Source organism: Salinimonas profundi, from assembly GCF_014750655.1.
Classification (GTDB): Bacteria; Pseudomonadota; Gammaproteobacteria; order Enterobacterales; family Alteromonadaceae; genus Alteromonas; species Alteromonas profundi_A.
Window position 1 is genome coordinate 55,981 of sequence record NZ_JABBXD010000008.1, and the last position, 57,671, is coordinate 113,651.

At 49.0% G+C, this 57,671-nt stretch carries 57 protein-coding genes, 3 tRNA genes and 1 pseudogene (1 of these 61 running past the window's edge); 22 read left to right on the top strand and 39 right to left on the bottom strand.

Annotated features, from left to right (window positions below; all coding sequences use genetic code 11):
- Positions 1–16: 16 nt before the first annotated feature.
- The 6 genes from HHX48_RS13530 to purE form a co-directional block, all read right to left on the bottom strand.
- Entirely contained in the window at positions 17–1,132 is a 1,116-nt protein-coding gene (locus HHX48_RS13530) for a PQQ-dependent sugar dehydrogenase (RefSeq protein WP_191025967.1), read from the bottom strand.
- Positions 1,133–1,145: 13 nt separating this feature from the next.
- Positions 1,146–1,619, bottom strand: a complete 474-nt coding sequence (locus HHX48_RS13535; RefSeq protein ID WP_191026078.1) for a Dps family protein — start codon at positions 1,617–1,619, stop codon at positions 1,146–1,148.
- Positions 1,620–1,723: 104 nt separating this feature from the next.
- Positions 1,724–2,227: a copper chaperone PCu(A)C gene (locus HHX48_RS13540; RefSeq protein WP_191025968.1), complete on the bottom strand. Its 504-nt coding sequence runs from the start codon at positions 2,225–2,227 to the stop codon at positions 1,724–1,726.
- 37 nt (positions 2,228–2,264) lie between these two features.
- Positions 2,265–2,340 (bottom strand) — tRNA-Thr (locus HHX48_RS13545).
- Between the two features lie 101 nt (positions 2,341–2,441).
- The gene (locus HHX48_RS13550; protein WP_191025969.1) at positions 2,442–3,584 is read right to left on the bottom strand and encodes a 5-(carboxyamino)imidazole ribonucleotide synthase; all 1,143 of its coding nucleotides are present in this window, start codon (positions 3,582–3,584) and stop codon (positions 2,442–2,444) included.
- The gene (gene purE, locus HHX48_RS13555; RefSeq protein WP_191025970.1) at positions 3,581–4,072 is read right to left on the bottom strand and encodes a 5-(carboxyamino)imidazole ribonucleotide mutase; all 492 of its coding nucleotides are present in this window, start codon (positions 4,070–4,072) and stop codon (positions 3,581–3,583) included. Before purE ends, HHX48_RS13550 begins: the two co-directional genes overlap by 4 nt.
- A 406-nt stretch (positions 4,073–4,478) precedes the next feature.
- On the opposite strand from purE, the gene nhaA reads away from it, so the two are divergent.
- Positions 4,479–5,759, top strand: a complete 1,281-nt coding sequence (gene nhaA / locus HHX48_RS13560; protein WP_191025971.1) for a Na+/H+ antiporter NhaA — start codon at positions 4,479–4,481, stop codon at positions 5,757–5,759.
- Here the strand turns inward: nhaA and HHX48_RS19095 are convergent.
- The 5 genes and pseudogenes from HHX48_RS19095 to HHX48_RS13585 form a co-directional block, all read right to left on the bottom strand.
- Positions 5,725–8,481 carry an ATP-binding protein gene (locus HHX48_RS19095; protein WP_191025972.1) on the bottom strand — a complete coding sequence of 919 codons (2,757 nt, stop codon included), beginning with the start codon at positions 8,479–8,481 and terminating at the stop codon, positions 5,725–5,727. The genes nhaA and HHX48_RS19095 overlap by 35 nt on opposite strands.
- Positions 8,482–8,518: 37 nt before the next feature.
- A complete protein-coding gene (locus HHX48_RS13570; protein WP_191025973.1) occupies positions 8,519–9,808 on the bottom strand; it encodes an amidohydrolase in 1,290 nt (429 codons plus the stop codon).
- A gap of 132 nt (positions 9,809–9,940) precedes the next feature.
- Positions 9,941–11,206, bottom strand: a complete 1,266-nt coding sequence (gene rho, locus HHX48_RS13575; RefSeq protein WP_139757473.1) for a transcription termination factor Rho — start codon at positions 11,204–11,206, stop codon at positions 9,941–9,943.
- A 201-nt stretch (positions 11,207–11,407) separates the two neighbouring features.
- A complete protein-coding gene (locus HHX48_RS13580) occupies positions 11,408–12,328 on the bottom strand; it encodes a GGDEF domain-containing protein (RefSeq protein ID WP_191025974.1) in 921 nt (306 codons plus the stop codon).
- A 270-nt stretch (positions 12,329–12,598) separates the two neighbouring features.
- A pseudogene (locus tag HHX48_RS13585) lies at positions 12,599–13,380 on the bottom strand (sugar transferase).
- A 613-nt stretch (positions 13,381–13,993) separates the two neighbouring features.
- Here HHX48_RS13585 and HHX48_RS13590 point away from each other — a divergent pair.
- Positions 13,994–14,542 (top strand): YaeQ family protein, encoded by a 549-nt coding sequence (locus HHX48_RS13590; RefSeq protein WP_191025975.1) that lies wholly within the window; start codon positions 13,994–13,996, stop codon positions 14,540–14,542.
- Positions 14,542–14,850, top strand: a complete 309-nt coding sequence (locus HHX48_RS13595; RefSeq protein ID WP_191025976.1) for a hypothetical protein — start codon at positions 14,542–14,544, stop codon at positions 14,848–14,850. The genes HHX48_RS13590 and HHX48_RS13595 overlap by 1 nt, the downstream gene beginning before the upstream one ends.
- A 103-nt stretch (positions 14,851–14,953) precedes the next feature.
- On the opposite strand, the gene HHX48_RS13600 is transcribed toward HHX48_RS13595, so the two are convergent.
- The 3 genes from HHX48_RS13600 to trxA all read right to left on the bottom strand — a co-directional run bounded on the left by HHX48_RS13600 (position 14,954) and on the right by trxA (position 16,569).
- Positions 14,954–15,364, bottom strand: coding sequence for a hypothetical protein (locus HHX48_RS13600; protein ID WP_191025977.1), 411 nt, complete (start codon positions 15,362–15,364; stop codon positions 14,954–14,956).
- Between the two features lie 11 nt (positions 15,365–15,375).
- Positions 15,376–15,987, bottom strand: a complete 612-nt coding sequence (locus HHX48_RS13605) for a hypothetical protein (protein ID WP_191025978.1) — start codon at positions 15,985–15,987, stop codon at positions 15,376–15,378.
- 255 nt (positions 15,988–16,242) lie between these two features.
- Entirely contained in the window at positions 16,243–16,569 is a 327-nt protein-coding gene (gene trxA, locus HHX48_RS13610; protein WP_139757485.1) for a thioredoxin TrxA, read from the bottom strand.
- A gap of 101 nt (positions 16,570–16,670) precedes the next feature.
- Here trxA and rhlB point away from each other — a divergent pair, with 101 nt between their 5' ends.
- Together rhlB and HHX48_RS13620 are read left to right on the top strand one after the other, a co-directional pair.
- Positions 16,671–17,948 carry an ATP-dependent RNA helicase RhlB gene (rhlB, locus tag HHX48_RS13615; protein WP_191025979.1) on the top strand — a complete coding sequence of 426 codons (1,278 nt, stop codon included), beginning with the start codon at positions 16,671–16,673 and terminating at the stop codon, positions 17,946–17,948.
- Between the two features lie 2 nt (positions 17,949–17,950).
- Positions 17,951–19,462, top strand: coding sequence for a Ppx/GppA phosphatase family protein (locus tag HHX48_RS13620; RefSeq protein ID WP_191025980.1), 1,512 nt, complete (start codon positions 17,951–17,953; stop codon positions 19,460–19,462).
- Between the two features lie 8 nt (positions 19,463–19,470).
- Here the strand turns inward: HHX48_RS13620 and hemB are convergent, their stop codons facing one another.
- From hemB to tatA, 7 genes are read right to left on the bottom strand one after another with little or no spacing between them, the layout of a single operon-like run.
- Positions 19,471–20,469, bottom strand: coding sequence for a porphobilinogen synthase (hemB, locus tag HHX48_RS13625; protein ID WP_191025981.1), 999 nt, complete (start codon positions 20,467–20,469; stop codon positions 19,471–19,473).
- The gene (locus HHX48_RS13630; protein ID WP_191025982.1) at positions 20,466–22,364 is read right to left on the bottom strand and encodes a sensor domain-containing diguanylate cyclase; all 1,899 of its coding nucleotides are present in this window, start codon (positions 22,362–22,364) and stop codon (positions 20,466–20,468) included. Before HHX48_RS13630 ends, hemB begins: the two co-directional genes overlap by 4 nt.
- 12 nt (positions 22,365–22,376) lie before the next feature.
- Positions 22,377–23,144: a TatD family hydrolase gene (locus HHX48_RS13635; protein ID WP_191025983.1), complete on the bottom strand. Its 768-nt coding sequence runs from the start codon at positions 23,142–23,144 to the stop codon at positions 22,377–22,379.
- On the bottom strand, positions 23,145–23,720 hold the full coding sequence (locus tag HHX48_RS13640) for a type VI secretion system-associated protein TagO (RefSeq protein WP_191025984.1): 576 nt from the start codon (positions 23,718–23,720) through the stop codon (positions 23,145–23,147). It lies immediately after the preceding gene.
- A 22-nt stretch (positions 23,721–23,742) separates the two neighbouring features.
- The gene (gene tatC, locus HHX48_RS13645) at positions 23,743–24,498 is read right to left on the bottom strand and encodes a twin-arginine translocase subunit TatC (RefSeq protein ID WP_191025985.1); all 756 of its coding nucleotides are present in this window, start codon (positions 24,496–24,498) and stop codon (positions 23,743–23,745) included.
- Positions 24,495–24,797: a Sec-independent protein translocase protein TatB gene (gene tatB / locus HHX48_RS13650; RefSeq protein WP_191025986.1), complete on the bottom strand. Its 303-nt coding sequence runs from the start codon at positions 24,795–24,797 to the stop codon at positions 24,495–24,497. Before tatB ends, tatC begins: the two co-directional genes overlap by 4 nt.
- On the bottom strand, positions 24,797–25,039 hold the full coding sequence (tatA, locus tag HHX48_RS13655) for a twin-arginine translocase TatA/TatE family subunit (RefSeq protein WP_191025987.1): 243 nt from the start codon (positions 25,037–25,039) through the stop codon (positions 24,797–24,799). The genes tatB and tatA overlap by 1 nt, the downstream gene beginning before the upstream one ends.
- Positions 25,040–25,218: 179 nt before the next feature.
- Between tatA and HHX48_RS13660 the strand changes: the two genes are divergently transcribed.
- On the top strand, positions 25,219–26,175 hold the full coding sequence (locus HHX48_RS13660; RefSeq protein WP_191025988.1) for a hypothetical protein: 957 nt from the start codon (positions 25,219–25,221) through the stop codon (positions 26,173–26,175).
- 9 nt (positions 26,176–26,184) lie between these two features.
- On the opposite strand, the gene ilvN is transcribed toward HHX48_RS13660, so the two are convergent.
- The 6 genes from ilvN to orn form a co-directional block, all read right to left on the bottom strand.
- Complete coding sequence (gene ilvN, locus HHX48_RS13665; RefSeq protein WP_191025989.1) at positions 26,185–26,682, bottom strand: acetolactate synthase small subunit; 498 nt, start codon at positions 26,680–26,682, stop codon at positions 26,185–26,187.
- On the bottom strand, positions 26,682–28,400 hold the full coding sequence (locus HHX48_RS13670) for an acetolactate synthase 3 large subunit (RefSeq protein ID WP_191025990.1): 1,719 nt from the start codon (positions 28,398–28,400) through the stop codon (positions 26,682–26,684). Before HHX48_RS13670 ends, ilvN begins: the two co-directional genes overlap by 1 nt.
- 777 nt (positions 28,401–29,177) lie before the next feature.
- Positions 29,178–29,669 carry a DUF4442 domain-containing protein gene (locus tag HHX48_RS13675; protein ID WP_191025991.1) on the bottom strand — a complete coding sequence of 164 codons (492 nt, stop codon included), beginning with the start codon at positions 29,667–29,669 and terminating at the stop codon, positions 29,178–29,180.
- Positions 29,670–30,124: 455 nt separating this feature from the next.
- Positions 30,125–30,200: transfer RNA gene (locus HHX48_RS13680), tRNA-Gly, on the bottom strand.
- Positions 30,201–30,325: 125 nt separating this feature from the next.
- A tRNA-Gly gene (locus HHX48_RS13685) sits at positions 30,326–30,401 on the bottom strand.
- A gap of 226 nt (positions 30,402–30,627) precedes the next feature.
- Positions 30,628–31,173 carry an oligoribonuclease gene (gene orn, locus HHX48_RS13690; protein ID WP_191025992.1) on the bottom strand — a complete coding sequence of 182 codons (546 nt, stop codon included), beginning with the start codon at positions 31,171–31,173 and terminating at the stop codon, positions 30,628–30,630.
- A 94-nt stretch (positions 31,174–31,267) separates the two neighbouring features.
- Here orn and rsgA point away from each other — a divergent pair, with 94 nt between their 5' ends.
- The 4 genes from rsgA (at position 31,268) to HHX48_RS13710 (ending at position 34,885) form a co-directional block, all read left to right on the top strand.
- Positions 31,268–32,305, top strand: coding sequence for a small ribosomal subunit biogenesis GTPase RsgA (gene rsgA / locus HHX48_RS13695; RefSeq protein ID WP_191025993.1), 1,038 nt, complete (start codon positions 31,268–31,270; stop codon positions 32,303–32,305).
- Positions 32,306–32,420: 115 nt separating this feature from the next.
- Positions 32,421–33,323 carry an archaetidylserine decarboxylase gene (asd, locus tag HHX48_RS13700; protein ID WP_191025994.1) on the top strand — a complete coding sequence of 301 codons (903 nt, stop codon included), beginning with the start codon at positions 32,421–32,423 and terminating at the stop codon, positions 33,321–33,323.
- Positions 33,324–34,196, top strand: a complete 873-nt coding sequence (locus HHX48_RS13705; RefSeq protein ID WP_191025995.1) for a DMT family transporter — start codon at positions 33,324–33,326, stop codon at positions 34,194–34,196.
- Positions 34,196–34,885 carry a glycerophosphodiester phosphodiesterase gene (locus HHX48_RS13710; RefSeq protein WP_191025996.1) on the top strand — a complete coding sequence of 230 codons (690 nt, stop codon included), beginning with the start codon at positions 34,196–34,198 and terminating at the stop codon, positions 34,883–34,885. Before HHX48_RS13705 ends, HHX48_RS13710 begins: the two co-directional genes overlap by 1 nt.
- 17 nt (positions 34,886–34,902) lie before the next feature.
- On the opposite strand, the gene HHX48_RS13715 is transcribed toward HHX48_RS13710, so the two are convergent.
- The 3 genes from HHX48_RS13715 to HHX48_RS13725 form a co-directional block, all read right to left on the bottom strand.
- Positions 34,903–35,331 carry a MerC domain-containing protein gene (locus HHX48_RS13715; protein ID WP_191025997.1) on the bottom strand — a complete coding sequence of 143 codons (429 nt, stop codon included), beginning with the start codon at positions 35,329–35,331 and terminating at the stop codon, positions 34,903–34,905.
- An 83-nt stretch (positions 35,332–35,414) separates the two neighbouring features.
- Positions 35,415–36,128 (bottom strand): divergent polysaccharide deacetylase family protein, encoded by a 714-nt coding sequence (locus HHX48_RS13720; protein ID WP_191025998.1) that lies wholly within the window; start codon positions 36,126–36,128, stop codon positions 35,415–35,417.
- A 106-nt stretch (positions 36,129–36,234) separates the two neighbouring features.
- Positions 36,235–37,383, bottom strand: coding sequence for a murein hydrolase activator EnvC family protein (locus tag HHX48_RS13725; RefSeq protein ID WP_191025999.1), 1,149 nt, complete (start codon positions 37,381–37,383; stop codon positions 36,235–36,237).
- 209 nt (positions 37,384–37,592) lie between these two features.
- On the opposite strand from HHX48_RS13725, the gene HHX48_RS13730 reads away from it, so the two are divergent.
- The 4 genes from HHX48_RS13730 to gpsA are packed head-to-tail and all read left to right on the top strand — an operon-like array spanning position 37,593 to position 39,844.
- Positions 37,593–38,018 (top strand): rhodanese-like domain-containing protein, encoded by a 426-nt coding sequence (locus tag HHX48_RS13730; RefSeq protein ID WP_191026000.1) that lies wholly within the window; start codon positions 37,593–37,595, stop codon positions 38,016–38,018.
- Between the two features lie 7 nt (positions 38,019–38,025).
- Complete coding sequence (gene grxC, locus HHX48_RS13735; RefSeq protein ID WP_191026001.1) at positions 38,026–38,280, top strand: glutaredoxin 3; 255 nt, start codon at positions 38,026–38,028, stop codon at positions 38,278–38,280.
- A 40-nt stretch (positions 38,281–38,320) separates the two neighbouring features.
- Positions 38,321–38,827 (top strand): protein-export chaperone SecB, encoded by a 507-nt coding sequence (gene secB / locus HHX48_RS13740; RefSeq protein ID WP_191026002.1) that lies wholly within the window; start codon positions 38,321–38,323, stop codon positions 38,825–38,827.
- 9 nt (positions 38,828–38,836) lie between these two features.
- Complete coding sequence (gene gpsA / locus HHX48_RS13745) at positions 38,837–39,844, top strand: NAD(P)H-dependent glycerol-3-phosphate dehydrogenase (RefSeq protein WP_191026003.1); 1,008 nt, start codon at positions 38,837–38,839, stop codon at positions 39,842–39,844.
- A gap of 67 nt (positions 39,845–39,911) precedes the next feature.
- Here the strand turns inward: gpsA and HHX48_RS13750 are convergent, their stop codons facing one another.
- From HHX48_RS13750 to HHX48_RS13775, 6 genes are all read right to left on the bottom strand, one after another.
- On the bottom strand, positions 39,912–41,318 hold the full coding sequence (locus HHX48_RS13750; RefSeq protein WP_191026004.1) for a PepSY-associated TM helix domain-containing protein: 1,407 nt from the start codon (positions 41,316–41,318) through the stop codon (positions 39,912–39,914).
- 3 nt (positions 41,319–41,321) lie between these two features.
- Positions 41,322–41,846, bottom strand: a complete 525-nt coding sequence (locus HHX48_RS13755; RefSeq protein WP_191026005.1) for a hypothetical protein — start codon at positions 41,844–41,846, stop codon at positions 41,322–41,324.
- Between the two features lie 15 nt (positions 41,847–41,861).
- Positions 41,862–43,988, bottom strand: coding sequence for a TonB-dependent siderophore receptor (locus HHX48_RS13760; protein ID WP_191026006.1), 2,127 nt, complete (start codon positions 43,986–43,988; stop codon positions 41,862–41,864).
- 104 nt (positions 43,989–44,092) lie between these two features.
- Positions 44,093–44,557, bottom strand: a complete 465-nt coding sequence (trmL, locus tag HHX48_RS13765; RefSeq protein WP_191026007.1) for a tRNA (uridine(34)/cytosine(34)/5-carboxymethylaminomethyluridine(34)-2'-O)-methyltransferase TrmL — start codon at positions 44,555–44,557, stop codon at positions 44,093–44,095.
- A 115-nt stretch (positions 44,558–44,672) separates the two neighbouring features.
- Complete coding sequence (locus tag HHX48_RS13770) at positions 44,673–45,647, bottom strand: alpha/beta fold hydrolase (protein WP_191026008.1); 975 nt, start codon at positions 45,645–45,647, stop codon at positions 44,673–44,675.
- Positions 45,648–45,845: 198 nt separating this feature from the next.
- Entirely contained in the window at positions 45,846–46,253 is a 408-nt protein-coding gene (locus HHX48_RS13775; protein ID WP_191026009.1) for a methylglyoxal synthase, read from the bottom strand.
- A gap of 500 nt (positions 46,254–46,753) precedes the next feature.
- Between HHX48_RS13775 and argC the strand changes: the two genes are divergently transcribed.
- The 8 genes from argC (at position 46,754) to HHX48_RS13815 (ending at position 54,894) form a co-directional block, all read left to right on the top strand.
- Positions 46,754–47,773: an N-acetyl-gamma-glutamyl-phosphate reductase gene (argC, locus tag HHX48_RS13780; RefSeq protein WP_191026010.1), complete on the top strand. Its 1,020-nt coding sequence runs from the start codon at positions 46,754–46,756 to the stop codon at positions 47,771–47,773.
- Positions 47,770–48,561, top strand: a complete 792-nt coding sequence (gene argB / locus HHX48_RS13785) for an acetylglutamate kinase (RefSeq protein WP_191026011.1) — start codon at positions 47,770–47,772, stop codon at positions 48,559–48,561. Before argC ends, argB begins: the two co-directional genes overlap by 4 nt.
- Positions 48,558–49,469 carry an ornithine carbamoyltransferase gene (locus HHX48_RS13790; protein ID WP_191026012.1) on the top strand — a complete coding sequence of 304 codons (912 nt, stop codon included), beginning with the start codon at positions 48,558–48,560 and terminating at the stop codon, positions 49,467–49,469. Before argB ends, HHX48_RS13790 begins: the two co-directional genes overlap by 4 nt.
- A 12-nt stretch (positions 49,470–49,481) precedes the next feature.
- Positions 49,482–50,693 carry an argininosuccinate synthase gene (locus HHX48_RS13795; protein ID WP_191026013.1) on the top strand — a complete coding sequence of 404 codons (1,212 nt, stop codon included), beginning with the start codon at positions 49,482–49,484 and terminating at the stop codon, positions 50,691–50,693.
- 9 nt (positions 50,694–50,702) lie between these two features.
- Entirely contained in the window at positions 50,703–52,088 is a 1,386-nt protein-coding gene (argH, locus tag HHX48_RS13800) for an argininosuccinate lyase (protein ID WP_191026014.1), read from the top strand.
- A gap of 2 nt (positions 52,089–52,090) precedes the next feature.
- Complete coding sequence (gene argA / locus HHX48_RS13805; RefSeq protein WP_191026015.1) at positions 52,091–53,404, top strand: amino-acid N-acetyltransferase; 1,314 nt, start codon at positions 52,091–52,093, stop codon at positions 53,402–53,404.
- A gap of 154 nt (positions 53,405–53,558) precedes the next feature.
- Entirely contained in the window at positions 53,559–53,867 is a 309-nt protein-coding gene (locus HHX48_RS13810; protein ID WP_191026016.1) for a hypothetical protein, read from the top strand.
- A 151-nt stretch (positions 53,868–54,018) separates the two neighbouring features.
- Positions 54,019–54,894, top strand: coding sequence for an alpha/beta hydrolase family protein (locus HHX48_RS13815; RefSeq protein WP_191026017.1), 876 nt, complete (start codon positions 54,019–54,021; stop codon positions 54,892–54,894).
- Between the two features lie 48 nt (positions 54,895–54,942).
- Here the strand turns inward: HHX48_RS13815 and HHX48_RS13820 are convergent, their stop codons facing one another.
- The 3 genes from HHX48_RS13820 to HHX48_RS13830 all read right to left on the bottom strand — a co-directional run.
- Complete coding sequence (locus HHX48_RS13820) at positions 54,943–56,256, bottom strand: Na+/H+ antiporter NhaC family protein (protein WP_191026018.1); 1,314 nt, start codon at positions 56,254–56,256, stop codon at positions 54,943–54,945.
- A 141-nt stretch (positions 56,257–56,397) separates the two neighbouring features.
- Positions 56,398–57,252, bottom strand: coding sequence for a glutathione-dependent disulfide-bond oxidoreductase (gene yghU / locus HHX48_RS13825; protein WP_191026019.1), 855 nt, complete (start codon positions 57,250–57,252; stop codon positions 56,398–56,400).
- Between the two features lie 140 nt (positions 57,253–57,392).
- On the bottom strand, positions 57,393–57,671 hold the 3' portion of the coding sequence (locus HHX48_RS13830) for a DUF4382 domain-containing protein (protein ID WP_191026020.1). 714 nt of this gene lie beyond the right edge of the window; 279 of the gene's 993 nt are visible here — the last part of the coding sequence; the start codon falls outside the window, past its right edge — the gene reads right to left on this strand; its stop codon occupies positions 57,393–57,395.

A 57,671-nucleotide genomic window follows, 5' to 3' on the forward strand; every position in this document is an offset into this window, starting at 1 on the left:
TTAACGCTGTAGGCAATTATTTAGCTGGAGAAAGCTGAAGCAGCTTGCCTTTTGGTGCATCGGTAAGCACGTAGATAAGCCCGTCAGGACCCACCTCAACATCGCGAATACGCTCTCCCCGATCTTTTAAATATTCGTGCTGTTCTCCTGGCTTGTCACCATCCATTTCGATGCGTCTAAGATGGGTAAACTTAAGCGCACCGACCAACAGGTCACCCTGCCAGTCAGCAAATGCGGATTTATCGTAAAAGGCCATGCCGCTGGGCGCGATAGATGGATCCCAGTAAATAACGGGTTGCTCCATCCCTTCCTGCTTGGTCTTTTCAGAGATAATACTGTCGTCATAGTCAATACCGTAGGTAATGACCGGCCAGCCATAATTGGCGCCTTTGGACAGTTTGTTGACCTCATCGCCGCCTTGTGGGCCATGTTCCATCGCCCATACATCACCTGTCTCAGGATGCACTGTCAGTCCCTGCACGTTGCGGTGACCGTAAGTAAAGATTTCAGGTGCCTCACCATCGATAAACGGGTTATCTTGTGGCACCTCACCATCAGGGCGGATTCTAACGATTTTGCCCAGATGATTATCAGTATTTTGCGCTTCATCCATATACTTATAGCGATCACCTAACGTGATATATAAGTTTTTGTCAGCATCAAAAGCTAAGCGGCAACCAAAGTGAAAACCATTGTCCACCAATGGTTCTGCCACAAACAATGTCGTCACATTCTCAAGCGCATTGTCCTTCAGGGTCGCTTTGGCAACGGCGCTGCTGTTTCCACCTTCGCCTTTGCGGCTGTAGCAAAAATAGATGGTTTGATTGGATGCATAATCCGGATCTGCCAGCACATCCAGCATACCGCCCTGGTTAACCGCTTCAACCGCAGGCGTGTTGGCAACGGGCTCACCCAGGCCATTCTCAAAGGAGTAACGACGAATAGTGCCTTTGCGTTCAGTGAGCAGCAAGTCACCATCAGGTAAAAACGTCATTCCCCAGGGATTAGCCAGCTTGGTCGCAAGCTCTTTAACCTGGATATCATTTGATGCCTGCGCGTTGGCGCCGGCAGCCAAAAAAAGACCCGGCAGTAAGACTGCCAGGTTTTTTGCAATTGTTGTTTTTTTCATCATTATTATTATTCAATTAGCTAGAAGTTTGTGCACGTAACATCCACGCCGTTTTTTCATGGATGCGCATGCGATCTGAAATTAACGCGATGGACGATTCATCATCCGCGTCCTGCGCCATTTTTAACGCTTCGCGACTGGTTTTAACCACCTGCTCATGGCCGTGACACAGTAGTCGCACCATCTCAGTGGCTTCAGGTACACCCTCTACCTCTTCAATAGAGCTAAGCTCTGAAAACGCTTTATAGGTGCCTGGCGCAACAACGCCTAAGGTACGGATACGCTCAGCGATATCATCCACCGCTTCTGCCAGTTCAGTATAGTGCTCTTCAAACATCAGATGCAGGGTACGAAACTGCGGCCCCGATACGTTCCAGTGAAAGTTATGGGTTTGCAAATACAGTGTGTATGAGTCTGCCAGCAGCTTCTTCAGTCCTTCTGCTACACTGTTTCTGTCAGCTTCAGAAATACCAATATCAATCTTGCTCATCATGCGCTCCTTTATCAGTTTTTGCGATGAATTAAAGACTTTTACATCTATGTTCTAGATACTGATAAGAACAGATTTTGGATTACCAGCGTAAGTATACAGGTTCAGTGATGATTGTGCTGCGACATGGCCTCACTCTGGCCGGCAGGGCGTACCTCAAAGGCTTGAATGACAGCTGGATGATCAGCAAAAAGAAATGTCACTTCCACGGTCATTTGCTCTGTTAACGGCTTTTTAAGCCCGGTAAGCATGATATGTTTTGCGCCAGCCTGAAACCGAATCGTCTGACCTGCATCCAGTGAAAGTGTGTGGAGAGACCGCATACTAACCATGTCATCCTGCATGATGGTTTCATGCAAACTGGCCCCTTTGGCAATGGTACTGCTGACAGAGATTCCTGTCACCACTACACGTTCGCTACCATTATTCGTCAGCGTGAAATAGCCTGCGGCAGACGTTGCCATCGAGAATGTCGCTGAAAAATAACTGTCCGACAGCGAGACCGATGTCGACTGCTGTGCCTTACAGAAAAAGCTACTGCACAAGATGAACAAGAGAAAAAAGCGACGCCACATAAGCTTCGTTACGCTATGGATTTGATTATCCATACTACAACGGGCGAAAAAAGAAGCAAGAAAGAAAGGATGGTGCCGACTGCCGGAATCGAACTGGCGACCTACTGATTACAAGTCAGTTGCTCTACCAACTGAGCTAAGTCGGCACACAAAGGGTGCATCAACTGACCGGTTCAGGCCAGCTAACGGATGCGTATTTTAGTCAGGCGTGGCGACTTGTCAATACCTGACCGTCGCCATATGCCAATTATTTGAGCGTTAGCAGTCTGTCTGCTTCTTTTTCGAGCTCCGGGAAGTATTCAGTGGGTACATAGCCAGACAGTTTGTGCAGTTTTTCACCCAGCTGGGCATAGTTGTCTGCAGTAATATTGATGTGGCCCATTTTGCGCTTTTCCCTCACCGATTTCCCGTACCAGTGCAAATGGCAACCGGGAATGCTAAGCAAATCTCTGGAAAACGTGCTGCAGCCGATAACATTAATCATTGCCGACGGTGACAGCGCACGGGTATCGCCTAACGGAAGGCCCACTAATGCGCGCAGATGATTCTCAAACTGACTCGTATGAGCACCGCTTAAACTCCAGTGGCCGGAGTTATGAACCCGTGGCGCCAGCTCGTTAACTAACAGCTCTTCGCCGCACTGGAACATTTCAACTGCCAGCACACCTACGTACTGCATGCCCTCTGCCAGCGTGGTAAAAATATCCAGCGCCTGCTGTGATAATGCTTCACTAACCTGACTGGCTGGCGCAACAGACACATGCAACTGGCCTTTGTGGTGAAGATTTTCGGCCAGTGGATACACTTTAATTTCGCCACTACGACTGCGCACTCCGATTAGCGATAACTCGCGCTCAAACTGCAGCATTTTCTCAACCACCAGAGGAACTGCTTCCAAATCCTGACCTGATAACGCTTCTTTGACGCTGGCCAGTTGGCTGGCATCTTTGAGGCGCCACTGACCGTAGCCGTCATAACCATCACGGCTGGCTTTGATGATCAGTTTATCACCCAGCGTTTTAATGCAGTCATCAAGCTGGTCGAGATGTGTCACCACTTTGTGCGGGCAATTGGGAATACTGAATTTTTCAAGCAAATGCTTTTCCCGAACCCGATCAGCCCCAACCAGGATCGCGTTCATAGATGGCATTAACTTATCTGTTTTAGCAGCCTGTTCGAGCAAACGCTCAGGGACATGCTCAAATTCCACCGTCAGCGCATCGGAAGACTCGATGGCCTGAACCAGATTCTGCTCAAGGGGTCGCTTGCTGACCGGATGCACCACGGTATCGTCTTTGACATCCACCGCCTGTACATCGATGCCCAAGGGAACGCCCTCTAAATACATCATCTGCGCCAGCTGACCGGCGCCGTATACGAGAACTCTCATTCATCCAGCTCCAGATTCGCATTTTGCATCACAGTGTCTGTCTGGTTCTGACGAAACGCAATAATGGCTTCTTTCACGCTATCATCCTGCAACGCGACAACCTGCGCAGCGAGAAGCCCTGCATTTGCCGCACCTGCCTCACCGATTGCCAGCGTGCCCACAGCGACGCCTTTTGGCATTTGAACAATAGAAAGTAATGAATCCAGGCCGTTAAGCGCCTTTGATTTAACCGGACAACCAAATACCGGTAAGTGGGTATGCGCAGCAATCATACCGGGCAGGTGGGCCGCGCCACCGGCGCCAGCGATAATACAGCTAAACCCTTCGTCCGCCGCTGATTCAGCAAATTCTACCAGCAAATTAGGGGTGCGATGCGCAGAGACAACACGCGCCTCAAATTCCACACCAAACGCTTTTAACATCTTTGCAGCCTGCTGCATGGTAGGCCAATCTGATGTAGAGCCCATAACAATTGCGACTTTAGCCATGTAAATGCTTCTCCACTGGATTTTGAACATCGTGCGTAGACGTGCCGGCTTCAGATAACCGGTGTCTCAGAAGGCGCAAGATTGTAGCGTAAAAAGGCAACAATGCCCATAACCTTACCACGGTACAAACTGAACCATCTGCTTATAATTTTTATACAAAGCCATCAAAATTAGTCGTTTAGCGCGAAATAAAAAAACTGCTGCGATCGGGTGAGAAAACGTCATGTGATTATTCAACGCCGGTGTAAAAGTTCAGGTTTCTGTGAACGCCCATAGCACCTTCTGCGCAAAATAACGTAAGAGTAGTAAACACTATCATTTTACCGGAATTCCGGGGTATGAATGCAGTGTCGGACGCCAGAACTTGCCGGGCGGGTTTTGCGACATGTTTTGACTGAGGCGAACGATGAGTTTGAAAAAAACCGTACAACAGCTTAATTACGTTGTAACTAACTTCTATAAGAGTGAATCTTCTGCGGGTATCGTGTTAATGGCAGCCACCGCGCTGGCATTATTTGTGGCCAATTCTCCGCTTGAATATTGGTATAACCAACTAATTGAAGTACCAGTGGTTATCGCCGCCGGTGACTGGGGTATAGAAAAACCGCTGCTATTGTGGATTAACGATGGCCTGATGGCGGTGTTCTTCTTTCATGTCGGGCTTGAGCTAAAACGCGAGGTCTGTGAGGGAGAGTTATCCAACCCCAAAGAAATTGTTCTGCCTGCTGCCGGCGCAGTGGGAGGAATGGCGATACCGGCATTAATTTATGTGTGGATCAACTGGGGGGACAGTCAGGCCATGTCCGGCTGGGCTATTCCTGCCGCCACCGATATTGCCTTTGCTCTGGGTGTGCTGGCCCTGTTGGGCAGTCGCGTGCCGGCCAGTCTGAAAGTGTTTCTGGTAACCCTGGCCATCATTGATGACATTGGTGCTATTGTCATTATCGCGCTGTTTTATACCAGTAATATCACTGAAACCGCGCTTTACATTGCAGCGGGTTGCCTGATTGTGTTGTGGATGATGAACCGACGCAATGTCATTGACCTGCCGTCCTATATTCTGGTGGGTCTGGTGCTATGGGTAGCACTGCTTAAATCGGGTGTGCATGCCACCCTTGCCGGCGTCGTATTAGCAGCATTTATTCCAATGCGAAGCCAGAAGGATCCCTCCCATTCTCCGGTAACCAAACTTGAGCATGAACTCAGCGCCTCGGTAAGTTACGCTATTCTGCCCATTTTTGCTTTTGCCAACGCCGGTATTAATTTTGGTGCTATCAGGCCAGAGGGCATCTTTCACCCGGTCACCTTCGGTATTTTCCTGGGGCTGACGGTGGGTAAACAATTAGGCGTGTTTAGCTTTTGCTGGATTGTCGTAAAACTGGGGCTGGCAAAACTGCCGTCTGATCTGAAATTTCGCCACATATACGGCTGCTCACTGCTGTGCGGTATCGGTTTCACCATGAGCCTGTTTATCGGTGCGCTGGCCTTTGAGCAATCAGGTGTAAACCGCATGTTTGATGAAAGGGTCGGAATTCTGGCTGGCTCGCTGGTTTCGGCAATTGCGGGATATATCGTTCTGTATTTTATTGGTCGGGACAAAGCGCAGGAAGCGGCAGAGAGTGCGGAAAAAATAAGAGAATCAGAGACTGACACTACTCAGCAAGAAGCTGACCCAGCGCGGCAATAAGACGGTCTCGCTTGATGGGTTTGGATAAATGCAGATTCATGCCTGCGGCCAGGCAGGCATCCCTGTCTTCATTGAAAGCATTTGCAGTGAGCGCAATCACCGGGGTGTTTTGATTTGGTCCCTGCTCGCTGCGTAGGCAGCGAGTGGTTTCAAAACCGTCTTTTACCGGCATCTGACAATCCATCAGAATGACATCAAATTTGCGTTTAGCGAGCACGTTAAGCGCCGTTTCGCCCTCTGCCACCCGCATACTTTTTGCGCCAATATTGCTGAGCATATCAATAACAATCTGCGCATTCACATCATTATCTTCCACTACCAAAATCAATGCCCCGGCTTTAATTTTGGTGGTGGTCGGCATTGACTGGCGGGATTGTGGTTCGGCTGATACATTCAGTGGCAGATGTATCGTGAAAGTGGCGCCCTTGCCGGGTTTACTGTCAACGTTAATGACGCCGTTAAGCAATTTAACCAGTTTTTGCGTTATCGCTAATCCGAGCCCTGTCCCCCCGTAATGTCTGGTAGTGGACGCATCTGCCTGCTCAAATTCGTTGAAAATCTTTTGCTGATTTTCCTCACTTATCCCTATGCCGGTATCAGACACAGCCAGCGTCAGCATATTTTCAGCGTACGAGGCATCCAGCGTCACAGTCCCTTCACAGGTGAACTTAATTGCATTGCTCAACAGGTTGTTGAGGATCTGACTGATCTTGCTCGGGTCGCCGTTGACGTATTCAGGTAATTTGCCTAACCGCGCCTTTAGCTGGTTTGATTTTTGTCGGGCTGATTGCTGATAAGTGGACAGTGCATTGTTAAGTAATTCAGGAAGGTGGAAACTCACTGATTCGGCAGTCATTTTGCCCGCTTCAATTTTGGATAGATCCAGAATTGCATCCAGAATCATCAAAAGTTGTGATGCTGACTGGGCAATCGTATTGACCCGTCGGTGCGTGACTTCATCAAGAGGCTGCTCGAGCAAATTATCGCAATTCCCTATAATGCCGTTCATAGGCGTGCGAATCTCATGACTCATGTTGGCCAAAAACTCCGTCTTGGCTTTGCTTGCCTGGCGCGCATCCTGTAATGCACTTTCCAGTGAGACAGTTTTTTCTTTAACGCGACTTTCCAGTGATGTGTTTAACTCTTCAAGCTGGTTGTTAAGCTGCTGATGACGCTGGTTTGCAGACGCCAGCTTACCAAACGCATAACGCAGGCGTTCCTGGAGCTGAAAGAAAGCCTCATCCAACGCGCTGATTTCCTGCAGATAAAGGCGGCTATCGTGGTCAATGCCCAGCGTGCCATCCATCGCCGGATTCAGATTTTTAAAATGCTCAGCCAGGTTTTTCAGCGGACCCGCCAGCAACCAGGCAATGCCAAATCCGGCCATAATGCCCAGTAAACAAACCACAATGAGCAGCGCTAACGCCCGCAGTGTGTATTCACCAATCAGGCGCTCATACCAGATGACATCATAATAAAGACTTACCTTCCAGTCGTTGGTTGCCAGCGACTCGGTCTCATGCAACCAGGTTTTATTATTTAACTGAAACAGGCCTGCACAGTACTGCTCACGACACACATCAATTTGCGGTAAGCTCATCGGAGACAAGCCAAGAGCTGGTGATGCATAGATAACTTTATCGTTGCCATCCTGAATCAGCATGGCGAAGCCGGGAATATTCTGCGCATCAAAATAAGCAAAGCTTTGAAGCGACAATGACCCTTCCAGGATGCCCGAGAATTGCTTCTGTTCATTCAGTATTGGTGCGGAAATAGCAACGATTATATCCTCACCGAACCCCCGTCCTTTAAATGCTTCTGAGATAAATGGCGCATTGTTCGACGCGACCGCAGAAAAGTACTGGCGCTGTCTGACATTGGTCATTCCTTTATCTTTTGCCCGCTGCAATACACGAGGAGGAAATGCCTGTGTTATTTCCCCGGTGTCATCGGTAATTAACAGTGTGAGAAAGTCCGGATTCGCCCGGGCCAATAGTTGCAGAAACGTCGCTTTGTCATTTATTTGCGATGATAATACACCGGCATTTTGAACAATAGCTGCGCGATGCCTGATGATGAAGCTGTCTAATTGCTCCGACAACACCAGCGTGCGCTGGCGCATGTACAGTTCGATATCGCTCATCTGGTCGACCTGTACACTGTTGATGTGCAGATAGTTGACGACCAGATTGCCGGTAAAAAAGACAGCCGCAAAAAAGTAGGTAAGAAGTGGACTGAATGATACAGGCTGCGTACCTGCCAGCGGTCTGACAGCAAACACGGTAAGATAAATTAAATGACCGCAGACCACTGCAGTAATCCCGGAGAGCCAGGTAACGACCGCTGAGGTCAGCGCCACCACAAATATTTGCTCGTGTAATATATACTGAATAAAGAGCAGCGCCGGTAATGCAACCAGTGACCAGCAAAGACCTGCCACCATCAGTATTCGGAAGTGACCCTTTTTATAGCACGTCAGGGCCGCAATAAATGGCTGAGCACTTAGTACCAATAAAGCAAGGTAATTGTCATATCGCCACCATAATGGCGCAAAAATCACGAGTATAAGCGGGATTGAAATGCGTGGCGAAAACAGTAAAGACAGGGCAATGGCAAAAATACCACCGAAGGCCGCAAGACCTTCGGTGATGATAGGTTCAGGTAAAAAGTTTACCGCAACGCCGAGAATAGCAAATGCTACTGCAACTACAACTGACTGCACGCTATCCTCAAGTAAACTACGCCATATAAGCTAAACCTTAGTTGCTTTTATTCATATAGTCTATTGTCATTTTGGTTAATAGACTTACGCCTAGTTTCATGCCTTTATCATCGACATAAAACTCCGGCGTATGGTGCGCAGGCGAATCTTCAACTGACACATCCAGTGGTTTTCCACCAACCCAAAGGTACAAGCCAGGTACTTCTTCCTGGAAGAAGGAGAAATCCTCTGCGCCGGTGACCGGCTTAGACAGCAACACGTTTTCCTTTCCAGCCGCTTCCTGAATGGTAGGCAGCATGCGAGCAGTGAGCTCCGGATCATTAAAGGTAATTGGATAACTATAATCCAGAGGCAATGTCAGTTCGGCCTTTGCGCCCATGCTGTTGGCGATGCCCTGTACTTTTCGCTCCATGGCTTCGTAAATGTGCTCTCTGGCATCTTTACTTAGCGTACGGATAGTCCCCACCAGCTCAACTTCTTCAGGAATAATATTGGAACGGTTACCGCCGTGAATTGAGCCGACAGAAACGACTGCTGCACTATCAATTACTTTGATTTCGCGACTTACGATGGTCTGCAACGACATCACCATCTGAGCAGCCGTTACGATAGGATCCACACTTTTCCATGGATACGCGCCGTGCGCCTGTTTACCTTTAATCACAATTTTGAACGGGTCGACTGCTGCCATGGCTCCTTCGGGGGTATAACGCACTTTACCAATATCAGTATTAGCATTGATATGAAGACCGAAGATGACATCGACATCAGGTGATTTCAGCACGCCTTCTTTAACCATCACTTCCGCCCCGCCCTTTTCACCGGGAGGCGCGCCTTCTTCAGCAGGCTGGAAGATGAACTTCACCTTACCGCGCAACTGATCTTTCATCTGCGTAAGTACTTCGGCGGCGCCCATCAGCATCGCCATGTGGGTGTCATGACCACACGCATGCATTACCGGAACCGTATTGCCATCAAACTCGCCGGTTTTCGTCGATTTCCAGGCTAAATCATTTCGCTCTTTTACCGGTAGTCCGTCCATGTCGGCACGTAATGCCACCGTAGGGCCGGGTTTACCGCTGTCCAGGACAGCAACGACGCCGGTTTTGGCCACTTCTGTGGTAATTTCAACATCCAGGGTTTTAAGATATTCAGTGATATATTTAGCAGTCTCAAACTCGCGGTTTGAAAGTTCAGGATTTTCGTGAAGATGATGACGCCATTCAATCACCTGCGGCTCGACATTATTTACCAGCTCATCAACGCTCTGCGCAGAGGCGCTACCGAATGCCAGCCCAAGTGCCAGTCCCAGAAGTGTTTTTTTCATGTGCATTCCCCGTTTATTATTTTCTTTACAGTATCAAAAATAATCAGTTCCGGGGAATAAAGATCATTTACCTTAATTTTTAGCAGACATAAAAAAACGCACCGAAGTGCGCTTTTCTCTGTGTAAAGCTTTTTAGCTTTTCTGCCGTTTCATTGCACCAAAGAACTCATCATTGGTCTTGGTCATCGACAGCTTGTTAATGAGGAATTCCATCGCATCAATCTCAGACATCTCATGGACAATCTTACGCAGGATCCACATCTTCTGTAACTCATCCTGACTGGTCAGCAACTCTTCGCGGCGCGTACCAGAACGATTAAAGTCGATAGCCGGGAATACACGCTTTTCTGCAATCTTACGGTTAAGATGTAATTCCATGTTACCGGTACCTTTAAACTCTTCGTAGATAACTTCATCCATCTTAGAGCCGGTATCAATCAGTGCAGTTGCGATAATGGTCAGGCTGCCGCCTTCTTCAACATTACGTGCAGCACCGAAGAAGCGCTTGGGTTTGTGTAGTGCATTCGCATCCACACCACCTGTCAGTACCTTACCCGATGACGGGATCACGGTATTGTATGCACGTGCCAGACGTGTGATTGAGTCTAGCAGGATAACCACATCCTTTTTATGCTCAACCAGGCGCTTGGCTTTTTCAATTACCATTTCAGCAACCTGAACGTGACGGCTGGCTGGCTCGTCGAACGTCGATGCAACGACTTCACCCTGTACCAGACGGTGCATCTCGGTGACTTCTTCCGGACGCTCATCAATAAGCAAAACCATCAGTTCGCATTCGGGCTGGTTTGCCGCAATAGATTGCGCAATATTTTGCAGCAACAGCGTTTTACCTGCTTTAGGTGGTGCGACAATCAGACCGCGCTGGCCTTTACCAATGGGTGATGCCAGATCCAGAACACGTGCGGTAATATCTTCTGTCGACCCGTTACCACGTTCCATACGAAGACGTGATGCGGCATGCAATGGAGTAAGGTTTTCAAAAAGGATTTTATTGCGGGAGTTTTCAGGCTTATCGAAGTTTACTTCGCGAATTTTCAACAGGGCAAAATATCGCTCACTGTCTTTAGGAGGCCTGATTTTTCCGGCGATGGTATCACCGGTACGCAAATTAAAACGGCGTATCTGGCTGGGCGAGACATAAATGTCATCAGGACCGGCTAAATACGATGAGTCTGCCGAGCGAAGAAAGCCAAAACCATCCTGTAAAATCTCAAGGACGCCGTCACCAAAAATATCTTCACCGCTTTTGGCATGGGCTTTCAGAATTGAGAAAATGATGTCTTGTTTTCTGGCTCGCGCCATGTTTTCCAGGCCCATTTTTTCGGCCAGGTTAACCAACTCGCTGATTGGTTTGTTTTTTAGTTCAGTTAAATTCATACTGGTGGGTCTTTGTGTGTGCTTGGACTTCGCTTACAGACTACTCGGTCGCTTATTCATTATTGGAAAAGGTTTTGTATACCCAGATACGGGCTAGCAGAACGCTGCTCAGATGAGAGCTACCAAAACGTTAGCACCATAATGAAAGCTCGTCCAGCGTTTTACCGCTGAACGGTTAAAAAAGATCGAATTTTTTATCGGTCAGAGCTTGTGTTTCGCCAAAATGGCCCGGTTTTTTGCCACGCTATTGATAAAATTTCCCTGCATAACCGGTCGGCAACGATATTTTTTGCGTTCGCCAACACTCTTCGGCGGTGCCAGCGTAAAGCGATTCTTGCCCGCCCGTTTCGAGCTGTACATTGCCATATCTGCTTCATGAATCATTTCATCAAGCTCCTGGCCATTCATATTGTCCCGCCACGTGGCCCCCACGCTCACGGTAACGCGGCTTATAACATTGTCGCTGTAGGCAAGCTGAATTTTTGCCACGCTATTAACGATATCTTCTGCTATTCGGCGTACACCTTTTTCACCGGTACGCGGCAGCATTACAAGAAACTCTTCACCACCAAACCGAATGACTCTGTCACCCGGCCGCTTGCAGTTGATACTGACGGCCTGGGCAACCGCTTTCAGACAGCGGTCACCATGTTCATGACCAAATGTGTCATTGAGCTTTTTGAAATCATCAATGTCCAGCAATATAATGCCAAGCTCTCTTTCCTCACGAGCCAGCTCATCATTCAGATAGACAAAAGGCTCAATACCAACAACTAATGCCATGCTTTTGGCTTTACTGGAAAGTGCCATCATGTGGCGCTTCTGGTTTATGTCACTGGCAGTGCGAAGCATCGAACCACCTCCGAAGATAACGCGTTTACTGCGCGCTGCGCTGATATAGTGGGTCAGACGGTTTTGCCCTTTGAACGCTGGCTTTTCATATAACGTTGTAATGTCGGTACTAAAGCCACTTGGCAGGGTTTTATCGTAAGAAGAAACCAGCATCTTTTGGCAACCCAGCACAGACTGAGCCCCATACAGTGACGCCAGCAATAACGCATCGTCACCACAGTTTTGCATGCCGTAATGGCCAACCAGATAAGCATCATATTTTGAAATCATAGGGTTTCTCCGATATTCCCTGCGTGGTACACACTGATGATTACAGAAACCGATCCAACTTTTATGTTGCTGTTTTTAATACAATTAAATGAGTTCAGCGATAAAGTTTCGTAATTTGCAGAGGGCGCTTTTTTATTTTGCAACAGTTATGCAGAATGCGTTTAATGGATGCGGGAGAATGAAAGGACGCTGGCCTGCGCAGATAACAGGAACGTCAAAACGAAAGATAAACGCTAAAGCGAATTGTCAGGCTGGAAATGCGTGTAATAGTCAGGATAGTGCAGGCAAAAAAAAGCCCCTGGGAGAGGGGCGCAAAAGTGGGAGAACACACCTTATGAAGAAAACGTTTATTAATTTATAGGCCCCCTTGGCCGCTAACACTGCAGGTACGGTCAGCGCGAGTATTTTCACATCTGTCCACACTGATTGTTCGACGATATACTGTTTGTCCAGATTCAGCTGCTCTTCGAACGTCGTGTCAGCACGACCGGACACCTGCCACAGACCTGTCAGCCCGGGCTTACAATAAAGACGCGGCATGACCTGGCGATTGTACTGACAATATTCGCTGACCAGGTGTGGACGCGGACCAATCATCGCCATATCACCTTTAACCACATTGATAAGTTGCGGTAACTCATCCACCGAGTATTTACGCAGATATTTGCCAATACGCGTAATCCGCGGATCGTGATAAAACTTCTGGCAAATGCCGTCGCGATCGCTGTTACTGGCAACCGGCGTCTTGTATTGCGGCGATCCCGGTACATGCATTGAACGCAACTTATAGCAGCGAACTGTCGACCAAACTCTCCAACCCGCGTTTGTGAGAAAAGCACCGGGCCCTGGCTTTCCATCTTGATAAACAGCGCAATTAACAGAAGCACCGGTGACAGACACAGCAAGATGGTTAATGCTGCCGCTTGCTGCAATAACATTGGGATCCCCTTGTGGGTGTAATGCGCTTTGGCTTTTAACGCATCGTCTATGCTGATCGCAGGGGCAGTGACGATAGTGGCGTGAGCCTGATGTAAAAGACGTGCTGTATTCATGGCTTCATTCCCATTTCAACGTAAACTAAAAAGTATGTTCTGAATAACCACCCGGCGACTGCACTGGGTGACCATCCGCATAAAATCTGTGTGTCTGGCACAAATCGTGATAATCCTTCGGATGCCAGACTTAGTCATCTCCGCCATATCAGAAGTAGCGATGGTCAATGGAAAAATACCTTTGGTTACTTCCATATTTAATGACCTTTTTACTTCTCAAAACTGATATATCCGGTTATTGCCACATCTGTGCCAGTTGTTTAAGTAAAAATTAAAACATTGTTTAATATGACTATTTTCAATTAATGCAGGAAATGAACAAAGAAAACAAAACGTTGAAAGTGCGTTTTGAATTGCAATTTGCAAGGCGATTTTTATTTTGAAAAGTATTTGAGTGGCTGCTGCTGGTTTCCGCGCAGCTCACAGGTATACATCTACTGGGCTGATGTTTTCCCTCTCCATGCGATAGCCTCAACCGTGCGCTGGGTTTCCAAACACGTTTTTACAGCGGTTGCGGGCAGATTGCAGCAAGAGCTGGTACTATTCCCACCAAAGCGGCTCATCGATACTTTGCCTCGATGACGGATATCGCCCTTAAAGACTCAGGAAGCCTATGGCACTCAAAGCAACCATATTTAAATCTCATCTATCCATCAGCGATATGGATCGTAATTATTATCAGGATCATAACCTGACAATCGCCCGCCATCCGTCTGAAAACAACGAACGAATGATGCTCAGAATCATTGCGTTTATCGTCAATGCGCACGAGCGGTTGCAGTTCACTAAAGGGTTATCTGATGACGATGTGCCTGACTTGTGGCAGAAAAACTACAGCGATGACGTAGCGCTGTGGATAGAGCTGGGCCAACCCTCTGAGCAGCGAATTAAAAAAGGCTGCAACCAAAGTCAGCATATGATGATTTATGCTTACGCGGATAACAGTTTCGATGCCTGGTGGAAAAAAGAAAAGTCACGGTTACAAAGCAGAAGAAATCTGTCGGTACACACTGTGCCTGAAGCACTTGCTGCACCGCTGGCAAATGCTGTTCAGCGCGCGATGCAAATTCAGGTGACCATTCAGGACGGCCAGATGTGGCTGACGATTGAAGGCGCTGATATCACCGAAAGTGTTGAAGTAGTAATTGAGAAACACATGTAATGAAAAAGCTATCTGCCGTACAACTAAAACAACAGACTCTGGTTTTCAGCGTTGCAGATAACCTTGAAGCGCAGGGTCGTGAGGAATTGCCTGGCATGGTGCAATGCTGGTTCACGGTGGAATACCATCAATTCCCGGGGTCCTTATTACTGCGTTTTCAGTTTGAAAACGAAGAATTACTATCCGCTGCTGAGCCTGAACTTAGAAAATGGCAGCGATGTCTGAGCGCCGCCTTGCTTAAAAAAGGTGTCGTGCTTAAAGATATGCGCAGACATCTGGTTTTTACACTGCTGGGGCCTGAGGATTAACAACCAAACACTGGTCGGTGTGAACACTCGCTATATATCGAATAAATCCCTCATTAATTAGGCCAGACGCCGGCGCCTAAGCGCCGCCTTTCGAGTGTGTTTATCAACGGTGATACCACTCCCAGATGCCCGTGGAAAAGTCGCTTACCAAATCAATGCCCAGTGCAGATTTCAGCAAATACATCATAAATAACGTAAAGCCGGCCAGCAGGGTAAAGCTGATCACGACAAATATCAGCATTGAAAACAGCGCAAAGGCCTGCTCGGATTTGGATAAGCCCGCCGGTTCCGGCCCATCAGGAAAACCAGATAAAAACTGAACGGGACAAACGGAAGTTTGATGGTAGAGCGCATATCCACGGCATGAATACGGCCCCCCGGGCCCCATTACCGCCGCCAGTGCGCAAAGCGGTTCGGTAGTGAAACTGTTTGCAATGGCTGTAGGAAAACGTTTTAACAGCGCCTGCATAGCAGGATCTGCACTGGGATGAATAGTTGACTTACGGCTTTTCAATGGCTAACTCCTTATACAGCCAGTTGCTTCTGTGTTGAGGCTAAATCCTGACGCATTTTTTCCAGTACACTTTCACTTGATTCGCGGTAGTGCGTTTCTACTTGCCGGGCAACACCTAATCGCAAGTGTTCTATCGTTGTGTCCAGAATAAAAAGTTTCTCTTCATCAATAAATTCTGACTCAAGAAAAAAGACCAGCCAGCCTATTTCACTTGGTTCGGCATGAAAATTTGAACTTAACAGCCAGCCAGATACGCCGGCACGCTCATCTGCGACACTTTGAATACTCCAGGAATTCAGCAGCTCTGTATGGTGTGACGGAAAACTCCAGCTTTTGTAGTCCGCCAGGGCCGCGTTGCTGCCATCTTTGAACATTATAATCGGGGCCGGCGAGGTACTGATCTTCCCGGATTTACAAAAAAAACACGCACCGATTGAGGCGTCGCAAAAATTCATCGTGAGATCGATGGTCGCGGTGACCAGCGGTGTGACGCCATCATCATTGGCGATATAGCGGCTGGAACTTGACAGATACTCCAGTTCAGCCTGTTTTTTTTGCGCCAGCGAGACTGATTCTTTGAGCGCTTTATTAGAGTAATAAATGCGCTGTGAAAACTCTTCCAACTGTGCCTCGGCAGCCTTGCGGGCAAGTCGTTGACGATTTAATCGTCGCTCTAATAGCTGAATTTTCGAATTCAGTTCATCATTTTGAAAGTGATACTCCGGCCTGTTTACAGCGGCCCGACAACTGGCGTGGTGCGGTTGTTTTTAATAGTAGCAACAATTTTACATTTGAACAGACAGGCAACAACCAAATGTTTAAATATCCAGATACAAAAAAGGCACCCGAAGGTGCCTTTAACGATGCTTTGCTGCAGATTACAGGTTTTCGTTTAAGAACTCTGTAAGCTGTGCTTTTGACAATGCACCTACTTTAGTTGCTGCAACGTTACCGCCTTTGAAAAGCAACAGCGTTGGGATGCCGCGAATGCCATATTTTGGCGGCGTTTCATTATTTTCATCGACATTCAACTTACCAACTGTTAACTTGCCTTCGAACTCGGACGCAACTTCTTCCAGAATTGGCGCGATCATTTTACAAGGGCCGCACCATTCCGCCCAGAAGTCGACCAGCACAGGACCGTCAGCATTGATAACGTCTGCCTCAAATTTGTCGTCAGTTAACTGGATAATTTTGTCGCTCATTCTGTTCTCCATTGATTGGTCAGTCGCTGATTTGTTCAGCCACACCATAAGTGTTATAAGAAACTGTCTTTTTTAATGCAAGCACTGATAAGCTATAAGCTATGCAAACAACTCATTTAACCGAAACAAATTTTTCCGATTTGCCTATCAATGACAAGGTACTTTCGGCGCTTCAATCAGCGAATTTCACCCATTGTACACCGATTCAGGCTTTAGCTTTACCACCCTTACTGGATGGCCTTGATATTGCCGGGCAAGCCCAGACCGGAACCGGTAAAACCATTGCGTTTCTGGTCGCCACATTCCACTATCTGATGGCTAATGCTGCCAAAGATAACGCGGATCCGAAAGGACCGAAAGCAATTATTATGGCACCAACCCGTGAACTGGCCGTTCAAATTTACAATGACGCCAAACCCCTGAGTGAACACACTGGGTTATCACTTGGTTTGATATATGGGGGTGAAGGTTATCAAAGTCAACGCGAAAGTCTTGAAGAAGGCGTTGATATCATAATCGGTACTACCGGGCGTATTCTGGACTATTACAAACAGAATGTGTTTAGCCTCAACCACATCCAGGTCGCGGTACTGGATGAAGCCGACCGGATGTTTGATCTGGGCTTCATCAAGGACATCCGCTTTTTGTTCAAGCGCATGCCACCGGCCTCAGAGCGTTTGAGCATGTTGTTTTCTGCAACACTGAGTTATAGGGTTCAGGAACTGGCTTACGAGCACATGAATAATCCCACGCATGTTCAGGTTGAACCAGAAACCAGAACCGCCAAACGGGTCAGTGAAGAACTGTTTTATCCATCTGATGAAGATAAAATGCGTTTGTTGCTTACCCTGATGGAAGAGGAATGGCCAGAACGCGCCATCGTCTTTGCCAATACCAAGCATACCTGTGAAAAGGTGAATGACTGGCTTGAAGCTGACGGCCATCGTGTTGGCCTGCTTAGCGGCGATGTGCCGCAGAAAAAGCGTATGAGCATTCTGGATGACTTCACCAAAGGAAAGCTGGACATACTGGTCGCAACAGATGTTGCAGCCCGTGGATTGCATATAGATGCAGTCAGTCATGTTTTCAACTATGATTTACCAGATGATGCTGAAGATTATGTCCATCGAATCGGTCGAACCGGTCGGGCAGGCAAAAGTGGTATCGCGATCAGCTTTGCATGTGAAAAATATGCACTGAATTTGCCCGCCATTGAGCAGTACATTCACCATGCAATTCCGGTTACGGATTACGACCGCGCCGCCTTGCTTGATGATGTCAAACCGCCCCGGGCACGTCAGCGGAAACGGACACCCAACGCGCGTAATTCAAACCGTCGCGGCCGGAGTCGGGGAAAACCGTCAAACAAGAATAACTAACTATGCAGCCTGAAATCCAGCATGATACGTTGGTCCACAGTGAGCATTATGCCGCAGTAGACTTAGGATCGAACAGTTTTCATATGGTCGTTGTCCACGTCGTCAATGGCAATGTACAGATTATCGGTAAGGTGAAACAAAAAGTCCGCCTTGCCGCTGGTTTGAATGAAGACATGGAGTTGGATGAAATCAGCATGGAGCGGGGGTGGCAATGTTTGCAGACCTTCGCTGAACGCCTGCAGGATATTCCCCCGTCAAACATTCGCATCGTTGCCACTGCAACGTTGCGACTGGCCACCAACGCACAGACGTTTATCCGCAAAGCCGAACAAATTCTTCAGCACAAGCTGGATGTTATCAGCGGTGAGGAAGAGGCCCGGCAGATTTATCTGGGCGTAGCGTACACCTCTGCTAATCAGGGCAATTCACTGGTTATCGACATTGGTGGTGCCAGCACAGAAGTCATCATCGGTAATGACATGCAGCCTATCCACCTGAAAAGTCTGGATATGGGTTGCGTGACCTTTATGGAGCGTTATTTCCCAAGGGGCGAAATTACCCGACAACATTTTGATACTGCCAAGGCGAAGGCTGGCGCATTATTAGATGAAGTTAGCGATGCGTTTTTGTGTTTTGACTGGCAAAATTGCCTGGGCGCCTCCGGTACGCCGCAGGCTATCACCGAAATTCTTGTCGCTCAGCAAATCAGCGATGCGATTCGGCTCGATTATTTATACGAGCTGGAGAAACAGTGTATCGCCTGCGGCTCTATCGACAAGCTTGAGATAAAAGGCCTGGAAGAAAACCGGAAACCTATTTTCCCCAGTGGTCTGGCGATACTCATCTGCCTGTTTGAAAAACTGCACATTAAAGCCATGAATATTTCGGCAGGCGCACTGCGCGAAGGTCTTATTTACGGCATGCTGGATAATCTGCAGGAAAATGACCGGCGGGTGCAAACGCTTAATCACGCGATTCACCGCTACCATATTGAAAAGTCTCATGCAGACGCTGTCCGTGCGGTAGCTATCTCGCTCTGTCGTCAGTTATGTGCGCAGGCCGCTATCTGTCATCTGGATACTGAAGCTGTGCTGGGCGCCGCGGCCACGCTGCATGAAATCGGGCTGCATATTGAGTATAAGAAGCATCATGAGCACGGTGCGTACATCTTGTCGCACATTGACTTGCCCGGCTATACACGATTGCAACGCGAGGCCATTCGCGATTTGGTGCTGTCGCACCGTCTGACGATCAATACGGCTGTGTTCGACAACTATCATGAAGAAGTCCAGCCCATGCTATTGGCGCTGGTCAGAATTCTGCGTCTTGCCACCGTGCTGTGCTTACGCAGGCACAATAAGCACATTCCGGAAGCCACTTTGACTATCGATGGCGATCGCTGGACACTTACGCTGCCTGAAGGCTGGCTAAACAGTCACCCATTGATTAACGCGGAACTGGCCAATGAAACCTGGCTTCAGCACCGCGCCGGATGGGAATTACGCTGTCAGTAGTAAAGTGCTTAACGGCTGAGTAGTTCAGCCGCATCCGGGGCAAAGTAGGTGAGTATGCCATCTGCGCCTGCCCGCTTGAACGCCAGCAGAGATTCCAGAATCACGGCATCTTTGTTTAACCAGCCATTGGCAAATGCAGCCTGGTGCATCGCATATTCTCCGCTGACCTGATACGCAAAGGTGGGGACTTTCAGTTCCTGCTTGCAGCGGCGCACGATATCCAGATAAGGCATACCCGGCTTCACCATTACCATGTCGGCACCTTCCTGCAAATCCATGACAATTTCATGGATGGCCTCATCACTGTTGGCCGGATCCATCTGGTAAGATTTTTTATTACCGCCCTTGATATTCGCCGCCGAGCCCACTGCATCTCTAAAGGGCCCATAGTAGGCAGACGCGTATTTGGCCGAGTAAGCCATAATACAGGTATTCACATGCCCGGCATCTTCCAGCGTATTACGGATTGCGCCAATGCGCCCGTCCATCATATCCGATGGCGCCACCATATCAGCCCCGGCTTCGGCGTGTGACAACGCCTGCTTCTTTAATACTTCAACAGACTCATCATTGAGCACGTAGCCGTTGGTATCAATCAGTCCGTCCTGCCCGTGAGAGGTGAAGGGATCCAGTGCCACATCCGACATAATAACAATGTTATCAAAACGCGCTTTGATTTGACGGATGGCACTTTGCACCAGCCCTTCCGGATTAAAGGCTTCACTGGCACAGTCGGTTTTCAGCTCCGCCGGCGTTACCGGAAAGGGAGCGTAGGTGCGTATTCCCGATGCCACCAGCTTATCCAGATCTTTGAGCCACAAGTCAACCGACTGCCGGTAGACCCCTGGCATCGATGGCACAGCTTCTCGCTGATTACTGCCCGGCAAAATAAAGATGGGATAAATAAGATCGTTGGTACTCAGATGATTTTCAGCCACCATGTCGCGCAGCGCATCGTGTGAGCGTAAACGGCGCATCCGCCGTGATGGAAAAGTAGAGAACGTCATGATGTCTGTCCTGGTAATTGTTCAGCGATAACCTGATTACGGCCGGCAGCTTTTGCCGCATAGAGCAACTTATCAGCGTGATTAAACAGCTCAGCCTCCTGACCATCGCTGATTATCACACTGGTCACCACGCCCGCACTGATTGTGATATGCAGCTTATTGTCGTCAATATCAAGGGGCTGGGCTGCGATCGCCTGTCGCATAGACTCGGCCACCTGTTGCGCGCCCGTCAGTTCAGTATTGGGCAGCAGTACAACAAACTCTTCACCACCGTAGCGACACACATCGTCCCCGGGACGTTTAAGCTGCGCTTTTAACCGTTCAGCTACCTGACACAGACACGTATCACCGATTGTATGTCCGTAATCGTCATTAATCTGTTTAAAGTGGTCAATATCGATCAGTGCAATGGACAGCGGTGTTTGTTCGCGTCGGCTGCGACGACTTTCTGCCTGCAGACGTTTATCAAAGTGCCGCCGGTTGCGGATACCCGTGAGCGGATCGGTAGTATTTAGCGTCGATAATTCCTGATTGGCATCAGACAATTCCCTGAGCGCAACCTCCAGCTCCAGCGTGCGCTCCTGTACCTGATACTCCAGCTCTTCCTGGTACTGCTGCTGCACATTTAAAAGCTCTTCACGGGTTTTAAGCATCGCTTTTTCCTGCGACAGCGCCTGCTCTTTGATGGCAAATACCTGCTCGCGGTTATGACTATAGTTAATGGCCAGAACCAGCGCCAACAGCAGCGTTTCAATACTGGCACCCAGCATCAGCAAGAAATTAGACGGGACCGGAGAGGTAATAATCCCCAGATTATCCAGGCTGGCAGTAAAGGCGCTGAGTAACAGAATGAACCAGGCGAAGGCATAGTAGCGTGCGATGCGGACACCTTTTATCGCTATCCATATTCCGACTGTCAGGGTAAAAATCACAGTGAAACTCACCATGATTAAAAATGCTTTAATCAAAAAGCTATAGGGAAGGATAAAGCTGACCAGCAAGCTGATAAAAAACAATTCGGCCACAATTTTCAGCGCCCGGGACAAGCGCAAGCTGTACCGGGAAACATTCAGAATCCGGTCTGAAAACAGGACGGCGAACATAATGGTGGCATTGGCAAAAATAGCCACAGCTCGGCCCTGAAACCAGACCTGTTCAGGCCAGATGATCGCATACCCGATGCCATGCATAGCGGCAATGGTCAGTGCCAGCGAGAATACATAGCCTGAGTAAACAAAGAAGGTTGTGCTGCGATTGGTAATAAACAAAAAGAAGTTGCTCACACCGACCGCGAACAGCACGCCCAGAAATAAGCCCATCATCAGGTTATGGGACGCGGTATAGCTGACAAATCGTTCTTTTTCCCAGTATCGCAGCGGGACTTTGATAGAGCCGGAACTTTCAACCCGCAAGTAAACCTGCAGCGCACCGGATGTTGGCGGAAGCTCAAACGCCAGTGTTGGCACCAGCAAGCTGCGTTGAATATAGATGCGCTCATCACCGCTGACAAAATGCCGTAACAGTTTTTGTCCGGAGGAATCAAAAACGAATACATCGACGTTATCTAACAGCGGATAATTAATCTCAAGAATATGGTCGTGTTGAGAAGCCCGCGCCGGCAGTTTAAACCTGAACCAATGTCCGGCTTCATGCATCCCCAGGTTGACCGGGTTACTCACTGGCTTCCAGGTTTTTGACGGAATTTTCGTCACTTCCGCCAGCGATGTCCCCGTATCGCCTTCAACATAATAAGAAAGCGCGCTGACCGAAGCTTCATTGCCCTGATACGGCGTGAGTGTTTGGTAAATAAAAGCGAGAAAGCCAGCGACCAGTACAAACACCAGTAGAAGCCAGCCATCATAGATTCGTGGAGTGCTTGCATGTAACTGCATCATGTCAGGCCTGTATCAGAGTCCAAACAGGCGAAATGTGTTCTTCACACTCACCGCGGCGACATCCTCTATCGGTTTATCAAGAAGCGCTCCGACTTCCTCCCCGATTGCGCTTATGAACGCAGGTTCGTTATTTCGTTTGCGGGGGCGCTTGTTTTTGGGAAACAGATACGGCGCATCGGTTTCCAGAATCAGTTTGTCCAGAGGCAGATCCAACAATGCTTCTCTTAAAGCTTCGCCGCGTTTGGGATCGCACAGCCAACCGGTAATACCAATATACAACCCGTACGACAGATATGCCTGCATCTGGGCACGGGTGCCGGTAAAGCAATGAGCAATACCTTTTATCCCCTCGACTTTCGCTAAACACGCTACTTGCTGGTCAAACGCATCACGCTCATGCAAATAAACCGATTTGTTTAAGCGCTGCGCAATATCCAGCTGGGCTTCAAACACCGCGACTTGCGTATCCCGGGGAGAAAAATCCCGGTTAAAATCCAGCCCACATTCACCGACGGCCACAACACCCGGCGCAGTGGCCAGCTGTTCCAGCCGTTTTAAATCGTTGTCTGACACCAGTCGTGCATTGTGAGGATGAACGCCTACCGTATAACACAAGGTATCAGGATACTGCTCGTACAGCGCTGCAGCAGCATCCCATTCAGATGGCTGCGTGGTGATCAGACAAAGCCCGGTGACATTATTTTCCCGGGCTCGTGTGATCACTTCGTGAGAATCAAACCGACCATCCAGCAAATTGACACCGGCGTCAAACCATTGCATCTAATCAACCCGCTCGACTTTGATGCGCCGATTAGTACCTTCAACACCCAGATAAAAAACACCGAAAAAGCCACGTGACACCGTTGCCTCATCATTTATCTCAGCTTTGAAATAGTCGTCGTTCTTCTGTTGCCAGATCATGCCATTCTCAAGTTTTAGTATCAGCTTACCCCGTGGGCTTTTTTCCAGGCCAATAACCGTACTGGTTACTTCCTCTACTTCTTCTTTATCGGGTTTCTGCCGATTTTCTAAACCGAATTCTTTTACCGCATTCTGAGACTGACTGGCCGCTTGCCGGGCCGGCTGTTGCGAAGACTGGGACAGTTCAGCCGGGGCGTTTGCGCGACGCTTCTCTTGCTGCGCTTTTTCTTTCGCCTCGTCAGACGTTTGCTTTACCGTCTCTCTGACAGGTTTACTTTGTACCATGTCAGCCGCCAACGCATCGAAGCACGCCAGTCGCTCAGTATTACTGTCTATGCGGGCGCACTCTCCTAACCCGGAAAGGTCTTTGGCTTCAACACTGTTTGCACCTGTCAGCAAACCAAGTCCCGCGCAAACATAAGCGAACCATTTCATGTGATTTCTCCAATTTTCTCACTCAATTATCGGTCGCAGGATTATCTTCCTGCTCATCCGACTGATTATTTTTACTGTAAAAACCACCGACAATCACACCCACTTCAAACAATAACCACATGGGCAGTGCCAACAGGGTTTGAGAGATTACATCAGGCGGGGTCAGCAGCATGCCAATGACAAACACACCGACAATGACAAAAGGGCGTTTGGCACGCAGCGATTTAGCATCGGTCACGCCGGTCCAGCACATCAGGATAATCGCGATAGGGATTTCAAATGACACGCCGAAGGCAAAGAAGAGTTTTAAAACAAAATCCAGATAGGAGGAAATATCGGTACTCACAGTCACGCCACTTGGCGCGACACTGGTGAAAAATGCAAACGCCAGCGGAAACACCACGAAGTAGGCGAAAGCCATACCAGCATAAAAAAGCAACGTACTGGAAACCAGCAATGGCATCACCAGCTTTTTTTCCGTTTTGTATAATCCGGGAGCGATAAATGCCCACACCTGATAGAGCACATATGGTATGGCAATAAAAAATGATAAAACTAAGGTGAGTTTAAAGGGGGCGAAAAACGGTGACGCTACGTCCGTAGCAATCATCGAGGCATTTTCTGGTAAGACGGCCATGAGTGGTCGCGCCAGATAGTGATAGAGATCTTCCGCAAAATAAACCAGACAAAGAAATACCACCAGCACACTGAGCAAGGCACGAAGAATACGATTTCGCAACTCCACAAGATGCGAAATCAGATTATTAGCGTCGGTCATTGTTTTTTCTTATAAGGTTCCTGCACGGATTCCGCTGCATCTTTGAGCTCATCCACGCTTTTTTTCAGATCCGGCGAAATATCTTTCAGGCCCTGCTCTTCCGCTTTCTTCAGGTTTTCATGAAGCTCGTGCACCCTTAACTGGTGCTCGACTTCTTGCTTAAAACCGCTGGCAGCATTGCGCACGCCACGCACAGTGTTCATGGTGGAACGAATCGCACCAGGCAACCGTTCGGGCCCAAGCACCAGTAGTGCGAGGACACCTATCACAAGCAGTTCCCAAAAACCGATATCAAACATCAGGACTTTTCTTTAACGTCGCTCTGGGTCGAGGTGGCAGAAGATTTTTCTTTATTTTCCATTTGCTGGTTTTGCTCAAAATCAGCATCTTTTTTTGTTTCGTTCTGATCATCATCAACCGCTTTTTTAAAGCCCTTGATGGCACCGCCCAAGTCGGAGCCGATACTCTTCAATCGTTTTGTTCCGAACAACAGAACCACAATCGCAAGTATAATCAGCAATTGCCAGACGCTAATACCCATAACCATCTCCTTTATACATATAAATACAGTATGCCATTGCCTGTCTTTGCTTTCACCACAATATTTCGTCAGCGCGCACCTGTGCGTGTTAAATGATTACTACGTATAAAGGATCTATTTGACTTCACCTGCATATAACTTAATGCTTGATGTAGGAAGGATGAGTAGTAAGGCAGGGTATGGCGTGTTTAACTTTAGCAGTGTGTTCGTTACTGGCAATGCCCGGTGACGTATTACCTGCGCCCGAATCAGCCCCTCTTACAGTAGCCCGGAGCGCCCCGGTCACTCTTCATGATACGTGGATGGATTTGTGGCAGCAAAACCTGACTGAATCCATGAATTATACCGTGCAGCAAATTGACAGTTTTTTCGCGCTGCAGGGTTCCGAACGACATGAGGAAGCCCGTGCTGAGGGGCGAATCAGTCTCGGCTGGGAGCCCCGTACCCGGGATTTATCAGAATTTGATGTTCGGTTTAAAATCCGGGTGCAGCTACCCGCGCTGGAAAACCGTGTCGACCTGCTGTTAAGCGATGATGAAGACACCCAACAAAATGCCTCAATAAAAGCGGCACGCCAGCCTATCGAGCGTCAGCGCCGAAATACCACCATTGCACTGCGTTATCGGTCAAGTGAAAGCTCACACATGTCTTATAAGATCGGCACCGGCCGTCGTTATCAAGCCTATGTAAAAGCCCGCTTCGAGGATATGGCGGCGTATTCAAGCCAGCTTGCGCTATTTTACGATGCTGAGGCTTACGCCTTTACCCGCGATGAATTCGGGGCAGAGCTGGGTGCCACAGTGCAGTTTATCAGCAAAAAAGACCATGTCTTCCGGTTCAACAATCGCTTTTTCTACCGTGATCGAAGTGAAGACTGGATCTGGCGTCATGAAGCACAGTTTTTGCAGCCGGTAGATGACAAAACGGCCATGGTATATACCCTGTTTACCGAAGGCGAATCGCGCCCCAACTACAGAATGGGCGAGATTTATACCAGTGCCAAACTGCGCACCAACCCCACCCGTGACTGGCTGTTCTTTGAAGTCGAGCCGTTTGTGCTGTTCACCCGCGACGAAGACTTCAAGCCTTCGTACGGTGTAGCTCTGCGGGTAGAAGCCTATTATGGCAATCCTTAAGCGAAAAGCTTAAGGTCGAAGCGCACGCTCTCCCCGGGCCAGTCCACAGACACCGGTACGTGACGACTCTATAATTTCAGCGCATTGATTCATGGTGGTTGCAAACGCATCAAGCTTATCGGTCGTGCCGGTAATTTCTATGGTGTAATTGGAGGAATTGACATCCACAATACGCGCCCGAAAAATATCGGCATTGCGCTTTACCTCTGCCCGCATGGTCTCTGTGCGTGTGGCGACCTTTACCAGCATCAGCTCACGCTCTACGTGCGCATTTTCTGTCAGATCTACCACCTTCAGCACATCGATAAGCTTGTTGACCTGCTTGGTAATTTGTTCGATAACTCTGTCATCACCGTGGGTAGTAATAGTCAGCCGGGACAGTGATGCGTCATCGGTGGGTGCTACGCAAAGCGAGTCAACGTTATAACCACGCTGAGAGAAAACACCAACAATCCGTGATAGTGCGCCTGGGGCATTTTCCATCAATACTGAAATAATTCTTTTCATCAGGTGCGCTCCGTCTTGCTCAGGCGCATGTCATCCATGGCACCAAATTTAATCTGCATAGGATAAACATGTTCATTCTGATCCACCTGGATATCCATGAAAACCAACCGATCGGTATAACTAAAGCAGGTTTTCATTGCTTCATCCAATTCGTCCGGATGCGACACTTTAATCCCAACGTGACCATAAGCTTCAGCCAGTTTGACAAAATCAGGCATGGATTCCATATAAGAATGTGAGTGACGACCTTTATAAATCATGTCCTGCCACTGGCGCACCATTCCTAATGCCCGGTTATTCAATGAAATAATTTTCACCGGCAGGTTGTATTGCAAACACGTCGCAAGCTCCTGAATATTCATCTGAATACTGCCATCACCGGTGACCACCACCGACACCGCATCAGGATGCGCAAACTGTACACCCATTGCAGCCGGCAGCCCGAATCCCATCGTGCCCAGTCCACCTGAGTTAATCCACTGGCGGGGCTTTTTATAAGGATAATACAAGGCCGCAAACATCTGGTGTTGACCCACATCAGAGCTGATAAACGCATCGCCATTTGTATGCTTATACACAGACTCTATGACCGCTTGAGGCTTGATGCATTCAGTGGTTGTGTCATACCTTAAGCATTGTTTGCTGCGCCACTGATTGATCTGCTCCCACCATTCAGAGACTTTTGTCGATTGTTCACTGAAATCATAGGCTTCCAGTGCGGCGAGTAGTTGCTGCGCAACCTTATCTACACTTCCCACCACCGGAATGTGCGCATTGACCGTTTTGGAAATTGACGCCGGGTCGATATCCACATGGATAATATCTGCATGCGGACAAAATTTATCGACATTGTTTGTCACCCTATCATCAAAACGCGCTCCCAGAGCAAGAATGCAGTCAGCATTGTGCATTGATTTATTTGCTTCGAGCGTACCATGCATGCCCAGCATACCCACAAACTGATCATGGGTTCCGGAAATTGCGCCCAGCCCCATCAACGTGCAGGTCACCGGTGCATGTAGCAGCTCTGCCAGCTCAGTCACCAGCGATGAGGCATCACATGCAATGGCACCGCCGCCCACATACAACACCGGGCGCTTAGCTTTTGTTAAAGATTGCACCGCTTTTTTAATTTGCTTGGCGTGCCCTTTTTGCGTTGGGTTATAGGAACGCATGGTGACGTCGGTAGGAAATTCATAGGGATGAGATTCCTGCACGTTCACTATATCTTTGGGCAAATCAACAACCACCGGGCCAGGACGCCCCGTATTAGCAATGTAAAACGCTTTTGCAATCGCTTCAGGAATATCCACCGCGCGTTTAACCAAAAAGCTGTGTTTAACAATGGGGCGCGAGCAGCCCACCATATCCGTTTCCTGGAAGGCATCTTCGCCGATATGCATAGAAGGCACCTGGCCGGAGAGCACGACCATTGGAATAGAGTCCATGTAAGCCGTTGCGATACCGGTAATGGTATTAGTCGCTCCTGGTCCCGAGGTAACAAGCACAGTACCGGTTTTGCCGGTTGAACGCGCATAACCATCAGCCATATGCGCTGCCGCCTGCTCATGTCGCACTAGCACATGCTTTACGGCATCTTGTGCAAATAATGCATCATAAATATCAAGTACTGCCCCACCGGGATAACCAAATACGTGTGATACACCTACATCTTTTAGCGCTTCCACCACCATGGCGGCGCCCGACATCATTTTCACTGTCGTCTCTCCTTTGGTTGCCCGGAATCGAAATAACTCTATAGCCGGACTATATCGAAGGAGTGCAAAAGTTAAAACAGTAAAAACGCAAAAAAGTGAGACATATGTTCCTATATAGAAAATAAATAGGATGTATGTTTCTTATATCGATGATCAAGACGTTGAATTTAGAATAAATTAACACTTTGCTAACACAACGGGAGTCATTACAGGCATTGGCAACACACCATCAGATAGCGAATCCGCATCGTCGGGATCCTTATCTGACTCCGGCAGTGACCATCCGGTCCTTCTTCGTGAACGCATACGATGCATTCGCTTCAGCTATTTCAGTCATACGCGTTTCATAGAGGCCTGCGGTAAGACGCCGCCTGGACGTTGGAAAAATAGTGTTTTCTACGTCATCTGCCAAAGCAGCATAACCATCGGTAAGCGATCTTGGTCAGATCCTGCGTTTAGAAAGCGTACGACTTCGTACTATTACGAAAACCGCCGGCGCATAAGAACCTGTAGGAATAGTGGTGACGAGATTGAAACCGACGCTTTTTGCGACTTACTCCCCAGACGTGGCGTTGTCATTCCACATCCTGAGCATGTGCAAATAGATGCAGAGCCCGCAGCTCTATGTCAGTGTGGCCATCAAGCATGCATTGTCAAAAGACATACATGCTTCATGATTTTCCGATTTGCTGTGTAAGGATATCAACGTGATGAAAAGCGGGTTTCCCGAAAGATCACCCCACTGTCTTTAACAGCGTTGCTGTTAATGACGATGTGTCAGCGTTTTTTGGGTACCCATGCCCATAGCATTTCACAGGTAACAGGCTCTATACCCGCCGCATCGGTAACAGTAACCTCTACCATGACCTCTCCCTTATCCTGCGTATTCATCATCTGGATTTGCTCATCAGTTAATGATGCAACCGCGATCATATCTCCCGTTGCTCGTTTGACATAATTCAGCTTCATTGACTTTATCAGCGGTAGCTTGTCGCCCGGTAGATTGGTGCCCACGACAAAACCGGTGGCAGACTCTGCCAGCAGAGCCATACCTGCGGCATGCACACTACCAATATGATTTTGTACTTTTTTGTAGTTTTTTTGTCGGAATGTGACGGATTGCAGATCAGTACTTAAGATTTCAAGACTTACTGTGCGCGTCAGCTTAACCTTAAAGCGAAACATCCACGTTAATAGGCGGCGCGAAAGCCATGCAGGGTAGGTATTTACTTTCTTAGCGTAAGCACGAAGTGGGTTTGATTGAGGCATAAATACTTTTCATATTATCTGGTAAGACCAGAAAGATAAGTCGCAGAAAGAAAAATTGCAAATTACCTGTTGGATATTGCACATTAGTACTTGCGAGTGGCATCCACCTTATGGCGACTCCAACCACGGCAGTCACATCGTAAGGAGGTATGTACCCGACCCGCTGAGCTAATGAATATAGTTAACGATTTGAAGAAAATTGGAGCGGGAAAAGATTCGTAACTGCCAACCACGTTGTCGCGCCCCCAACCTTGGCAATCACGTCGTGACGAGGTGTGTACCCGACCCGCTGAGCTAATGAAAATAGTTAACGCTTCGAAGAAAATTGGAGCGGGAAAAGATTCGTAACTGCCAACCACGTTGTCGCGACCCCAACCCTGGCAATCACGTCGTGACGAGGAGGTATGTGCTCGACCAGCTGAGCTAATGAATATAGTTAACGCTTTGAAGAAAATTGGAGCGGGAAACGAGATTCGAACTCGCGACCCCAACCTTGGCAAGGTTGTGCTCTACCAGCTGAGCTATTCCCGCATTGTGTGCGTTCTTTGTTCCTCTGACCGATTTCTTCGTCACTTGCCAGGTCTTGGCAATCACTTCGTGACGAGGTATGTACTCGACCAGCTGAGCTATCCCGCATAGAGAAGACGTTGAAAAATTGGAGCGGGAAACGAGATTCGAACTCGCGACCCCAACCTTGGCAAGGTTGTGCTCTACCAGCTGAGCTATTCCCGCACTCTTTGCGTTCCTAATTTCATCTGACCTTGCACTTCGTCACTTGCCAAATTTGGCAATCACTTCGTGACGAGATATGCACTCGACCAGCTGAGCTATTCCCGCATACATCTTTCAAACCTTTTGCGAAACCGGGTGTCTCTCAAAAGTGGAGCGCATTGTACAAAATTTTTGGCGATGCGCAACACCTAATAGAAAGAAATCTGTAAAAAAGCCGTTTGAATGCCTAAATACTAAACACTTTCTCACGATAAAATTTTAATTCTTCGATAGATTCGCGAATATCGTCCAGTGCCAGATGTACGCCCTTTTTCGTGAATCCTTCCAGTGCTTCAGGTTTCCAGCGACGGGTCAGCTCCTTTATTGTGCTCACATCAATGCTGCGATAATGAAAATACGCTTCCAGCTCTGGCATGTATTTGACCATGAAGCGACGATCCTGTCCGATGGTATTGCCACATAATGGCGATTTGCCAGCATCGACATACTCTTGCAAAAACGCGATCGTCTGACGAGCAGCTTCATCCTCATTTATCCGACTTTCCCGGCATCGTGCTGTCAGGCCACTTTCACCATGGGTCTTTGTACACCACGCGTCCATGCCATCAAGAATACTGTCTGGCTGATGGACGGCAATCACTGGCCCTTCCGCCAGAATATTCAGCTGTGGATCGGTCACGATGGTGGCAATTTCCAGCACTTTGCAGGTTTCAGGATCCAGCCCGGTCATCTCCATGTCAATCCACACCAGGTTCAAATCATGCTTACTCATTTCTCTCTGTCCTTTTCTTTTACGTTTTTAACATGGCACCTGCGCCACAACAACGTTATGATTGGCATAGTATACGCTAACTTATCATGGAATCGTGGCGAAGAAACCTAAACTCACTCAGCGTCAAAAGCGTCAGGTTGCGGCCAATCGCAAGCGTCGTTTGAATGACAAACAAGACAACCTTTCAGCGGCAAGCACTGATACCTCGGCTTTGCAAAGCGGTACCGTAGTTGGCCGGTTTGGTAAACATGCCGATGTGGAAGATACGTCGGGTCAGGTCTCCCGTTGTCATATCCGTCGTACTATCGAATCGGTAGTCTGTGGCGACCATGTGTTATTTGATGCACCGGACGAGCAAAAAGAAGGCGTAAGTGGCGTTATTGAAATTGTAAAAGACAGGCAATCAGTACTCACCCGCCCCGACTTTTATGATGGCATCAAGCCTATTGCAGCCAATATTGATCAAATCATCATTGTCAGTGCGGTGATGCCCAGCTTATCGCTGAACATTATCGATCGTTATATTGTCGCCTGTGAAGATATTGGAATAACCCCGGTAATCGTGCTCAATAAAGTCGAACTGATGGACGAGGCAACATTGTCCGAAACCCGTCAGCAACTTGCTGAATATGAATCGCTGGGATACGAGGTCTATTTCACCAGTTGCAAAACGCAGCAGGGTATTGAAACGCTCAACAGCATTTTAAAGGATAAGGTCAGTATTTTTGTTGGCCAGTCAGGTGTCGGCAAGTCCAGTATTATCAACCAGGTATTACCCGATGCGCAGGAATTAGTCGGTGCGATATCTGATAATTCAGGGTTAGGCCAGCACACCACCACTGCCGCAAAGCTGTTACATCTGCCGGCAGGTGGCGATTTAATCGACTCTCCCGGTGTCAGAGAGTTTGGGCTGTGGCACATTCCCGTGGAAAGGGTGACATGGGGCTTCATTGAGTTTCGAGACTTTCTGGGAGGCTGTAAGTTTCGTGATTGTAAACACCTTAACGATCCCGGCTGCCTGATCCGTGAGGCTACCGAATCGGGTAAAATCAGTCCTGCCCGTTACGCCAGCTACCACAAAATCCTGACCTCAATGGAAGAAAACCGGCCCAGTCACAGTGGGCCATTTTAAAATAATGGCAACTTTGGTTGCCGTTATGCCTTCCAGCTTGTTCTCATAACCGTAAATTCCTTTTTATCCGCATCAGATACGGTACAATCGCGCTGTTCAATAAAGGAGAAGCACCGTGCTGGACTGGTTAAAAGTCAACCTGCAATATTTGTTACCTAAACATCTGGTTTCCAGGCTTATTGGAAAGCTTGCCTCGGCCCGTGCCGGTAAGCTGACGACCTGGTTAATCAAACTGTTTATCAGACATTACAAGGTTGATATGCATGAAGCGCTGTATTCACAGCCAGAACACTATAAAACCTTTAATGATTTCTTCACCCGTCCGTTACAGCCGGATGCGCGTCCCATCGAAGGCGATGAGAAAACATTGGTGCACCCGGTAGACGGCGCAGTCAGTCAGTTCGGCGATATTCTCGATGACAGTATTTTCCAGGCTAAAGGCCATAATTACAGTCTGACAACGCTGCTGGGCGGTAAACCCGAGCTGGCAAAGCCCTTCAAGGGCGGTAAGTTTGCCACAGTCTATCTTGCGCCCCGCGATTACCACCGTATTCATATGCCGGTTGATGGCACGCTGACGGACATGATTTATGTGCCCGGTGAACTGTTCTCTGTTAACCCGTTAACCGCCAGTAACATTCCCGGCCTGTTTGCCCGCAACGAGCGTGTCGTTGCACTGTTCGATACCCCGGTGGGCAAAATGGCCATGGTACTGGTAGGCGCAACCATCGTTGCAAGTATCGAAACCATCTGGGCAGGTACGGTTACCCCGCCAGCCGGCAAAAACGTACAGCACTGGCAGTACGACACAGACGGCGAGCACAGTGTGCATATTAAAAAAGGCGATGAATTGGGCCGATTCAAACTAGGCTCAACTGTCGTAGCCTGTTTTGAGCCCGGTGCCATTGAGTTTGAAGACTTAAGCGCCGGTCAGGTCACACGGCTGGGTGAGCACTTTGCCTATAGCGCTCAGGTAGCCAATGATGATACTGATTCACAAGAGCCTGAATCGGTCTAAATGGATCCGGTCAAACGCAGCCTGATTACGCTGCACCTCACGGTCGTTCTGTTAGGCGGAACGGCCCTGTTTTCTCAGATTATTCCGCTTTCGGCACGTGATATCACACTGGGTCGATCGGTATTTGCCTGCCTGGCGTTATTTGCGTTTATGGCAATTACCCGAACATCATTCCGCTTAAACAGCAAAAAAGATTACAGCATCGCCATCGCACTGGGTGTACTGATGGCAATGCACTGGGTGACTTATTTCGCGGCCATGCAATATGCCGGTGTTTCGGTGGGCATGATTGCCTTGTTTACCTTCCCGGTAATTACTGTATTAATTGAGCCTTTTTTTGAACGTACGCGGCTTTCCTGGCAGGACCTTCTCAGCGCCCTCGTCGTTTTTTTGGGCATAGCGCTAATTGTGCCGGAAACTACGTTAAATAATGATGTCACCCTGGGCGTGGTTGTGGGAATCATTTCTGCGGTGCTGTATGCCATCCGTAATCTGGTACACCGTCAGCATTTTTCGCAGTACTCTGGTGCCAAAGCGATGGCATGGCAGATACTGTTGGTATGCATATGTCTGGTTCCTCTCTCCACCAGCGGATTACCTGATGCATCATTGTCCACCTGGGGATTATTGCTGGCATTGGGGACGCTGTTCACTGCGCTTCCCCATGCATTTATCGCAGCGTCGCTGGCCCACCTCAAAGCAACCACATTTTCGCTTATTGCATGTATGCAGCCATTCTACGGCGTGATTCTGGCAGTGATTCTTCTGGGTGAATCCCCTGGGTGGAAAACAATACTCGGTGGGGTTTTGGTTACCTCAGCATCGGTATATGAGACGGTAAAAACACACAAGTTGGCTAAAGGAGCGCAGTAATGTGGATTCTGGCGCATCGTGGCGCAAGTAAACAAGCACCTGAAAATACCCGCAAAGCGTTTCGCCTGGCTATGGAGCAACAGGCAACCGGTATCGAGTTTGACACTTACCAGGTGGAAGACGAAATCATTGTTATCCACGATCGTCGTCTGGAAAGAACCACCAATGGCCATGGTCAGATTAATAACTCAAGCCTTGATTACCTGCGCTCGCTGGATGCCGGTGAGGGTGAGCACATTCCGTTTTTGACCGACGCTTTAGGTTGTTTGCCCGCCGATGCCATATGCAACATTGAAATCAAGTCACTGTATGACATCCCCCGCTGGCTTCAATCCTTGGATGCGTCTTTACGTCATATTGCCATGCCCCGGGAAAATATCATTGTGTCATCGTTTAATCACCGCTGGCTCAAACGTATTCATCAGCTTGAACCAGATTTGAAACTTGGTGCGCTGACCTCTTCCTACCCCGAGGAAGGTGTTGAGTTTGCCCGTAAGCTCAATGCTTATTCAGTCCACGTCAGCCTGGACGTGGTGGATGAGGAACTGGTCAGAATTGCGAAAGCCGAAGGCCTGCAGATTTTAGTGTTCACCGTGGATGACCCGATGGATATGCAAATGCTTCGGGACTGGGGTGTAGACGGTATTTTTACCAATGTACCCGACGAAGCCAGGCGCGCATTGTATTAGCCTGGCCGGACTTCTTTTTACTTGGGGACACTGGATAACGTGTGGGAATACGTCGGTTTACGCTGAAACCGGGCTTTCTTAATTAACCGCATGTTCAGCACGTGAGCAAGTACGATGAGCATAGCACCCGTCGCAATAGTAAATGGCTCAAACTGTTCACCCAGAAAATTCTTATGCCAGTAAATCAGACCACCAGCAGAGATAATTGCGACCGGATAATATTGGCCATGAAAACGGATTGCCCCTGAAATTAACGCAACAGCACCGATCAGCATAGAAATGAGCAGGATGGTGCGTTCAAACCAGGTTTGTGCAAAAAAGGTTGAGGAAACAAGCGGTAACAATGGCACCAGCACTGGTAGTGACAAACAATGAACCGCACACAGGCTTGAGATCCAGATTCCCAGTCTGTCGAGTTTTGATGGATTGTCGGTCGGTAATGCCACAGGCGCTATCCAGTCTGATCAAACAATGAACGTTATAATATAACATTAAACGTCATTTCAAAACACTTTGATCAAAATTTAATTTATTCGGGGGCGCTTATTAATGCCTCGGCCACCTGTGTTTCAGGCGCTTCCTCTTTTATCGCTGGCAATACCTCGCTGACGGGAACCAGTGTGACATCAAAAGCCTGACTCAGCGCATCGTTTAAAAAGGAAAGCGTTTGCGGATAAGGATGGGCAATTGCCACGGCAATACCATACTGATGAGCACGGTGGACCAGCCTGGCAAACTGAATTTTCATAAACGCAGTGGTGGGCTGATGATCTAAAAAGATGTGACGGCGCAGCGCTGGCACGCCCATTTTCTTGGCTATCCCCTCAGCCACTGACTGAGCAGTGGTGCGACTATCAACAAAAAATAAACCGCGCTCTTTGACCACCTGCATGACACTTTGCATAGCCAGTGGCTGCTCTGTCAGTTTGCTGCCCATATGATTGTTCACACCGATTGCCTGGGGCAGCGAATCCAGTGAACGCTTCAACATTGCAGAGATATCCTGCGGCAACATACTACTGGTGAGTGCGGCAGGCCCCAGGTTATTGTTGCCTAACGATTCCATCGGCATATGCAACATGATGTCACGGCCCTGCGCGCTGGCTTTGTCAGCCAGTTTGCGGCCCAATGGCGTAAAGGGCAGGACAGAAAATGTCACACCTTTGGGTAGTGAGAGCGCCTCCCAGTCCGTCTGCCGATATCCCAGGTCATCCATAATAACAACAATGCGGGGGGTCGGCACTGCACTCGCTCCTGTGCAAACCAGTAAAAGCAGCAGAAAGAGTAAACGCCGTGACTTAGTGCGTATTATCGCCACACTGTGTCGGAGTATATTCATCAGAAACATCTTACAAGGCTAACCACGAGGCAGGGTTCAGCGCCTTACCTTTGTGCCGGATTTCAAAATACAGGTTAGGATAACTCTGGCCACCGCTTTGACCAACCAGCGCAATTGCATCACCTTGCACAACTCTGTCACCGGCCTGCTTGAGCAGCGCCTGATTATGTCCGTAGACGCTCATGTATCCTTTACCATGATCGACGATAGTGACCAGACCAAAGCCTTTCAGCCAGTTGGCGTACAGTACCTGACCAGACGCGATTGATTTAACCTGGCGTCCCTCTGACGCCTCAATAACAATCCCTTTCCATCGCACCTGTCCCTGGCGACGCTCCCCGAACAGGCGACGAACCTTGCCATCAGCAGGGACCGGCAGACGACCTTTAGACTGGGCCAGGCCGGCCATTTTCTGCTTGGCACGCTCTGCAGCACGACGAGCCTGATCTATTGCTTCAATCAGTGACTGCTCAGAAGCCTGCAGCTCTCTCACCTGCTCCGCGTCGCTGGCTATTTTCTGGTTGAGTCTGGCCAGCGTCTGTTCACGATCCTGCTGACGGGCCTGCAGCGCCGATTTCTGATTTTCCTGTGTAGCAAGTAGTGCTTCTAACTCGCTGGCTTTTTGCTCAAGTTCGGCGTTGACCTGTTCAAGGCGTGCCACATTTTTTTTAAATTTATCAATCTCCGCCTTTCGCGCCTTACTGACATATTTGTAGTATGTCAGTACACGCTCAAATGATTTCGCTTCCTGCTGATAAAACATCATCTTGGCGTAATCATAGTGGCCAGCCATAAACGCGCTTCTCAATTGGCTGGCAAGCATTGATTGCTGGGCTACGATGGCCTCTTTTAGTGTCTGCTGCTCTTCTCGCAGTGCGGCTTGTTGTCGCTGATTTTCTGATAGTGACTGTTGGGTGTCGTTGAGCGCTTTGGCGGCCTGACCAATCTGTCTTTCTGATTCAGCCAGTATTTCCTGCAGCTCCTGCGCATTAGCCTGATTGGCTTTCAGCGTTTCCTGGCGCTGTTTCAGCTGGGCCTGAAGTTCAGCCAGTTTTTGCTGGTCGGAGGCCTGGGCAAATACATCGCTTGTGATCAGCATCAACATGCACAAAAGTATGTGCCTGAGCATAGCCATTCGTTGATACTGCTTGTTATTCATGTTTTACATCTGACCCGGTCATTCTGGTTACATTTCACCAGTTTTTAGACACCCCAGCAAGTAAAGCCGATATCTGCCGGCAGTAAAACAAGCTGCTAACCGGCTAAGAAGGACAGCGATAGTAGAATAGATCATCGTTCTGCGCTGGTTTCTGCGCCGATTTTCTATATACTTTGCTCTCATTTTTATGATCTGTAAGGTTAGAAGTCATGGATCAGCTCATCGAATTTGCGAGCAACAATATTATTCTGGCAGGCCTCTGGGTAGCCCTGGTTGTCATGTTGGTGTACAGCTTTGTGGCTGGATTTACATCACCGGTTAAAGAAGTAGGTACGCACGAACTCACACAACTGGTAAATAAAAGCGATGCGGTCGTACTGGATGTACGTTCGCCTAAAGAATTTAAATCGGGCCATATCCTGGGCGCCAGGCAGCTTAAGCAGGAAGAAGTCAAAAGCCGCGATTTTAAAAAGCTTGAAAACCAGAAGGACAAACCCATTATTGTTGTATGCGCAATGGGCAGCAATGCCCGTGCTATCGGAAACGCGATGGCCAAGGCCGGGTTCAACAATGTAAAAGTGTTAAAAGGTGGGATGAACGCCTGGCAGAATGCCAGCCTTCCTCTTGCCAAATAAGGGTGTTATGAGCAAGGTCGAAATTTATACAAAAGGTTACTGTCCTTTTTGTCATCGCGCCAAAGCGCTGTTGGAACAAAAGGGTGTCAGTTACACCGAAATTGAAATTGATGTGCAACCTGAACGTCGCGATGAAATGATCACGCGTGCAAATGGCGGCTATACGGTCCCGCAGATTTTCATTGGCGATCACCATATCGGTGGTTGTGATGAAATGTATGCACTGGAAGCACAAAATAAACTCGATGCACTGCTTGCTTGAACAGCAGGGTGCAATTTACAAAATATAAGTAGGAAGCAGCATGGCAGAAGAAAATCAACAAAACGGCGCCTCTAACGGACAACAGGCTCAGGGCCCACAGTTTAATATTCAGCGCATTTACACCAAAGACATCTCTTTTGAATCTCCTAATGCACCAGGCGTTTTCACTAAAGAGTGGAAGCCTGAAGTCAAACTGGATATTGATACCAAAACAGCGCAGCTTGAAGAAAATGTTTATGAAGTGACACTGTCGGTGACCGTCACCGCGTCTTTAGGCGAAGAAACTGCGTTCCTTTGTGAAGTACAGCAGGCAGGTATCTTCGCTATCGGTGAAATGCCAGAGGCGAACAAGGCACATACGCTTGGCTCATTCTGTCCGAACGTATTGTTCCCGTATGCACGTGAAACAATTTCCAACCTGGTAAACCGAGGCACATTCCCGCCACTGAACCTGGCGCCGGTAAACTTTGATGCGATCTTCTCTGCATATATGCAAAAGCGTGCGCAGCAACAGGGCCAGGAAGGTCAGCAGAACCTCGACGCCTGATTAATCATCATGCAGACAAACGAATCTATAACGGTTCTTGGGGCGGGGTCATACGGCACCGCCCTCGCTTTTTGCCTGGCCAGAAATGGTAATACAACGTATTTGTGGGGACGCGACCCAGAGCATATGCAGGCTTTGCAAACCCAGCGGGAAAATGCGCGATACCTGCCCGGTGCACGCTTTCCTGATGCCCTTGTGGCAGAGTCGGATCTGAGCAAAGTTGTCAGCGCCAGTCGCGATATTCTGGTTGTTGTTCCCAGCCATGCGTTTAAGGCAATGCTTACCACCCTCAAACCCCTGTTACGTCCTGACCATCGTATTATCTGGGCAACCAAAGGCCTTGAGCCCGGAACAGGCCGTTTGTTACGGGAAGTCGCGCTGGATATTCTGGGCGACAGTTACCCCTTGGCTGTACTTTCTGGTCCCACATTTGCCAAAGAAATGGCCGCAGGATTACCCACTGCCATATCGCTGTCTTCTACCAGTGAGGAACTGGTTGATGATTTTGCCTATAAGTTGCATTGCAGTAAGTCATTTCGGGTTTACAAAAACCCCGACTTTATCGGCGTCCAGCTTGGCGGTGCAGTAAAAAATGTCATTGCGATAGGCGCCGGGCTGGCTGATGGGCTTGGCTTTGGTGCGAATGCCCGAACCGCGCTTATTACCAGAGGACTGGCCGAGTTAACGCGCCTTGGCGTTAAGCTGGGAGCCAAACCGGAAACCTTTATGGGCATGGCCGGCCTGGGGGATCTTGTATTGACCTGTACCGACAACCAGTCGCGGAACCGCCGTTTCGGTCTCGCGTTAGGTCAGGGCAAAGAAGTCAATGACGCAATGAAGGAAATTGGTCAGGTCGTCGAAGGATTCAGAAATACTGAAGAAGTGCATACACTGGCTAAGCGAATGGGCGTGGAGATGCCGATTTGTGAGCAGATTTATGCTGTGCTTTATCAGGGTAAACCACCCAAAGAGGCAGCAATTTCGCTATTGGCAAGGGATCTTAAAACCGAGCTTTAATCGTGTTTGTATAACGTTATGTATTCATTGAAAAAAGGCCGCCGGGAACCGGGCGGCCTTTTTTTTATTATCTTCTGTATAGTACGTGGCCCGCGCGCCACCAGCACCATAACGCAAACACTATCAACAGACTGTTTATTTGTAATGAGGCCGGCGTCATCGCTGCCTGAAGATGCCGTAGACCATAGCCGATAATAAGTAGTGAAACACTCATCGCACAGATTTTTAGCCAGCGGCGTCTGCCGAATTCCGGCCGTACAAAGCTTATAACACAGCCCATACTAAGTAATAACCAGAACATGGCCGTCAACGGTATCGAGAAAACTAATCCCGCTGTGGCAGTCAGCGCCAACGCGCTCACGCTTCCCCAAACCAAAGCGCCCCACACAGCAGACAGACGCGGCGGATTACCCTGCTTGCTCAGCCAGATATCCATGCCAGATACGCATAATGCAGTGAGCATAATTCCCAGAATGAAATACAACACTTTTACGGGCACACCGGCAAAATCACCAAAGTGCAGCCGGTAAATAGAGTAAATAAGCTGTTTACCCCAGTGCCCGTCATCGTAGTGGGCAGTCTCAATAAAATCGCCGGCAGACGTAAAGCGGTAATTTTCAGAGTAAATCAGTTTGTTTGTTACCTGCGCATATATTTCAATGAACTGCTGTGGCGTTCCAACATCGTGTACGGTAAGAAAGATCGGTTTGTGGCCGGTTTCCATATCGTTAAACGCGGTAATTGCCTTTTCCACATCTGGAAAACCAGCCTGCTGGGTAAGCGCGGGCTCAGGCGTGAAAATGTCATTCATCACAGCCTGTTTGTCGCCATTGTGATCAAGCTGTGCCACCAGTGTCAGTATCAGTCCCGCCATGCCAAAATACACGCCGGTCATCCCAATGATCAGATGAAATGGTGATGCCCAGATACCGAAGCGATTATGAAGATCAATACGTCCGGCTTGGCCACTGCCGCCCCGGCGCCACTTCAAGGCATCTTTCACCAGCTTTTTATGTGCAAAAACCCCCGACACCACCAGCATACAAATCACAGCCCCCAGCGCACTGACGAAAATCATGCCAAAGGTAGACGGTAGATGCAGATAGTAATGCAGATCCAGTAACATTTTTGACCAGGGGAAGGCCTCTGTCTCCAGCAGCTTGCCCTGCTGATCAGCAAAGACAGCTTTGTGGTCGTTCTCAACGACCAGACGGGGAATGCCCGAGGTAGGAAAAACAATGTGGTAGTGTTCTGTCTCTTCCTTATTGTTTGATACAAACGTGGTAAGCGCCTGGCTCACAGCTTCCGCGCTGACCGATGCAAATTCAGCGATCTGCGGCTGCTCCCAGCGTTCAAACTCCTGGTTGAAGACCACCAGCGTGCCGGACAGACAGACCAAATACAAAAAGGCGCTGAGAAACACACCCATCCACTGGTGAGCGTGAAGGGCCGGTTTTCGGGAAAAAATCGTCATGCGTTACATTACCAGAGTTGCGCCAATAACGACTGACAGCGCACAATGCCAGCCAAGTATGACGAAGCGGTGCCTGTGAGCCAGATAGTGATACATCATCAGTGCCCAGATGACAGGCTGAAGTACCACACACAAGGCCAGTTGCCCTGCTTCGGCGATAGGAAAGAGCCGGCTTATGGCAACGGCAACCAGCAAACTCAGTGCTAACTGAACCACCAGCACTACGAGACCGGTGAGAAGATGCGAAAGACCTTTTTGCCAGGTAACAGTCAAAGTCTTTGCTGGTGGGGCCTTTTGTGTAAAAGGCTTGAACCTGCGTTCACAAAAGACCGCCGCCCAAATGAGCAAGCCGGGCAGAAACAGTGCGATAAAGATGCCCTGCTCCCAGCCCATGTCATGACTGAACAGATAACCTGACACCCCCATCAGTGCCAATGCTGCCAGACAGCCGCTGCGGCTTCTCAGTCGCCAGCTGATCCACACTGCGCCGACCGTCAGCACACTGGTGAATAGTGCCAGAAATATCATACAAGTGACCCCTTATCAGAATTGATAAGTCAGCGATGCATTAATATTGCGCTCAAGCCCCGGAAAACAATCTCCACGGGTCAGACACGATGTAACATAGGTTTTATCCGTCAGGTTACGCACGTTCAGTCGCGCAGTTAATCGGTCACTTAATAGCGTTTCAATCATCAGATCTGCCAGGGTGTAATCAGGGGTTTCGTACCGAATGGTGGCGTTTTCCGATACGCTTTGCCCTACGTAGCGTACTCCGGCACCCATACGCCAGTCTTCCAGCCTCTCAGGTTGCCAGGTGAGCCACAGGGATCCGTTACTATCAGGCTGTCCGGCCAGCTCGAACCCGTTAGGATCTTCGGCATCCATCACTGCAGCGTTAAGCTCAACCGTGAAATTGTTCAGCACCACACGACTTTCAAGCTCAATTCCTTTGATTGAGGACTTACCAAGTTGCTGCCCGGCTTCAGCAGGCAGTGCGTTCGGATTGGGCAAGTTTGAGATCTCAATGTCATACCAAGCAAGGGTAATAAAACCGGGCACGGCATCTAACGCGTATTTGACACCGGCTTCATACTGCTTGCCTTCTTCCGGCTTTAGCTGATTTCCATTTATATCCAGACCAACCACTGTTTCAAATGACTCTGCATAGCTCACATACGGTGACAGCCCATTATCGAACCGGTAAAGCACCCCTGCAGAGTACGAGGTTTGTGAATCTTCCTGGGTGCCTGTGCCGTTGTCATTATCGACGCGATCATGCCGTGCGCCCAGTGTCAGGCGCCATTGTCCTAATGAAATCTGATCTGAAAGATATAAACCAAGATCGCGCACCGTTTGCTCCGGCTGATCATTGTATATCGCATCAAATACACTCTGGTCAGGCGCCCCTGTATACTGTGGGTTTGCCAGATCTAACGCATAACTGAAGTCGCCCTCAAATGCGCCCCCGCCAGAATAATAGGCGGAATTGGTATCAGTGACGACATGCTGATACTGAACACCACCTAAAATATTGTGGGTGAGAGCCCCTGTTTGCAGTGTTTTTGCAAGACGTACATCTATCGCTTTTTGTTCAAAAGTATTATCAGCCTGATAAAAGGTTCTGGCAGCCGTGGTGTCTGTTGGCGCAACCGATGCACCCAGGTAATTATTGAGATAACGACTGACGCCGGCACCGGTAAATACCGGCCAGGCCTGATGATAATCAGCCTCACCATCGCGCCACAACGCTGTAAATGTCAGCGATGTCGAATCGTCAAACGCATGCTCACCTAACAGCGTGACCTGCTTAGACTCTGTGTCATAGCGATTGAATCCGGGCTCTCCTGCATACACGTTCTGGTCCGGCAGGTAACTGCCATCGGCTAACGGTTCAAGCGTACCTTCAATCGGAATAAACTGCGCTGCCGTGTCACTATCAGTATTCTGATACAAGCCGATGAGGGTAATTTTTGTTGCGGCGGTAGGTGCAAAGCTGACAGAGGGCATGAGTACCTGCGTATCATCGTTAACGTAATCTACCTGCGTATCAGCATCGCGATAGATACCCACCACCCGGCCCTCCCAGATTTCATCGTCGGTCAACGCGCCGTTTAGGTCTACATTCACCTGCTTTTTATCGAAGCTGCCGTACTCAAGCATGATTTCGCTGCCGGTACGCATGTTAGGTGTTTTAGACACATAGTTGACCAGACCACCCGGCGATCCCTGGCCGTACAAAACAGACGCAGGCCCCTTAAGTAGCTCTACCTGCTCAAGGGTGTAAACTTCAGCGCGGGTAGAATTGTAGCTGCCGAAAAGCTCCTGGATAGAATCACGATAGCGAGGAATTGCTAATCCTCTGCTGCTAATGGAATCGCCTCTGGTGGCATAACCATAGGTTTCCCCTGTCACACCTGCCATGTAAGTCACTGTCTGTGAAAGGTTAAAGGCCCCTTTATCTTCCAGATCTGCAGCAGTTTCAATCGACACTGAACGCGCCAGCTCAACAATAGGCACAGCAGACTTCGTGGCACCGAACGCACTGCGTGTACCTGTGACCTCAATTTTCTCTACATCGGATGTTGAGGTATCATTTTGCTGTGCGAAAGAGGAAAATGACTGAAGGGCACCGCAGATTGATAAAGCAAGAAGAGTAGGTTTGTCCATAAAATAAGAATTATCATCAACATGTGAAAGAATAGCGCTACTGTAGCGAGGTCTTTACAAAATGTAAATAGTAATAATTCTCATTTAAATTAGTATTCTTGAATTTATCTTGCACCGGGATACCCAAACTGACGCCAGCTTTCATACACAAAAACCGACACCGCGTTAGATAAATTCATACTCCGGCTATCCGGTAACATGGGGATACGCACACGCTGTTCAGGTGGTAATGATTGTATAAAATCATCTGGCAGCCCCCGGGTTTCAGGACCAAAAATCAGAGCATCACCTGTTTGATATTCGATATCAGAATGAAATGCCCGCCCCTTGGTTGTGCAAGCCAGTATGCGCTGGGGCTTGCGCGAGTCAATGTAGGCCTCAAGATCGGCGTGCCGCATAACATTGGCGAATTCATGATAATCTAATCCTGCGCGACGGACTCGCTTGTCATCCCACTCAAAGCCCAGTGGCTCAATAAGGTGCAATGCAAATCCGCTGTTAGCGCAAAGACGGATGATATTGCCGGTATTTGGCGGAATTTCAGGCTGGTATAAAACGATGTCAATCATGGCGGTACCTGTCAAGAAAAGCTAAACAGAAATTAAAGTGTCAGCCTTGCGGCTAGCGCGCGACATAGCATAAGCTGCGCCGCGTTTACTCACAAGCCTGGCTTATGCCCGTTAGTTAAAGGTTTGCAAAGAAAAAGCGTAAAATGGATTCCATGGCGGGTTGCCGGTAGGCATCGGCTTCAATAAACAGCTCGTGCTCAGCCCCGGGTATTTGAGTAAAAATACAGTGAGGGATCTTTGCTGCAATTTCTTCTTGGACGGTATTATCCACGACTTTATCGGCACCTGCACTTAATAACAAAACCGGCATGTCCAATTCCCGGGCTCTCAGGCGGATGGTTTTCATCGCTTCTCTGGCCGCGACAAGCCATTGGCCGGTAACACCACCAAGCTGGATTTCCGGGCTTTCATTGTATAATTTTCTGAACCAGTCATAGCGAATACGGCTATGAGTGAGCTTATTAAGGGCAAACGGCACCGGTTTATAGTCGCTTTGTCCGAAGAAAAAGTCACTTTTTTGTCCGCGTCTGACTGCGCGTTTTTCGCTCATCCACAACAGTATATTGGCAACGCTGTCGGGCAAGGCTGGACGAATACCAAACATGGGGGAGCAAAACGCAACACAACTGAACATACCGGGATGGCGAAGTAACGTCAGCGCGCCGATGGCGCTGCCCATGGAGTGACATAAAAGCGCCACTTGTCCTTGCTGGTTTGGTTTTACGACTTTTTCATAAAAACTGACCAGGTCGTCGACGTAGTCATCGAATGTACTGACATAGCCATGATGGGGATTATCGGTCATCCGCCCCGACAATCCTTGTCCGCGATGATCAAGTATGAATACAGCCAGTCCATGCTGATACAGGTCATACATCACTTCTTTATATTTTAATAAGGATTCTATACGCCCTGAGCTGATAACCACCGTGCCCTGACAATCGTCAGGTATTGTCCAGGCATAGCTGACACGCACACCATGTTGGCCGGAAAATGCGCCCTGTCTGACTTTATTTTTCCAAAACGGTAAAATACGTTGCTCGATGCAATCGGTTAGCTCAGTCTCAGCGATTAATTTTATTTTTTTCATTTTTTGGTTTAGCTGAAAAGTTGAGAGTGATCTGCAAACCGCCCAATTCGGACGGTTCAGCATATATATCACCATCATGCGTGCTCATAGCGGCATTTGCAATGGTCTGGCCAGATAGAGATTCGAAGGATAACCAATAATCGCCGGAACCGGCGTTGACGAGCCGTGCCACTCAGTACTTAACCACGGCAGATCCTATCAGTAGTCCGGTTTAAGCGGCTTGAAATCCTGACTTAAAAACAAAGGTGATGTCACTATCAAATCAGCTGTTGCACTGGTACAGGCCACTGGCACATTCCACACAGAACACAGCCGCAGCAGCGCCTTCACGTCCGGGTCATGGGGGGCCGGATTCAGCGGATCCCAGAAGAAAAACAGCGCATCCAGCTCACCTTCCGCTATCTTTGCACCGATTTGCTGGTCGCCGCCCAACGGACCGCTTTTTAAGCGCAATACCTCAAGTCCGGTTTGTTCAATAATGCGCTGGCCGGTCGTGCCAGTGGCAACAATGTCGCACTGCTGCATCACGCTCAGGTGCTTCTTAATCCATTCAAGCAATTCCGTTTTCTTATGGTCGTGTGCCACCAGTGCGATTCTTTTGGTCATAGTCATGTAGCCTGCATTAATCTGAGTAATGCTTAATGTTATATGCTGCTCGCTGATGGTTTTCAATATGGTAAGCAAAATAAGTAATTATCCAGTGACGCTTTTCGATTTTGGCTCAGGCAAATTATCGATAAATTAATACAATGGAGAGGATTTCCACTCCGACCACTTTAAATACTTATATAAAATTATTGAATAATTATTCTATTACGTTACCATGGCATTTCGTCAGGTTTATTTTATGTAACGCAGGACTATTTATGCACAATGCAAAAGCTGGCAACTGCTGGCACGGCATTGCCACTAAACCAGTTATCACTCCCCCGTCTCGCTATGTGATGCGGTGTGCCCGACGACGAATTACTGCGTAATACGTAGGGCATAGCACGCACGTACACTATAGCGCGCTTTTTACCTTTACTCGCAGCACGCGATAGCCCTCTGGCATCAGGCGGTAAAGGTAAAAGGTGTTTTTTTCCTTCTTTGTCTACACTGTTCATATGTTAAAAGTATCGATTATCGGCGCCAGCGGTTATGCCGGCGCACAATTAGTGGAGTTGGTAAACAATCATCCTGACATGGCGCTAAAGCGCATACTGGTGTCTGCGCAAAGCGAAGACGCCGGTAAGTCGCTCGGCCAGTTGCATGGCCGTCTGGCACATTTGCAGGTACTGGAGCTGGAGCCGGTGAGCGATGGCCTGATTGAGTTATTGGCTAATACCATGGATCTTATTTTTCTTGCCACGCCACATCAGGCAAGTCACAAGTGGGTCGAGCCATTAAGTGCGGGCCGGGCCAAAGTGTTGGATTTATCCGGTGCGTTCAGACTTAAAGACACCGATGTGTTCAAACATTTTTACGGCTTTACCCATACCGCCGACACCGGGCTGGCAAAAGCGGTTTACGGGCTTGCGGAGTGGTATCCCGAGCAAATCCAGCAGGCCTCTGTGGTAGCTGTTCCCGGCTGTTATCCCACCGCTTCGCTGTTTGCACTGAAACCGCTGATGGAAGCAGGATTGCTGGATGAACAGGCTCGTCCGGTGATTAATGCCGTTTCCGGTGTCAGTGGCGCAGGGCGAAAAGCTGCGCTTAATACCAGTTTTCAGGAAGTCAGTTTGCAGGCTTATGGTGTACTGGGCCATCGCCATACACCGGAAATAGAAGCTTACCTGGGTACGCCAGTCATCTTCACGCCGCATCTTGGCAACTTCAAACGCGGCATACTGGCAACGGTGACGGTCAAAACCAAGCCTGACGTTGACACTGCCGCATTTGCCCAAGCCTTTGAAGACGCTTACCGGGACAAACCCCTGGTGCGCTTAGTGCATCAGTTTCCGAAGATTGACGATGTCGCTCTGACCCCGTTTGTGGATGTGCATTACAAACTCGATGAAACCAGTGGCTATGCGGTAGTGGGTGTGGCCATTGATAATGTGATGAAAGGCGCCGCGTCGCAGGCCATACAGTGCGCTAACCTCATGGCCGGCTGGCCCTCAGAAAAAGGATTAACTTACCTATGATGCCACATCCGATTGTCATTAAGGTTGGTGGTGCGCTGCTTGATGATGAAAAAGCCGCGCGTCAGCTTATGACCCAAATAAAAGCGCTGCAAAAACGTCGCGCCGTGGCGGTGGTTCATGGCGGCGGTCCTCTGGTCGAAACCATGATGACGGGTATGGGGCTGACCAGCGAAAAAGTAGATGGACTGCGCGTGACACCAGATGCGCATATGCCGGTGGTATGTGGTGCACTTGCAGGCAGCGCCAATAAGCAATTGTGCGCGCTGGCGATTGGCGCAGGCATGACACCCACCGGCCTGTCTCTAATGGATGGCAACATGATCAGCTGCCAGGCCATTTCCAACCAGTTAGGCGCTGTTGGCCAGGCTACACCCAACAGTAGCGTACTGCTGGAACTTTTGATTAAAGAGCAGTTTCTGCCTGTGATCAGCTCCATTGGATGTGACGACAATGGCCGACTGCTAAATATTAACGCCGACCAGGCTGCTACCGCCATTGCTCAGCTGTTAGGCGCAGAACTGCTGTTCTTATCCAACGTCGAAGGTGTGCTGGATGAGCTGGGCCAGCGCTTTACCACCTTAGATGCCATGCAACTTGCGACATTGTCACAGTCCGGTGTAATCACCGATGGCATGAAAGTTAAAACAGATGCTGCTTTGCAGGCGGCCACTGAACTTCATCGTGCTGTGTTTATCGGCAGCTGGCATGCCGCGCCTGAAGATTTACTTAACGCCACCACCGGCACACAAATACAACCAGAGGCTACCAAGGCCGGAGAGATTTCATGAAACAGGATTTACTGACCTTTGCTGACTGGACGCCAGAAGACATGGCGCAATTGCTTGAGTTGGCGCAAACCATAAAGCAATCGCCCGGCCGTTACAGCAACGTGTTGGCGGGTAAGTCGATTGTGGCATTATTTGAAAAGCCCTCGCTACGTACCCGGGTCAGCTTTGATATCGGCATCAATAAACTGGGTGGCCACATGGTCTACCTGGATAGCCAGGCGGGGAAATTGGCGGGACGCGAGGATGCTGTAGATGTTGCGGCTAATCTGGCCTGCTGGGCAGACGGTATTGTGGCACGAGTCTTTTCGCACAGTACGCTGCAGCAGTTTGCCGATGCGGCTCACGTACCGGTAATCAACGCATTGTGCGATACCTATCACCCATGCCAGGCACTGGCAGATTACCTCACCCTGTATGAGGCTTACGGTAAGGTTAAAGGACTGACCCTTGCGTATATTGGTGACGGCAACAATGTCACCCACTCACTGTTAATTGTTGGCGCGTTGCTGGGTTGTCATCAAATTGTCATTACCCCCCCTAATCATGAGGTGGACCCGACAATTTTTGAAAAAGCCCAACAAATTGCGCGTGCCACAGGCGCAGATATAAAACAAAGTCATGATGTCAGCGCGGCAGAAGGTGCTGATGTTATTTATGCAGATACGTGGCTGTCGATGGGCGATGATACGCCTTTGACGGCTATCAAAGATACTTTTATGCCCTATCAGGTCAACGAAGCACTGATGCAGCAAACCGGTGCAAAATATGTCATGCACTGCCAGCCTGCACATCGTGATCTGGAGATTACCGGCTCGCTGATAGACAGCGACTGCGCCCTGTTAATGGCACAGGCCGAAAATCGCATGCATGGGCAAAACGCAATTTTAACGCACCTGTTGGGCGCGTAAGAGGAATTATTTATGTCAAAAGAAATTAAAAAAGTGGTTCTGGCCTACTCAGGCGGCTTGGATACCTCCGCCATCATTCCATGGCTGAAAGAAAACTATGGCTGTGAAGTTGTGGCCTTTGCCGCCGATGTTGGTCAGGGCGATGAAGAGCTGGAGGGATTGCACGACAAAGCCATTGCCTCAGGTGCCAGTGAATGTCACATCGTCGATCTTAAAGAAGAGTTTGTAAAAGACTACATTTACCCCACCATCAAAACAGGTGCGGTATATGAAGGTGAGTACTTGCTGGGCACATCAATGGCCCGGCCTGTCATTGCCAAAGCGCAGGTTGAAGTAGCACGCAAAGTCGGGGCTGATGCGCTCAGTCATGGTTGCACCGGCAAAGGCAACGACCAGGTACGGTTTGAAAGCACCTTTTCAGCGCTGGCGCCTGAACTTACCGTTATCGCGCCCTGGCGAGAATGGGACATGGTCTCCCGTGAAGACTTGCTGGATTATCTTGCGCAGCGCGATATTCCAACCAGCGCCTCTGCCACCAAAATCTACAGCCGCGATGCCAATGCCTGGCATATCTCCCATGAAGGCGGCGAGCTGGAAGATCCGTGGCAGGAGCCGTCAGAGCAGGTATGGACGATGACGGTGTCACCTGAAGACGCACCCGACAAGCCTGAGCGTGTGACCTTAAGCTTTGATAAGGGCGAACTGACCCATGTGAATGACGAAGCCCTGTCTCCGTATCAGGCATTGGTAACACTGAATAACCTTGCGGCAGCACACGGGGTGGGTCGTATTGATATTGTTGAAAACCGTCTGGTGGGCATGAAATCCCGGGGCTGTTACGAAACACCAGGGGGAACGGTGCTGATGAAAGCCTATAAAGCACTTGAGACCATGGTATTGGATAAGGCGGCGCTGAAATACCGCGAGCAGATTGGTCTGGAGTTTTCCCATGTCATGTATGACGGACGCTGGTTTACCGCACTCAACGATGCGTTGCTGGCAGGCGCTGAGTCGTTTGCGCAGAAGGTTACCGGAGATATCGTGGTCAAGCTTTACAAAGGTACGGCGACAGTTACCCAGCGCCGCTCACCCAACAGCCTGTATTCTGAGGACTTCGCAACCTTTGGTGCGGATGACGTATATGACCAGAAACACGCCGAAGGTTTCATTCGCTTGTTCAGCCTGTCCAGCCGGATAGCTGCCCTTAAAGACCAGCAGAAATAGGAGGCGCTCATGGCACTATGGGGAGGTCGGTTCAGCGCTGGTAGCAGCAGCATGTTTCGTCAGGTCAATGACTCATTGCCTTTTGACCAGGTAATGGCCGCGCAGGATCTGCAGGGCTCGGTAGTCTGGTCACGAGCCTTACACAAAGCAGGCGTACTGAGTGCCGATGAGCAACATCAGCTGGAATCTGCCCTGCTTGAGCTTAAAACGCAGGCCGAAGAGGGCACGCTTGATTTTGCTGGCAGCACAGAAGAGGACATTCACAGTTTTGTGGAAGCGGCACTGATTGAAAAATTAGGCGATGTGGGCAGAAAGCTGCACACAGGTCGTAGCAGAAATGATCAGGTTGCCACCGATTTTCGTCTGTGGGTACGTGAGCACGTCGATTCGCTTAAAGCCGATCTGACCACCCTCACCCAGTCATTGTTGCAGGTGGCTGACCGGCATCGCGATGCCATCATACCGGGCTACACACACCTGCAACGGGCTCAGCCTGTGCTTTTTGCTCACTGGTGTCTGGCATATGTTGAAATGTTCAAACGTGACCGTAGCCGCCTTGACGACTTATCTGCTCGACTTAATCAGTGTCCGTTAGGATGTGGTGCCTTGGCCGGCACCACCTACCCGGTGGATCGCCATGACATTGCCAAACAGCTCGGCTTTGACGGGCCATGTCTGAATAGCCTGGATGCCGTGTCCGATCGGGACTTTGTGCTGGAGCTTTTGTTTTGCGCCAGTACCAGCATGATGCACATTTCGCGTATGGCTGAAGATTTGATCTTTTATAACTCCGGCGAGGCGGGCTTTCTTCAGTTAGGTGACGCTGTAACATCAGGTTCATCCCTGATGCCGCAGAAGAAAAACCCGGATGCGCTGGAGTTGATGCGCGGAAAATGCGGACGTGTCTTCGGCGCACTGCAATCGCTGTTGGTGACCATGAAAGGATTGCCACTGGCCTACAACAAAGATATGCAGGAAGACAAGGAAGGTGCCATCGATACTGTAAATCAGTGGCATTGCTGTTTATGTATTGCCTCGGAGGTACTGGACTCACTCAGCCTGAACGAATCCCGTTGTCGCGAGGCCGCTGCTCAGGGCTTTGCCAATGCCACCGAGCTGGCTGATTATCTGGTAGGTAAAGGTATCCCGTTTCGAACGGGCCACGATATCGCCGGACAGGTGGTGTTAAAGGCACTGGAGGAAGGATGCGCAATTGAGGATATGTCGCTTACCAGCTTGCAGGCCATATGCGATAAGATTGATGAGGATGTGTATCCGGTGCTCCAGCTGGAGTATGGCATTAATAAACGCAACATTCTGGGTGGTACCAGCATGGAGACCGTGCACAAAGCACTGGATGACGCACTGACGGCTGTAGCCAGACAGGATAAGTAACTATGGTTTTGCAACATCAGGATGGCATAAAGCTGTTTCGAAGCTCTTTGCCTTATATTAATGCGCACAGGGGCAAAACGTTCGTCCTGATGTTCGGTGGCGAAGCCATCGAGGATACCAACTTTGCTAACATCATTCACGATATTGCCTTGTTGGCCAGCCTGGGCGTGCGACTGGTGCTGGTCCATGGCGCGCGTCCACAGATAGATGAACGCGTAGCATTGCGGGCTATTGAAAGCCGTTTTTCAAACGGTATTCGGATCACCGATAAGCCAACCCTTGAGTGCGTTAAAGACGCCGCAGGTTCAGTGCGTTCACAAATAGAAGCTCTCCTTACCATGGGGTTGCCTAACTCGCCGATGCATGGCGCGCAAATTCGGGTGTGTACCGGCAACCTCGTAGTTGCCAAACCAATGGGCGTGCGTGAAGGTGTGGATTTTGAAAATACCGGGCTGGTCCGGCGTATCGATACCACCGGTATTAATGACCATTTAAATGATGGCTCAATTGTGCTGCTCTCCCCGATGGGCTATTCAGCCACCGGCGAGGTGTTTAACCTGTCCCATGAGGATGTCGCCACCCAGGCGGCCATCGCCCTGGCTGCCGATAAAATCATCGTATTTTCTAACTATGACGGTGTGCATAATCAGTCAGGAAAACTGCTGCGTACCATTGAACGTCCGGTATTAGAAGATATGATGCGCCAGGGTGAAATCAATACCGAGGAAACGGTACTGCGGGCGCTGATAACCAGTGTGGCCGCTGGAATCCCGCGCGCCCACTGCATCAGTTACGAAAAAGACGGCGCATTGTTACAGGAGCTGTTTACCCGTGATGGTGCCGGTTCTCTGGTGCTGGAGCATCATTACGAACAGCTGCGCACCGCCACCATTGATGACGTAGGCGGTATTTTAAACCTCATTAAGCCGCTGGAAGAAAGTGGTGCGCTGGTCAAACGCTCCAGAGAGCGCCTGGAAAATGAAATCGATCAGTTTATCGTCATTGTTCGCGACGGTATGATCATAGGTTGTGCGGCGTTATATCTCTACCCTGAGGATAACTGCGCAGAGCTGGCTTGTGTAGCGACGCATGCGGATTATCGCGGTAAAAACCGAGGCGAGCGTATCCTTGAAGCGGTAAAGCAACGCGCGATGGAAAACGGCATCACTAACCTTTTTGTATTGACCACGCTTACCGCGCACTGGTTTTTAGAACAAGGCTTTCAGCCTGCTGATATTTCGGTATTGCCCGGTGCAAAAAAAGAGCTTTACAACTTTCAGCGAAATTCCAAAGTATTTACGCTTTCGCTTACCTGAACAGCGCTTGGCATTGCGGCCCCATCTCGCGTAAAATCGGCCTCTCGCAATTAAGAGTCTTAAGATTATGACATGTCGCATCGCAAGCGGACTGATCCTCTTCGCTTTATTACTTGGTGGCTGCAGTTACGTAAAGCAGCCAAATGATAAAAAAATGAAGAAGTTGCTGTCAGGTATGCCTGAATATGCAGCAGGTGAGGCATTCGGCAAACGTGATTTTCGATTCTTAATTGTGATTGACGGTGAACAAACCACGCAGCCGGACGTACCCGCTTGTCTGGTCACACGATTCGGAACCAAGCCGCTATCTAATAGCAGTTATGAAGCGGGTAGCTATGCATACGACAAATATGCGGCTGTCGCTAAGGTATATGCCAGGTATTTCAACGCTGCGCTGTTAGCCTCATTGAAAACGCGGGACTGGGATAAATGTGAGGGTAAATTACCTGCTGCTGGTTCCTGAAGTTAACATTTTCAGTAATTGCATTTATTTTATCCAAATAGATCCTGCAAATTGAATTATGCCGGTTTTCGACTGTCTATAGGAGGTTCGGGAGGTTGATTCTTCTCGCCGAATAGCTTTTACTGGTGAGATGATGGTATGAGGAAGATATATGCAAGAGCCTGTTACGCTCGAATGCGACGATGGCTATCGATTGTCTGCGACATTATTCAGACCGACTAAACCCCTGTGCGGAGCGATTGTTATAGCGCCGGCCACGGGCATCAGGCGTCAGTTTTACGCGCACTTTGCCACTTTTCTGGCAGATTATGGTTTTGCGGTACTGACTTTTGACAACCGTGGGATCGGTGAGTCAGTAAGTACATCCACAAGAAAAAGCGATGCTGATCTCATTGCGTGGGGCAAACTGGATATGCCAGCAGCACTTGATGCACTAGAAGAATTCTTTCCGGGTCAATCCTATTTCCTTGTCGGCCACAGTGCCGGCGGCCAGCTTATCGGTCTGATGAACAATGCTCATAAACTGAAAGCGTTTATTAATTTTGGCAGTTCCTCAGGCTCGCTGAGAAACATGCGTTTGCGCTACCGGCTGAAAGCGCATTTTTTCATGAATGTGTTTATTCCTGTTTCCAATTTTTTGTTTGGTCATACCAAATCAAACTGGGTCGGAATGGGTGAGCCCTTGCCCCGGGGTGTAGCACGCCAGTGGCGCCAGTGGTGTAACGGGCAGGGTTATGTGCAAACCAGTTTCGGGAAGGAAGTCACTGACCATTACTATTCCAGTCTTGCGGTTCCATCAAAATGGATCATTGCCAGTGACGACGCCATCGCCAATGAAGCCAACCTTAAGGAAATGATTTCAGTTTACGAAGGCAGTAATGCAAGATATTGCGTGCTGTATCCTGCTGCGTTTGGTTTAGATGACATCGGGCATATGCGCTTTTTCTCCAGAAGCTCACAGCGTCTGTGGCCGCTGGTAACCAACTTTTTCGATGAACACCTGCAGCCAGCCGGCGGCACATTCTAGCTTATCGCTTCGCGCTACCTCACGAGCGCGTCAATCATACGCTGTTACTTATAAACCCGATTCCATTGGCTTTTTAAATGCAGGCCAGCCTGTCGCGACCGATATAATACCAAACACCAGTAACATCATGGGATACCAACAATACGCTGTGATGGACAACGGTGAAATTCCGGCAATGGCGGCGGCGGTTAACAGTTGTGGACTATAGGGCACCATCCCCTGACAGGCGCAGGAAAAAATATCAAGTAAACTGGCTACACGTCGTGGATCAGCGTGATACTCTTCCCCCAGATCCTTGGCGATAGGCCCGGCTGTGACAATCGCAATGGTATTGTTGGCCGTGGTCAGGTCCAGAAATCCCACCAGAGACGCAATACTGAACTCTGCGCCACGCTTAGATTTTACCCTGCGCGTCAGCAGCTTGATTAGCCACGCTATACCGCCATATACAGTCATCAGGGCAACGATACCGCCAATCGTTATTGCGATAAGAGCCAGGTTTTGCATCCAGCCCATACCGGTTTGAATACTCGCAAACAGGCCAAATACATCAAAAGAACCATTGGTAAGTCCCACCAGCGCTGCAGCGCCAATACCGCTGGCCAGTACCAGTACGACATTCATTCCGGTCAGTGCGCACCCGATGATGATAACAAACGGTAACACGTTATACAGCGCATAACTTTTTTCATCCAGTGGTGGGGGCGTGCCTGTATCGACAAAAAACAGCAGCGCGGCAGTAATGATTGCTGCCGGCGTTACCACCAGTAAATTTGCCTTAAATTTATCAGTGAGTCTGACATTCTGACTGCGGGTTGCTGCAATTGTGGTATCTGAAACAAATGAAAGATTATCGCCAAACATGGCCCCGGAAATCACAACTCCCATCAGTAAATGCGCCGATAGCCCAAGTGACTCAGCCAGTCCAACCCCGATTGGCGATAATGCTGTGATGGTGCCCATGGACGTGCCCATGGCAAAAGAAATAAAACAGCAGATAACAAACAACCCCGGCAATAGCAGCGACTGCGGCACCCAGTTTAATGCCAGATTCACTGTCGCATCACGGGCACCAATATCAATGGTCAGGGAATAGAAAGCACCAGCCATTAAAAAAATGATTACCAGTAAGATAATATTACTGTTGCCACCGCCCTCGCAGAACAAATGTACTTTGTCGCTGATACTCAGTGATTTGCCTTTCGGCTGTAATAAGAGCGCGAAGCCTGCTGCCAGCATAAACCCCACCAATACAGGCATGGCTGTAATGTCGCTGGTAGCAACACCGGCGAAAATGATCAGGCCGACAAATACAAATATGGGTGTGATGCCCCAAACATTGGGGGCCGGTGAGGACTGCATGACGCGATTACCACATTAGAATGTAAAGACTTGGCGGGAGCGTAGCGCATTTAACTGGTGTTGCAAGCAAATACTTAGGCTAAAAAAGCGTAAAATATTCCTGAGAATCAGAGGGCAACCATCGGTTGCCCTGTTGCTATATTATTTTAGGGCTTTATCAATATCACTGGCTTTGTGGCGTTCTTTGAGTTGCGCCTCATCACCCCAGAAGCGATTGACGATAATGCCGTGCTTCACGGCTTTACGTTCTGCGATTTGTTTAGCCCAGCGCATCAGGTGTTCATATTCCTCGACCTGCAGGAATTCGGCCGCATTATACAGCTTGCCCAGCACAAGGTTGCCATACCATGGCCAGATCGCCATATCAGCAATAGAGTATTCATCACCAGCCATGTACTCATTAAAAGATAAATGCTTATCCAGCACATCTAACTGGCGCTTGGTTTCCATAGTAAAACGGTCAATAGGATACTTCATACTGTAAGGCGCATAGGCATAAAAGTGTCCGAACCCGCCACCAAGATAAGGCGCCGATCCAACCTGCCAGAATAACCAGTTATTGCATTCTGCGCGGGCAATAGGATCTTCTGGTACAAAGCGTTCAAATTTTTCAGCCAGGTATTGAAGAATCGAGCCTGACTCAAATAATCTGATAGGCGGATTTTGACTGTGGTCCATCAGGGCGGGAATTTTTGAATTAGGGTTAACATTTACAAACCCGGTAGAAAACTGATCGCCGTCGCCGATAGAAATTGGCCAGGCATCATAGTTGGCTTTTTTCTCACCGGCAGACAGTAATTCCTCCAGCATAATTGTGACTTTTTGCCCATTAGGTGTAGCCATTGAATAAAGCTGAAAGTCGTGGTCACCTACAGGTAAAGCCTGTTCATGGGTTGGACCGGAAGTGGGCCGGTTGGTTTTAGAAAACTGACTTCCGTCTTCCTTCTCCCATTTCCATACCTTCGGCGGTGTATAGCTCTCTTTTTCTTTGCTCATGATAGCTCCTGATAATTGCAAATCATGGAGCTAAATACGCAGAAGCATCACTTTTGGTTGTCACACAAAAAAGGCAGATGCCGATGCATCTGCCTTTGTAGAATAAAAGGCGAGCCTTCCGTTGCCCGCAAACTGGTAGGCTAGTTAAAAGTCACTTCTGTGGTTTCACCCACATTTACCTGTGTTTCTTCTACAGCCTGAAATTCAAAGTTTTCGTCTGTTTCTGGCTCATCCTGATAAGCCAGACAGCTGAATGCGACGGTATAGTTGCCAGCTGGCACATACCCGATGGTAAAGTCGTAGGTGTCTGCTGTTTCATCGTAAACAACATTGGCTACCGACAACGGGCGGATTTCTTCCGTTTGTGCATCAGCATCATCGCCCAGCAGCGCAGGATCCAATTCGTTGCCTTCATACAG

What these genes read in the sequence shown, in the direction of transcription:
- HHX48_RS13530 (WP_191025967.1), bottom strand. Translation starts at nt 1,132, where the DNA reads ATGATGAAAAAAACAACAATTGCAAAAAACCTGGCAGTCTTACTGCCG.
- HHX48_RS13535 (WP_191026078.1), bottom strand. Translation starts at nt 1,619, where the DNA reads ATGAGCAAGATTGATATTGGTATTTCTGAAGCTGACAGAAACAGTGTA.
- HHX48_RS13540 (WP_191025968.1), bottom strand. Translation starts at nt 2,227, where the DNA reads ATGGATAATCAAATCCATAGCGTAACGAAGCTTATGTGGCGTCGCTTT.
- HHX48_RS13550 (WP_191025969.1), bottom strand. Translation starts at nt 3,584, where the DNA reads ATGAGAGTTCTCGTATACGGCGCCGGTCAGCTGGCGCAGATGATGTAT.
- purE (WP_191025970.1), bottom strand. Translation starts at nt 4,072, where the DNA reads ATGGCTAAAGTCGCAATTGTTATGGGCTCTACATCAGATTGGCCTACC.
- nhaA (WP_191025971.1), top strand. Translation starts at nt 4,479, where the DNA reads ATGAGTTTGAAAAAAACCGTACAACAGCTTAATTACGTTGTAACTAAC.
- HHX48_RS13570 (WP_191025973.1), bottom strand. Translation starts at nt 9,808, where the DNA reads ATGAAAAAAACACTTCTGGGACTGGCACTTGGGCTGGCATTCGGTAGC.
- rho (WP_139757473.1), bottom strand. Translation starts at nt 11,206, where the DNA reads ATGAATTTAACTGAACTAAAAAACAAACCAATCAGCGAGTTGGTTAAC.
- HHX48_RS13580 (WP_191025974.1), bottom strand. Translation starts at nt 12,328, where the DNA reads ATGATTTCAAAATATGATGCTTATCTGGTTGGCCATTACGGCATGCAA.
- HHX48_RS13590 (WP_191025975.1), top strand. Translation starts at nt 13,994, where the DNA reads ATGGCACTCAAAGCAACCATATTTAAATCTCATCTATCCATCAGCGAT.
- HHX48_RS13595 (WP_191025976.1), top strand. Translation starts at nt 14,542, where the DNA reads ATGAAAAAGCTATCTGCCGTACAACTAAAACAACAGACTCTGGTTTTC.
- trxA (WP_139757485.1), bottom strand. Translation starts at nt 16,569, where the DNA reads ATGAGCGACAAAATTATCCAGTTAACTGACGACAAATTTGAGGCAGAC.
- rhlB (WP_191025979.1), top strand. Translation starts at nt 16,671, where the DNA reads ATGCAAACAACTCATTTAACCGAAACAAATTTTTCCGATTTGCCTATC.
- HHX48_RS13620 (WP_191025980.1), top strand. Translation starts at nt 17,951, where the DNA reads ATGCAGCCTGAAATCCAGCATGATACGTTGGTCCACAGTGAGCATTAT.
- hemB (WP_191025981.1), bottom strand. Translation starts at nt 20,469, where the DNA reads ATGACGTTCTCTACTTTTCCATCACGGCGGATGCGCCGTTTACGCTCA.
- HHX48_RS13630 (WP_191025982.1), bottom strand. Translation starts at nt 22,364, where the DNA reads ATGATGCAGTTACATGCAAGCACTCCACGAATCTATGATGGCTGGCTT.
- HHX48_RS13635 (WP_191025983.1), bottom strand. Translation starts at nt 23,144, where the DNA reads ATGCAATGGTTTGACGCCGGTGTCAATTTGCTGGATGGTCGGTTTGAT.
- HHX48_RS13640 (WP_191025984.1), bottom strand. Translation starts at nt 23,720, where the DNA reads ATGAAATGGTTCGCTTATGTTTGCGCGGGACTTGGTTTGCTGACAGGT.
- tatC (WP_191025985.1), bottom strand. Translation starts at nt 24,498, where the DNA reads ATGACCGACGCTAATAATCTGATTTCGCATCTTGTGGAGTTGCGAAAT.
- tatB (WP_191025986.1), bottom strand. Translation starts at nt 24,797, where the DNA reads ATGTTTGATATCGGTTTTTGGGAACTGCTTGTGATAGGTGTCCTCGCA.
- tatA (WP_191025987.1), bottom strand. Translation starts at nt 25,039, where the DNA reads ATGGGTATTAGCGTCTGGCAATTGCTGATTATACTTGCGATTGTGGTT.
- HHX48_RS13660 (WP_191025988.1), top strand. Translation starts at nt 25,219, where the DNA reads ATGGCGTGTTTAACTTTAGCAGTGTGTTCGTTACTGGCAATGCCCGGT.
- ilvN (WP_191025989.1), bottom strand. Translation starts at nt 26,682, where the DNA reads ATGAAAAGAATTATTTCAGTATTGATGGAAAATGCCCCAGGCGCACTA.
- HHX48_RS13675 (WP_191025991.1), bottom strand. Translation starts at nt 29,669, where the DNA reads ATGCCTCAATCAAACCCACTTCGTGCTTACGCTAAGAAAGTAAATACC.
- orn (WP_191025992.1), bottom strand. Translation starts at nt 31,173, where the DNA reads ATGAGTAAGCATGATTTGAACCTGGTGTGGATTGACATGGAGATGACC.
- HHX48_RS13705 (WP_191025995.1), top strand. Translation starts at nt 33,324, where the DNA reads ATGGATCCGGTCAAACGCAGCCTGATTACGCTGCACCTCACGGTCGTT.
- HHX48_RS13710 (WP_191025996.1), top strand. Translation starts at nt 34,196, where the DNA reads ATGTGGATTCTGGCGCATCGTGGCGCAAGTAAACAAGCACCTGAAAAT.
- HHX48_RS13725 (WP_191025999.1), bottom strand. Translation starts at nt 37,383, where the DNA reads ATGAATAACAAGCAGTATCAACGAATGGCTATGCTCAGGCACATACTT.
- HHX48_RS13730 (WP_191026000.1), top strand. Translation starts at nt 37,593, where the DNA reads ATGGATCAGCTCATCGAATTTGCGAGCAACAATATTATTCTGGCAGGC.
- grxC (WP_191026001.1), top strand. Translation starts at nt 38,026, where the DNA reads ATGAGCAAGGTCGAAATTTATACAAAAGGTTACTGTCCTTTTTGTCAT.
- secB (WP_191026002.1), top strand. Translation starts at nt 38,321, where the DNA reads ATGGCAGAAGAAAATCAACAAAACGGCGCCTCTAACGGACAACAGGCT.
- gpsA (WP_191026003.1), top strand. Translation starts at nt 38,837, where the DNA reads ATGCAGACAAACGAATCTATAACGGTTCTTGGGGCGGGGTCATACGGC.
- HHX48_RS13750 (WP_191026004.1), bottom strand. Translation starts at nt 41,318, where the DNA reads ATGACGATTTTTTCCCGAAAACCGGCCCTTCACGCTCACCAGTGGATG.
- HHX48_RS13755 (WP_191026005.1), bottom strand. Translation starts at nt 41,846, where the DNA reads ATGATATTTCTGGCACTATTCACCAGTGTGCTGACGGTCGGCGCAGTG.
- HHX48_RS13760 (WP_191026006.1), bottom strand. Translation starts at nt 43,988, where the DNA reads ATGGACAAACCTACTCTTCTTGCTTTATCAATCTGCGGTGCCCTTCAG.
- trmL (WP_191026007.1), bottom strand. Translation starts at nt 44,557, where the DNA reads ATGATTGACATCGTTTTATACCAGCCTGAAATTCCGCCAAATACCGGC.
- HHX48_RS13770 (WP_191026008.1), bottom strand. Translation starts at nt 45,647, where the DNA reads ATGAAAAAAATAAAATTAATCGCTGAGACTGAGCTAACCGATTGCATC.
- HHX48_RS13775 (WP_191026009.1), bottom strand. Translation starts at nt 46,253, where the DNA reads ATGACCAAAAGAATCGCACTGGTGGCACACGACCATAAGAAAACGGAA.
- argC (WP_191026010.1), top strand. Translation starts at nt 46,754, where the DNA reads ATGTTAAAAGTATCGATTATCGGCGCCAGCGGTTATGCCGGCGCACAA.
- argB (WP_191026011.1), top strand. Translation starts at nt 47,770, where the DNA reads ATGATGCCACATCCGATTGTCATTAAGGTTGGTGGTGCGCTGCTTGAT.
- HHX48_RS13790 (WP_191026012.1), top strand. Translation starts at nt 48,558, where the DNA reads ATGAAACAGGATTTACTGACCTTTGCTGACTGGACGCCAGAAGACATG.
- HHX48_RS13795 (WP_191026013.1), top strand. Translation starts at nt 49,482, where the DNA reads ATGTCAAAAGAAATTAAAAAAGTGGTTCTGGCCTACTCAGGCGGCTTG.
- argH (WP_191026014.1), top strand. Translation starts at nt 50,703, where the DNA reads ATGGCACTATGGGGAGGTCGGTTCAGCGCTGGTAGCAGCAGCATGTTT.
- argA (WP_191026015.1), top strand. Translation starts at nt 52,091, where the DNA reads ATGGTTTTGCAACATCAGGATGGCATAAAGCTGTTTCGAAGCTCTTTG.
- HHX48_RS13810 (WP_191026016.1), top strand. Translation starts at nt 53,559, where the DNA reads ATGAAGAAGTTGCTGTCAGGTATGCCTGAATATGCAGCAGGTGAGGCA.
- HHX48_RS13815 (WP_191026017.1), top strand. Translation starts at nt 54,019, where the DNA reads ATGCAAGAGCCTGTTACGCTCGAATGCGACGATGGCTATCGATTGTCT.
- HHX48_RS13820 (WP_191026018.1), bottom strand. Translation starts at nt 56,256, where the DNA reads ATGCAGTCCTCACCGGCCCCCAATGTTTGGGGCATCACACCCATATTT.
- yghU (WP_191026019.1), bottom strand. Translation starts at nt 57,252, where the DNA reads ATGAGCAAAGAAAAAGAGAGCTATACACCGCCGAAGGTATGGAAATGG.